Origin of the sequence: Microbacterium sp. GbtcB4, from assembly GCF_019091465.1 — a bacterium.
Lineage (GTDB): Bacteria > Actinomycetota > Actinomycetes > Actinomycetales > Microbacteriaceae > Microbacterium > Microbacterium paraoxydans.
In genome coordinates, this window is sequence record NZ_JAGXJJ010000007.1 from 1 (window position 1) to 55,245 (window position 55,245).

General features: G+C 71.3%; 55 protein-coding genes, 1 tRNA gene and 1 pseudogene. 21 read left to right on the forward strand and 36 right to left on the reverse strand.

Translation table 11 applies throughout. The features are described from left to right. On the forward strand, positions 1-395 hold a 395-nt coding region (locus tag KVS71_RS12020; RefSeq protein ID WP_217584662.1), incomplete at its 5' end, for a hypothetical protein. A 12-nt stretch (positions 396-407) separates the two neighbouring features. Here the strand turns inward: KVS71_RS12020 and KVS71_RS12025 are convergent. The 3 genes from KVS71_RS12025 to KVS71_RS12035 all read right to left on the reverse strand — a co-directional run bounded on the left by KVS71_RS12025 (position 408) and on the right by KVS71_RS12035 (position 2,818). Next, a complete protein-coding gene (locus KVS71_RS12025; RefSeq protein ID WP_217584663.1) occupies positions 408-875 on the reverse strand; it encodes a DUF4279 domain-containing protein in 468 nt (155 codons plus the stop codon). 14 nt (positions 876-889) lie between these two features. Continuing rightward, positions 890-1,963: a redox-regulated ATPase YchF gene (ychF, locus tag KVS71_RS12030; RefSeq protein WP_062766410.1), complete on the reverse strand. Its 1,074-nt coding sequence runs from the start codon at positions 1,961-1,963 to the stop codon at positions 890-892. Between the two features lie 114 nt (positions 1,964-2,077). After that, positions 2,078-2,818: a class I SAM-dependent methyltransferase gene (locus tag KVS71_RS12035; RefSeq protein ID WP_060923509.1), complete on the reverse strand. Its 741-nt coding sequence runs from the start codon at positions 2,816-2,818 to the stop codon at positions 2,078-2,080. 59 nt (positions 2,819-2,877) lie between these two features. On the opposite strand from KVS71_RS12035, the gene KVS71_RS12040 reads away from it, so the two are divergent. Beyond that, positions 2,878-3,471 (forward strand): exonuclease domain-containing protein, encoded by a 594-nt coding sequence (locus KVS71_RS12040; protein WP_083371038.1) that lies wholly within the window; start codon positions 2,878-2,880, stop codon positions 3,469-3,471. Between the two features lie 51 nt (positions 3,472-3,522). Further along, positions 3,523-4,791, forward strand: coding sequence for a DNA recombination protein RmuC (gene rmuC, locus KVS71_RS12045; RefSeq protein ID WP_217584664.1), 1,269 nt, complete (start codon positions 3,523-3,525; stop codon positions 4,789-4,791). A 36-nt stretch (positions 4,792-4,827) separates the two neighbouring features. Here the strand turns inward: rmuC and KVS71_RS12050 are convergent, their stop codons facing one another. Then, positions 4,828-5,115 carry a hypothetical protein gene (locus tag KVS71_RS12050; protein ID WP_060922698.1) on the reverse strand — a complete coding sequence of 96 codons (288 nt, stop codon included), beginning with the start codon at positions 5,113-5,115 and terminating at the stop codon, positions 4,828-4,830. Positions 5,116-5,286: 171 nt separating this feature from the next. Beyond that, positions 5,287-6,273 (reverse strand): class II fructose-bisphosphatase, encoded by a 987-nt coding sequence (gene glpX, locus KVS71_RS12055; protein WP_060922697.1) that lies wholly within the window; start codon positions 6,271-6,273, stop codon positions 5,287-5,289. Positions 6,274-6,460: 187 nt separating this feature from the next. On the opposite strand from glpX, the gene fbaA reads away from it, so the two are divergent. Further along, positions 6,461-7,489 carry a class II fructose-bisphosphate aldolase gene (fbaA, locus tag KVS71_RS12060; RefSeq protein WP_060922696.1) on the forward strand — a complete coding sequence of 343 codons (1,029 nt, stop codon included), beginning with the start codon at positions 6,461-6,463 and terminating at the stop codon, positions 7,487-7,489. Positions 7,490-7,553: 64 nt separating this feature from the next. On the opposite strand, the gene KVS71_RS12065 is transcribed toward fbaA, so the two are convergent. The 3 genes from KVS71_RS12065 to KVS71_RS12075 all read right to left on the reverse strand — a co-directional run bounded on the left by KVS71_RS12065 (position 7,554) and on the right by KVS71_RS12075 (position 10,157). Beyond that, positions 7,554-8,081, reverse strand: a complete 528-nt coding sequence (locus KVS71_RS12065) for a DUF6264 family protein (RefSeq protein ID WP_060922695.1) — start codon at positions 8,079-8,081, stop codon at positions 7,554-7,556. Positions 8,082-8,316: 235 nt separating this feature from the next. Next, positions 8,317-9,108 (reverse strand): IclR family transcriptional regulator C-terminal domain-containing protein, encoded by a 792-nt coding sequence (locus tag KVS71_RS20455; protein ID WP_217584665.1) that lies wholly within the window; start codon positions 9,106-9,108, stop codon positions 8,317-8,319. 2 nt (positions 9,109-9,110) lie between these two features. Next, the gene (locus KVS71_RS12075; protein WP_167627867.1) at positions 9,111-10,157 is read right to left on the reverse strand and encodes a 4-hydroxy-3-methylbut-2-enyl diphosphate reductase; all 1,047 of its coding nucleotides are present in this window, start codon (positions 10,155-10,157) and stop codon (positions 9,111-9,113) included. A 101-nt stretch (positions 10,158-10,258) separates the two neighbouring features. Here KVS71_RS12075 and xseA point away from each other — a divergent pair, with 101 nt between their 5' ends. From xseA to KVS71_RS12100, 5 genes are read left to right on the forward strand one after another with little or no spacing between them, the layout of a single operon-like run. Beyond that, on the forward strand, positions 10,259-11,536 hold the full coding sequence (gene xseA, locus KVS71_RS12080; RefSeq protein WP_060922692.1) for an exodeoxyribonuclease VII large subunit: 1,278 nt from the start codon (positions 10,259-10,261) through the stop codon (positions 11,534-11,536). A 36-nt stretch (positions 11,537-11,572) separates the two neighbouring features. Next, positions 11,573-11,806, forward strand: a complete 234-nt coding sequence (locus KVS71_RS12085; protein WP_060922691.1) for an exodeoxyribonuclease VII small subunit — start codon at positions 11,573-11,575, stop codon at positions 11,804-11,806. Beyond that, positions 11,803-12,447: a DUF4245 family protein gene (locus KVS71_RS12090; RefSeq protein WP_217584666.1), complete on the forward strand. Its 645-nt coding sequence runs from the start codon at positions 11,803-11,805 to the stop codon at positions 12,445-12,447. Before KVS71_RS12085 ends, KVS71_RS12090 begins: the two co-directional genes overlap by 4 nt. Further along, positions 12,444-13,118, forward strand: coding sequence for a carbonic anhydrase (locus KVS71_RS12095; protein WP_025103947.1), 675 nt, complete (start codon positions 12,444-12,446; stop codon positions 13,116-13,118). Before KVS71_RS12090 ends, KVS71_RS12095 begins: the two co-directional genes overlap by 4 nt. Beyond that, a complete protein-coding gene (locus KVS71_RS12100; protein WP_062633568.1) occupies positions 13,115-14,509 on the forward strand; it encodes an aspartate ammonia-lyase in 1,395 nt (464 codons plus the stop codon). The genes KVS71_RS12095 and KVS71_RS12100 overlap by 4 nt, the downstream gene beginning before the upstream one ends. A gap of 81 nt (positions 14,510-14,590) precedes the next feature. Here KVS71_RS12100 and KVS71_RS12105 read toward each other — a convergent pair whose 3' ends face one another. The 3 genes from KVS71_RS12105 to KVS71_RS12115 form a co-directional block, all read right to left on the reverse strand. Then, entirely contained in the window at positions 14,591-15,877 is a 1,287-nt protein-coding gene (locus KVS71_RS12105; RefSeq protein WP_254635738.1) for a PhoH family protein, read from the reverse strand. Positions 15,878-16,131: 254 nt separating this feature from the next. After that, a complete protein-coding gene (locus tag KVS71_RS12110) occupies positions 16,132-17,262 on the reverse strand; it encodes an aminotransferase class V-fold PLP-dependent enzyme (protein ID WP_217584668.1) in 1,131 nt (376 codons plus the stop codon). 34 nt (positions 17,263-17,296) lie between these two features. Further along, a complete protein-coding gene (locus KVS71_RS12115) occupies positions 17,297-18,076 on the reverse strand; it encodes an isoprenyl transferase (protein WP_136051638.1) in 780 nt (259 codons plus the stop codon). Positions 18,077-18,172: 96 nt separating this feature from the next. Here KVS71_RS12115 and KVS71_RS12120 point away from each other — a divergent pair, with 96 nt between their 5' ends. Beyond that, positions 18,173-18,904 (forward strand): hemolysin III family protein, encoded by a 732-nt coding sequence (locus tag KVS71_RS12120; RefSeq protein ID WP_060922685.1) that lies wholly within the window; start codon positions 18,173-18,175, stop codon positions 18,902-18,904. Positions 18,905-18,911: 7 nt separating this feature from the next. Here KVS71_RS12120 and KVS71_RS12125 read toward each other — a convergent pair whose 3' ends face one another. After that, entirely contained in the window at positions 18,912-19,190 is a 279-nt protein-coding gene (locus tag KVS71_RS12125) for a hypothetical protein (RefSeq protein WP_060922684.1), read from the reverse strand. A gap of 68 nt (positions 19,191-19,258) precedes the next feature. Here KVS71_RS12125 and KVS71_RS12130 point away from each other — a divergent pair, with 68 nt between their 5' ends. After that, complete coding sequence (locus tag KVS71_RS12130) at positions 19,259-19,645, forward strand: DUF4307 domain-containing protein (protein WP_060922683.1); 387 nt, start codon at positions 19,259-19,261, stop codon at positions 19,643-19,645. 97 nt (positions 19,646-19,742) lie between these two features. Next, positions 19,743-20,234: a transcription elongation factor GreA gene (gene greA, locus KVS71_RS12135; RefSeq protein WP_025103938.1), complete on the forward strand. Its 492-nt coding sequence runs from the start codon at positions 19,743-19,745 to the stop codon at positions 20,232-20,234. 63 nt (positions 20,235-20,297) lie between these two features. Here greA and ilvA read toward each other — a convergent pair whose 3' ends face one another. Next, positions 20,298-21,527 (reverse strand): threonine ammonia-lyase, encoded by a 1,230-nt coding sequence (gene ilvA, locus KVS71_RS12140; protein WP_025103937.1) that lies wholly within the window; start codon positions 21,525-21,527, stop codon positions 20,298-20,300. Next, positions 21,524-22,720 (reverse strand): AI-2E family transporter, encoded by a 1,197-nt coding sequence (locus KVS71_RS12145; RefSeq protein WP_217584669.1) that lies wholly within the window; start codon positions 22,718-22,720, stop codon positions 21,524-21,526. Before KVS71_RS12145 ends, ilvA begins: the two co-directional genes overlap by 4 nt. An 85-nt stretch (positions 22,721-22,805) precedes the next feature. On the opposite strand from KVS71_RS12145, the gene KVS71_RS12150 reads away from it, so the two are divergent. Beyond that, complete coding sequence (locus KVS71_RS12150) at positions 22,806-24,065, forward strand: winged helix-turn-helix domain-containing protein (protein WP_105949477.1); 1,260 nt, start codon at positions 22,806-22,808, stop codon at positions 24,063-24,065. Then, a complete protein-coding gene (locus KVS71_RS12155) occupies positions 24,062-24,961 on the forward strand; it encodes a hypothetical protein (protein ID WP_217584670.1) in 900 nt (299 codons plus the stop codon). The genes KVS71_RS12150 and KVS71_RS12155 overlap by 4 nt, the downstream gene beginning before the upstream one ends. Positions 24,962-24,970: 9 nt before the next feature. Here the strand turns inward: KVS71_RS12155 and KVS71_RS12160 are convergent, their stop codons facing one another. From KVS71_RS12160 to KVS71_RS12170, 3 genes are all read right to left on the reverse strand, one after another. After that, positions 24,971-25,537 carry a LemA family protein gene (locus KVS71_RS12160; RefSeq protein WP_060923320.1) on the reverse strand — a complete coding sequence of 189 codons (567 nt, stop codon included), beginning with the start codon at positions 25,535-25,537 and terminating at the stop codon, positions 24,971-24,973. An 87-nt stretch (positions 25,538-25,624) separates the two neighbouring features. After that, positions 25,625-26,938, reverse strand: a complete 1,314-nt coding sequence (locus KVS71_RS12165) for a D-arabinono-1,4-lactone oxidase (protein WP_217584671.1) — start codon at positions 26,936-26,938, stop codon at positions 25,625-25,627. Continuing rightward, a complete protein-coding gene (locus KVS71_RS12170; RefSeq protein ID WP_217584672.1) occupies positions 26,935-28,179 on the reverse strand; it encodes an alanine racemase in 1,245 nt (414 codons plus the stop codon). Before KVS71_RS12170 ends, KVS71_RS12165 begins: the two co-directional genes overlap by 4 nt. 65 nt (positions 28,180-28,244) lie before the next feature. On the opposite strand from KVS71_RS12170, the gene KVS71_RS12175 reads away from it, so the two are divergent. Continuing rightward, a tRNA-Leu gene (locus KVS71_RS12175) sits at positions 28,245-28,317 on the forward strand. A gap of 4 nt (positions 28,318-28,321) precedes the next feature. Here the strand turns inward: KVS71_RS12175 and KVS71_RS12180 are convergent. Next, positions 28,322-29,194, reverse strand: coding sequence for a cation-transporting ATPase (locus KVS71_RS12180; protein ID WP_217584673.1), 873 nt, complete (start codon positions 29,192-29,194; stop codon positions 28,322-28,324). On the opposite strand from KVS71_RS12180, the gene KVS71_RS20295 reads away from it, so the two are divergent. Then, positions 29,193-29,321: a hypothetical protein gene (locus tag KVS71_RS20295; protein ID WP_255218732.1), complete on the forward strand. Its 129-nt coding sequence runs from the start codon at positions 29,193-29,195 to the stop codon at positions 29,319-29,321. The genes KVS71_RS12180 and KVS71_RS20295 overlap by 2 nt on opposite strands. Positions 29,322-29,391: 70 nt before the next feature. Here the strand turns inward: KVS71_RS20295 and KVS71_RS12185 are convergent, their stop codons facing one another. From KVS71_RS12185 to KVS71_RS12230, 10 genes are all read right to left on the reverse strand, one after another. Next, positions 29,392-30,465 carry a hypothetical protein gene (locus KVS71_RS12185; RefSeq protein ID WP_105949472.1) on the reverse strand — a complete coding sequence of 358 codons (1,074 nt, stop codon included), beginning with the start codon at positions 30,463-30,465 and terminating at the stop codon, positions 29,392-29,394. Between the two features lie 164 nt (positions 30,466-30,629). Beyond that, positions 30,630-32,144 (reverse strand): FAD-dependent oxidoreductase, encoded by a 1,515-nt coding sequence (locus KVS71_RS12190; protein ID WP_217584674.1) that lies wholly within the window; start codon positions 32,142-32,144, stop codon positions 30,630-30,632. 25 nt (positions 32,145-32,169) lie between these two features. Further along, positions 32,170-33,489, reverse strand: a complete 1,320-nt coding sequence (locus KVS71_RS12195; RefSeq protein ID WP_060921984.1) for a S8 family serine peptidase — start codon at positions 33,487-33,489, stop codon at positions 32,170-32,172. Further along, positions 33,486-34,028 carry a DUF501 domain-containing protein gene (locus KVS71_RS12200; RefSeq protein WP_060921983.1) on the reverse strand — a complete coding sequence of 181 codons (543 nt, stop codon included), beginning with the start codon at positions 34,026-34,028 and terminating at the stop codon, positions 33,486-33,488. The genes KVS71_RS12195 and KVS71_RS12200 overlap by 4 nt, the downstream gene beginning before the upstream one ends. A 47-nt stretch (positions 34,029-34,075) precedes the next feature. After that, the gene (locus KVS71_RS12205; protein ID WP_231919591.1) at positions 34,076-34,612 is read right to left on the reverse strand and encodes a septum formation initiator family protein; all 537 of its coding nucleotides are present in this window, start codon (positions 34,610-34,612) and stop codon (positions 34,076-34,078) included. A 77-nt stretch (positions 34,613-34,689) separates the two neighbouring features. Then, positions 34,690-35,970, reverse strand: coding sequence for a phosphopyruvate hydratase (eno, locus tag KVS71_RS12210; protein ID WP_217584675.1), 1,281 nt, complete (start codon positions 35,968-35,970; stop codon positions 34,690-34,692). A gap of 87 nt (positions 35,971-36,057) precedes the next feature. After that, entirely contained in the window at positions 36,058-36,717 is a 660-nt protein-coding gene (locus KVS71_RS12215) for an O-methyltransferase (RefSeq protein ID WP_144880811.1), read from the reverse strand. A gap of 4 nt (positions 36,718-36,721) precedes the next feature. Beyond that, positions 36,722-37,693, reverse strand: coding sequence for a type II CAAX endopeptidase family protein (locus tag KVS71_RS12220; RefSeq protein WP_217584676.1), 972 nt, complete (start codon positions 37,691-37,693; stop codon positions 36,722-36,724). Beyond that, positions 37,690-38,745, reverse strand: a complete 1,056-nt coding sequence (locus KVS71_RS12225; protein WP_217584677.1) for a DUF1648 domain-containing protein — start codon at positions 38,743-38,745, stop codon at positions 37,690-37,692. The genes KVS71_RS12220 and KVS71_RS12225 overlap by 4 nt, the downstream gene beginning before the upstream one ends. Then, positions 38,732-39,139 carry a GntR family transcriptional regulator gene (locus KVS71_RS12230; RefSeq protein ID WP_217584678.1) on the reverse strand — a complete coding sequence of 136 codons (408 nt, stop codon included), beginning with the start codon at positions 39,137-39,139 and terminating at the stop codon, positions 38,732-38,734. Before KVS71_RS12230 ends, KVS71_RS12225 begins: the two co-directional genes overlap by 14 nt. Positions 39,140-39,237: 98 nt before the next feature. Here KVS71_RS12230 and KVS71_RS12235 point away from each other — a divergent pair, with 98 nt between their 5' ends. Continuing rightward, positions 39,238-39,708, forward strand: coding sequence for a DUF4442 domain-containing protein (locus KVS71_RS12235; RefSeq protein WP_217584679.1), 471 nt, complete (start codon positions 39,238-39,240; stop codon positions 39,706-39,708). Positions 39,709-39,749: 41 nt separating this feature from the next. Beyond that, positions 39,750-40,994 carry an APC family permease gene (locus tag KVS71_RS12240; protein ID WP_144880807.1) on the forward strand — a complete coding sequence of 415 codons (1,245 nt, stop codon included), beginning with the start codon at positions 39,750-39,752 and terminating at the stop codon, positions 40,992-40,994. Between the two features lie 5 nt (positions 40,995-40,999). Here the strand turns inward: KVS71_RS12240 and KVS71_RS20020 are convergent, their stop codons facing one another. Together KVS71_RS20020 and KVS71_RS20355 are read right to left on the reverse strand one after the other, a co-directional pair. After that, positions 41,000-41,230: a helix-turn-helix domain-containing protein gene (locus KVS71_RS20020; RefSeq protein WP_368874722.1), complete on the reverse strand. Its 231-nt coding sequence runs from the start codon at positions 41,228-41,230 to the stop codon at positions 41,000-41,002. Between the two features lie 295 nt (positions 41,231-41,525). Beyond that, positions 41,526-41,777, reverse strand: a pseudogene (locus KVS71_RS20355) (DUF6597 domain-containing transcriptional factor); the annotation flags it as partial. A 92-nt stretch (positions 41,778-41,869) separates the two neighbouring features. Between KVS71_RS20355 and KVS71_RS12250 the strand changes: the two are divergent. Next, a complete protein-coding gene (locus tag KVS71_RS12250) occupies positions 41,870-42,397 on the forward strand; it encodes a glyoxalase/bleomycin resistance/extradiol dioxygenase family protein (RefSeq protein ID WP_144880805.1) in 528 nt (175 codons plus the stop codon). Here KVS71_RS12250 and KVS71_RS12255 read toward each other — a convergent pair. The 4 genes from KVS71_RS12255 to nhaA form a co-directional block, all read right to left on the reverse strand. Beyond that, positions 42,366-43,169, reverse strand: coding sequence for an SGNH/GDSL hydrolase family protein (locus KVS71_RS12255; RefSeq protein ID WP_368874724.1), 804 nt, complete (start codon positions 43,167-43,169; stop codon positions 42,366-42,368). The genes KVS71_RS12250 and KVS71_RS12255 overlap by 32 nt on opposite strands. 59 nt (positions 43,170-43,228) lie before the next feature. Further along, the gene (hisS, locus tag KVS71_RS12260) at positions 43,229-44,479 is read right to left on the reverse strand and encodes a histidine--tRNA ligase (RefSeq protein WP_217584749.1); all 1,251 of its coding nucleotides are present in this window, start codon (positions 44,477-44,479) and stop codon (positions 43,229-43,231) included. A 67-nt stretch (positions 44,480-44,546) separates the two neighbouring features. After that, positions 44,547-45,209, reverse strand: a complete 663-nt coding sequence (locus tag KVS71_RS12265) for a MazG family protein (protein ID WP_060921971.1) — start codon at positions 45,207-45,209, stop codon at positions 44,547-44,549. Between the two features lie 19 nt (positions 45,210-45,228). Then, positions 45,229-46,395 (reverse strand): Na+/H+ antiporter NhaA, encoded by a 1,167-nt coding sequence (gene nhaA, locus KVS71_RS12270; protein WP_060921970.1) that lies wholly within the window; start codon positions 46,393-46,395, stop codon positions 45,229-45,231. A gap of 78 nt (positions 46,396-46,473) precedes the next feature. On the opposite strand from nhaA, the gene KVS71_RS12275 reads away from it, so the two are divergent. Continuing rightward, entirely contained in the window at positions 46,474-49,269 is a 2,796-nt protein-coding gene (locus KVS71_RS12275; RefSeq protein WP_217584680.1) for a phosphoenolpyruvate carboxylase, read from the forward strand. Between the two features lie 132 nt (positions 49,270-49,401). Beyond that, a complete protein-coding gene (gene gdhA / locus KVS71_RS12280; RefSeq protein WP_060921968.1) occupies positions 49,402-50,772 on the forward strand; it encodes an NADP-specific glutamate dehydrogenase in 1,371 nt (456 codons plus the stop codon). A 73-nt stretch (positions 50,773-50,845) separates the two neighbouring features. Here the strand turns inward: gdhA and KVS71_RS12285 are convergent, their stop codons facing one another. Both KVS71_RS12285 and mfd read right to left on the reverse strand, forming a co-directional pair. Then, complete coding sequence (locus KVS71_RS12285; RefSeq protein ID WP_025103909.1) at positions 50,846-51,442, reverse strand: gamma carbonic anhydrase family protein; 597 nt, start codon at positions 51,440-51,442, stop codon at positions 50,846-50,848. A gap of 139 nt (positions 51,443-51,581) precedes the next feature. Beyond that, positions 51,582-55,148 carry a transcription-repair coupling factor gene (mfd, locus tag KVS71_RS12290; protein ID WP_217584681.1) on the reverse strand — a complete coding sequence of 1,189 codons (3,567 nt, stop codon included), beginning with the start codon at positions 55,146-55,148 and terminating at the stop codon, positions 51,582-51,584. Between the last annotated feature and the right edge of the window lie 97 nt (positions 55,149-55,245).

Sequence of the window (55,245 nt, forward strand, 5' to 3'; positions counted from 1 at the left end):
GGGTCGACAGCCCGGAAGTCGCCGTCGACGGCTCCGAAGTGACGGGTTACGGATACAAGAACGCGTGGCTGACACGAACCGAACGCCTCAAGCACCTTCCAGAGATCGGTCACTCCGCGTCGAAGTGGTTCAAGTTCACCGAGCGCGAGGTGGAGAGGCGCGGAATCGAGTTTGCAGTCGCCGCGCATCGCGGCGTGACCCGCGCCCTCTTGAGAATCGAACCGGGTTCATGGAAGCACATCGGCGCGGGCCCAGAGCGCCGCAGCGGTTTCCGGTTCGAAATCGTCACGGAAGGCCCACTGTTCGATGAAGTGGTCGGCGAGTACGGTCACCGGCTGCCCCCGAAGAAGAGGGGCGAGCAGTCGACGTTCCGCTACTGGCCCTACGGCCGGTGAACCGAGACGCGATCAGTCGTCGAAGCGGAACTCCACTCCGTCACGTCCTGCATCATGATCATCGAGAAAGACGGTCCCACGAACCTCACATCCAATGGCGGCGAGGTCCTTGATCAGGCTCGAAGGGAAGACGAACGTGCCTTGGGTGTTGGTCGAATCACCTGACCACCAGATCACGGTCTCGCAGTCGACCCTCAGCGATTCGAGTGCGGCAGCGGCAGGCAGTGTGAGACCAACAAGCCGTCGCAGAGCATTGACACCTTCGTCGTCGCCCGCTGAACGTGCGGTCACGTCAAGAAGCCACGTCGTCCGCTGATAGGTCAGATACTCGGGCTTGTACGCTCGTCCTGCTCGGCCGGACCGGGTCTGTTCGCCGATGTTCGCAGCTTCGGTGGGTTCGAGCTGGAGCGAGGCCGTGATCTCCGCGACAGTGCGCGACACGCTGTAAATCGCCAGCGTTGCTCTGTCGTGATCGATCATCGCGCTCCGAACACCTAGTTGTTGAAGCGGAACTCCACGACGTCGCCGTCCTGCATGACGTAGTCCTTGCCCTCGAGTCGCGCCTTGCCCTTCGCGCGGGCCTCCTGCACGGAACCGGTCTCCACGAGGTCGTCGAACGACACGATCTCGGCCTTGATGAAGCCCTTCTCGAAGTCGGTGTGGATGACGCCGGCGGCCTGCGGGGCCTTCGATCCCTTGGGGATGGTCCAGGCGCGGGCCTCCTTGGGGCCGGCGGTGAGGTAGGTCTGCAGACCGAGCGTGTCGAAGCCGATGCGGGCGAGCTGGTCGAGGCCCGACTCGTCCTGTCCCGTCGAGGCGAGGAGCTCGGCGGCGTCCTCGGGGTCGAGGTCCTTGAGCTCGGACTCGATCTTCGCGTCGAGGAAGATCGCCTGCGCCGGGGCGACGAGAGCGGCGAGCTCGGCCTTGCGGGCGTCGTCGGTCAGCACGGACTCGTCGACGTTGAAGACGAAGATGACGGGCTTGACGGTCAGGAGCCCGAGCTCGCGGATCGGCTCGAGGTCGAGGCCGCTCGTGGACAGGAGGATCCCGCGCTCCAGGGCGTCCTTGGCGGCCTTCGCGGCTTCGAGGACCGACGGGTCGATCTTCTTGCCCCGCACCTCCTTCTCATACCGCGTGATGGCCTTCTCGACGGTCTGCAGGTCGGCGAGCATGAGCTCCGCGTTGATGGTCTCCATGTCCGACGCCGGGTTCACGGCACCGTCCACGTGCACCACGTCGTCGTCGGAGAACCCGCGCACCACCTGGGCGATCGCGTCGGCCTCGCGGATGTTCGCGAGGAACTGGTTGCCCAGCCCCTCCCCCTCGCTCGCCCCTCGGACGATGCCGGCGATGTCCACGAACGACACGGCGGCGGGAAGGATGCGCTCGCTTCCGAAGATCTCCGCGAGCTTCTGGAGCCGCGGGTCGGGAAGGTTCACCACGCCGACGTTCGGCTCGATCGTCGCGAACGGGTAGTTCGCCGCGAGCACGTCGTTCTTGGTGAGAGCGTTGAAGAGGGTGGACTTGCCGACGTTGGGCAGGCCGACGATTCCGATAGTGAGAGCCACGGGGTATGAGTCTACCTGCGCCGCTCTCCCCCGCCTCACCCCCGCGCGGGCAGGCCCCCACGCGGGATCAGGCGGCAGAGCGTTAAAAGTGCCTGATGCGGCGCGGACGCCTGTTCAGTCGCGCACCGCGCGGAAGGCCCTCGTCACATAGGGCACCTCGATCACACCGTCCCCGTGCAGGCCGAGCTCGTCGAACAGGGCGTCCATCTCGCGGCGGATCCGTGCCTTCTCGGCCTCGTCGGCGGTGATCACGGCGCTGCGGGAGGCGGCCATACGATGCAGGAGCTCCCGCGTCACGGGGCGCGACCACTCCCAGCGCTCCTGCGCCAGGGCGCCGAAGGGCTCCGCCACCACGGGGTCGCCCGCGGCGAGCATGATCTCGGCGTTGCTGCCGTGCATGATGTCGGTGAGCCGGCGCACCCAGTCGACGCGCTCGTCGCGGAGGTTCCAGACGAGCCCGAGCACACCGCCCGGGCGCATCGCGCGACCGATCTCCGCCGAGGCGGCGACCGGCTCGACCCAGTGCCACGCCTGGCCCAGCACGACGGCATCCACGCTCGCGTCCGGAAGCGGCAGCTCCTCAGCGGTCCCGACGAACGTGGGCACCCCGGGGACGGCGTCGCGAAGGGCCGCGAGCATCGCGGGGTCCGGGTCGATCGCCACCACCTCGGCGTCGGCAGCCGCGACGAGCGCCCGCGTGAGCTTGCCGGTACCGGCGCCGACATCGGCGACCCGACGCGCACCGTCCGCCATCGGCTCCAGCATCCAGGCGACGGCCTCGAAGGGGTACTCGGGTCGTCCGGCCTCGTAGCTCCCGGCCGCCGCACCGAAGGATCTCGCGAGTTCGTCCGCCATGTGGCCAGCATACGGCGAGCCTGCACAGCGACGTCGGAGGCCCGGGAGAGAGTGAGGACGTGCCACTGGACTTCACTGCGATCGACTTCGAGACCGCGAACTCCAGCCCGGCCTCCGCGTGTTCCGTGGGACTCGTGCGGGTGCGGGACGGGGAGGTCGTCGCCACCGCGAACTGGCTGATCCAGCCTCCGCCCGGCCACGACGAGTTCCAGGAGTGGAACGTCCGCATCCACGGCATCCGCCCCGAGCACGTGCTGTCGGCGGCGACGTGGGTCGATCAGTTCGACCGTCTGTGCGGCTTCGCGGGTGCCGATGTGCTCGTGGCCCACAACGCCGGCTTCGACCTCAACGTCCTGCGGCGGGCGACCGAGGTCACCGGTCAGATCTGCCCGCCGTACCGGTCGCTGTGCAGCCTCCAGGTGGCGCGGAAGACCTACCAGCTCGACTCCTACCGTCTGCCTCTCGCCGCCGCAGCGGCAGGATACGCGGAGTTCTCGCATCACGACGCGCTGGCGGATGCCCTCGCCTGTGCCCAGATCATCGTGGACGCGGCCGCGCGAGCCGGAGCCGCGGATGTCTTCGGGCTCGCCGACGCCCTCGGCCTCCGCGTGACCGAGCCCGCCGTGCCGGCACTGGAGCGCGCCGTCGCCTGACGCACCAGGCGTCCTCCCGGCGATGTCGGACGCCCCCGGCATCATGGAGCCATGGATGCCCTGTCGATCGTTCTCCTGCTCGTGGCCCTCGCCGCGGGCGTCGCTCTCGGCTGGTTCCTGCGAGCCGCACGCAGCGCCGCCGACATCGCACGCACGCAGGCGGAGCTCGCGGCCGCGCGAGACGACCGCGATCGCCAGTACGACCTCTATCGGGACGCGGTAGAGCACGCCCGCTCCGAGCAGCGGGCGGAGGCACAACGCGTCCAGCAGCAGAACGCCGTGCTGCAGGCTCTGGCGCCGGTCCGCGAGAGTCTCCAGCAGATGCAGTCCAAGGTCGCCGCGATCGAGAGCGAGCGGCAGGCACAGTTCGGCACGCTCGCCGAGCAGCTTCGGCGCGCCCAGGAGTCGGATGAGGCGCTCCGCGCGACGACCGAGTCACTGGCGGGCGCGCTGCGCTCCACGTCCACGCGCGGTGTCTGGGGCGAGACGCAGCTGCGGCGCGTCGTCGAGGCGGCGGGGCTGACCAGACACGTCGACTTCGATCTCCAGGCGACGATCACCTCCGACCGCGGCCAAGGGCGCCCGGACATGGTCGTCCGCCTTCCGGGCGGCACGTCGATCGCCGTCGACGCGAAGGTTCCCCTCGACGCCTACCTCGAGGCCTCGGCGCTCCCCCTCGGCGATACCCACGAATCCCAGCGTCGCGCCCACCTGCAGAAGCACGTCCGCGCCGTCCGCGCCCACGTCGACGCCCTCGCCAAGAAGGCCTACTGGTCGGGCCTCGACGCGAGCCCCGAGTTCGTCATCTGCTTCCTGCCGAGCGAGTCGCTGCTGGCGGCAGCCATCGACGAGGACCCCACGTTGCTCGACTACGCCTTCAGCCGCCGCGTGGCCCTCGCCTCCCCCGTCAACCTCTGGGCGGTTCTCAAGACGGTCGCCTACACATGGACCCAGCAAGAGGTGTCCACCGAGGCCAGGAGTCTGCTGGCGCTCGGCACGCAGCTGTACGAGCGCCTCGGCACCCTCGCGGGCCACGCCGACGACCTGCGCCGGGCGATCGAGCGCACGGTCGACAGCTACAACCGCTTCGCCGGGTCCCTGGAGTCGCGGGTGCTCGTGACCGCCCGGCAGTTCCCCGGCGTCGATGCGGAGGCCCTGGCACCGGCGTCGCCGATCACCGCGGACGGGCGGCGCTTCACCGCTCCGGAGCTTCTGGCCCCGACCGAAGCCGAAGAGGCCGCCGACGCGATGCAGGCCGACGTCGGCGAGGTCCGCGCGCGACTGAACCACGCCGCCGCGCTCCACGACCGGGAGCAGTGACGACGAGAGCGACCGGATGTTCCGACCGTGCGTGCGTCAGGCGACGCCGGGCACGCCGCTGAGCAGCACGATGACGAGGCCGCTCGTGGCGAGGAAGGCGCCGATCATCCACCAGGCACTCACCTCGTGCCCCTCGGCGCGACGGACGCGGAACAGCACGTCGGCGCGGCGAGCCGGATCGACGGCCGGCTGCGCGACCGGTGCCGGCGGGGCTACGGCTGCCGCCTCCGCATCGGCGCTCACCCGGAGGATGCGTCCGGTGTTCGTCGTGATGATCTTGGTCGGCGCGGCGCTCTTCGAGCCGCTCGTGTGCTGCGTTGTCATGCGTTCGCCCTCCTGTGCCTGCGGTGCCTGGCGGCTCCGTCGACGGCGACAAACCCAGTGACAATTGTGACACGGCAGCCGGCCCGACCGGGGCCGACCCGTGGAGGAGGCGATACCGGGTCGGTAACGATGGCGAGAATCCTGCCCGCGATCATGCCGGCAGGAGAGCCGTCACAGCCACTTCGAGACGAGGTGCTCGGACGCGATCCGCCGAAGGGTTCCGGAGGCGCCCCGCAGGACCACGCTCTCGGTATAGACGTAACCGCGCTCGCGGCGCACACCGGCCACGAGCTGGCCGTCCGTGACACCCGTCGCGACGAAGATCGTGTTGTTGCCCTGCACGAGGTCGTCCGCCTCATAGACCTTGTCCATGTCGAGACCGGCGTCGATGCCACGCTGACGCTCGTCGTCGTCGCGGGGCCAGAGCCGACCCTGGATGTGGCCGCCGAGAGCCTTGATCGCGCACGCGGTGACGATGCCCTCCGGGCTGCCGCCGACGCCCACGCACATGTCGGTGCGGGCGTCGTGGCGCGCCGCGTTGATCCCGCCGGCGACATCGCCGTCGCTCATGAGACGGGTTCCGGCCCCGGCGTCCCGGATCTCCTGGATGAGCTGCTCGTGCCGCGGACGGTTGAGCACCGAGACGACGATCTCGTCGACGGGCTTGTCCAGCGCGCCGGCGAGCTTGCGGATGTTCTCGCCGATGGGCAGGCGGATGTCGACCACGCCGACGCCCGCGGGCCCCGTGACGAGCTTGTCCATGTAGAAGACGCTGGAGGCGTCGAGCATCGTGTCGCGGTCGGACACGGCGATCACGGAGAGCGCGTTCTGCCGGCCGGCCGCGGTCAGCGACGTGCCGTCGATCGGGTCCACCGCGATGTCGCAGAGCGGCCCCCGTCCGGTCCCGACGACCTCGCCGTTGAACAGCATCGGGGCGTTGTCCTTCTCGCCCTCGCCGATCACCACGCGTCCCTGGAAGTCGACAGTCCCGAGGAACGCCCGCATGGCGTCGACGGCGGCGCCGTCGGCGGCCTCCTTCGCACCGCGACCGATGAACGGAACGGCACGGATCGCCGCCGCCTCGGTCGCGCGCACCAACTCCATCGCGAGGTTACGGTCGGGACGCAGCGGGCTCAGGTCGGCAGTCAGACTCACCATGATCCCCAGCCTATCCGCGAGCAGGGGATCGTTCGGCTCGTTTTCCGCCCGCACGCGAGGAAGAAATCGCGATTCTTAACACCACCGAAGGACGGCGCCCACCGACGCGCGACGCCTCCTGCCGAAGCCGGACACCCGCCCCGATAGAGTGGCAGCTGTCCCGGCTTCACCTACCGCAGGAGTTCTCATGCCCGTCGCCACCCCGGATCAGTACGCCGACATGCTCGACCGCGCGAAGGCAGGCGGCTTCGCGTACCCCGCGTTCAACGTCTCCAGCTCGCAGACGATCAACGCCGTCCTCCAGGGCCTGACCGAGGCCGGCTCCGACGGCATCATCCAGGTCACCACCGGTGGCGCCGACTACTTCGCCGGCCACACGGTCAAGGCCCGCGCGACCGGCGCCCTCGCCTTCGCCCGCTACGCCACCGAGGTCGCCAAGAACTACCCGGTCACCGTCGCCCTGCACACGGACCACTGCCCGAAGGACGCTCTCGCGGGCTTCGTCGAGCCGCTCATCGCCGCCTCGGAGGAAGAGGTCAAGGCCGGCCGCAACCCGATCTTCCAGTCCCACATGTGGGACGGCTCGGCCGTGCCGCTCGCGGAGAACATCGAGATCGCCAAGGAGCTGCTCCCCCGCATGAAGGCCATCAACGCCATCCTCGAGGTCGAGATCGGCGTCGTCGGCGGCGAGGAGGACGGGGTGCAGCACGAGGGCTCGAACGAGGCGCTCTACACGACGTTCGCCGACGTGGACCAGGCCGTGCAGGCGCTGGGCCTCGGCGAGCAGGGCCGCTACATCGCCGCGCTCACCTTCGGCAACGTCCACGGCGTGTACAAGCCGGGCGGCGTGAAGCTGCGTCCGGAGCTGCTCGGCGAGATCCAGGCCGAGGTCGCCGCGAAGTACAACACCGGCGAGAAGCCGCTCGACCTCGTCTTCCATGGCGGCTCCGGCTCCACCGATGAGGAGATCGCCCTCGCGGTCGCCAATGGCGTCATCAAGATGAACATCGACACCGACACCCAGTACGCCTACACGCGTGCCATCGCCGATTACATGTTCAAGAACTACGACGGCGTGCTGAAGGTCGACGGCGAGGTCGGCAACAAGAAGCAGTACGACCCGCGCGCCTGGGGCAAGATCGCGGAGTCGGCCATGGCCGCCCGCGTGGTCGAGTCCACCCGCCAGCTCGGCTCGTACGGCCAGTCGCAGAGCTGACACCACCAGACACGCGAAAGGGGCCCGGCATCATGCCGGGCCCCTTTCGTCTGCGTGCTCGGGGTCAACGCACCCCGGTCGCCTGGTCGAGGTAGGCGATGAAGGCCGGGTCGCCCATCATCGGCACGACGAGGCAGAACGAGGCGATGCCCAGCGTGATGACGGCTCCGACGAGCGGGAGCCACCAGGTGAGGCGGCCACGACGCAGGCGACGGATCGACAGGGCTGCCGTGACGCACCAGCCGACCGCCAGCACGACGGCCGCGATCGTGCCCCACGTGCGGCCCGCGGCGTAGTTGGTGAACTCGCCCTCGATGCCCAGCATCCCCATGGTCTGATTCATCACGGGGACGATGTCGAGGTAGGACAGGCCGGTGACGACGACGTTCACGAGGCCGTAGGCGAGCAGCGCGATCGTCGCGATCCGATCCACCGGATGAGGGCGTGCGGGACTCGCGGCGGCCGACGCGGGAGGCGAAGACGGCGCCGGAGCGGCCGGGGCGATCACCTCCGCCACCGGGGGCAGGCCCGCGGCCAGCCGCTGCTCCTCTGGTGTGGCGAGTTCCCCGTATCGAGGGCGCTGGTCGGTCATCCCGCCATCGTATCTGCCGAGGCTCAGCCCACCCGTTCAGGGAAACCGGGTCCCCAACCGATAGCGGCCCCGGAGAAGTGGGGACTTCTCGGGGCCGCGGACGTGGAGCGCTGGGGACGCTCCTCATCCCGTTGGTCGCCGGCGCTGGGGACGCCGTAGGCGATCAGTAGGGCGTTGTCAGCCACTACGCCTTCGATCATAGGGAACCCGCGATGCCCACACCAGGGCCACGAATTCAGATGGTGAACTCGGCGTCCGGACCGTCAGTGTCCAGGGCATCCGCCCCGAGCTGCAGGGAGAGCCGCCGCGCCGTGCGCTGCAGGTTCGACACGAGACGGCGGTTGACCACCGCCCGGTCTGCGGGCAGGGAGACGGCCAGCGACGCGGTCACCCCGGGGGCGACGACCGGAACCGCGACACAGGTGGCTCCGATCGCATACTCCTCCCGGTCTATCGCCCACCCCGGTGTCTGCTCGAGCTGGGTGAGAAGCGTCCGGCGATCGCTGATCGTCCGAGGCGTGAGCTCCTCGAGCCGGTGCCGGGAGAGGTAGTCCAGGCGATCCTCCTCGGAGAGCGCCGCGAGGATCTGCTTGCCGAGGGCGGTCGCGTGAGCGCTGGCGTGCAGCCCGACCCAGAGCTCCAGGCGCGGATTCCGCACGGCGTCCACGATGTCGACGAGATGCATCTCCCCGTCCGCATACCGGGAGAGGTAGGCCGTGGCGCCCACGTCCTCGGTGACCGCGCGCAGAGCGGCGCGCACCCGAGCCAGGAACACCCCGCGAGAGTCGATCTGCTGCTGGAACGCGGGGAAGCGTCCGCCCAGCACGAGCCCGTCCGGTTCGGCACTGAGGTACCCCTCGTGCACGAGCGTGCGGACGAGGTTGTAGGTCGTTCCCGGGGTGAGCCCCGTGATCGACGAGAGCATCTTGGCCGGAAGCGGCCGCGGGGAGTTGGCGACGATGTCGACCAGGCGGAGCGCGCGTTGCACGGACCCGATGAGGGTCGGCTCCGCCTCCGCGGCGTTCACCGCTACGCACCCCCTCCAGCGGAGGCGCGGCCGCCGAGGGCACGCGCGTCGCGCTGACCCGAGGCGTCCTGACGGAGCTCCTTCGGCAGGGAGAACATGAGGTCCTCCTCCGCCGTCTTGACCTCTTCCACGTCGCGGTACCCGGCGTCGCCGATCGCGTCGAGCACCTCGCGCACGAGAACCTCCGGGACGGACGCGCCGCTGGTGACGCCCACCGTCTCCACGCCGTCGAGCCACTCCTGGCGGATCTCCTCGGCGTAGTCCACGCGGTACGCGGCCTTGGCTCCGTACTCGAGGGCGACCTCGACGAGACGCACGCTGTTGGAGGAGTTAGCAGAGCCGACCACGATGACGAGATCAGCGCCCTGCGCGACCTTCTTGATCGCGACCTGCCGGTTCTGCGTCGCATAGCAGATGTCGTCGGACGGGGGATTGTGCAGCTCGGGGAAGCGGGTGCGCAGTCGGTTCACCGTCTCCATCGTCTCGTCGACGGAGAGCGTCGTCTGCGACAGCCACACCACCTTGGACGGGTCCTTCACCTGCACGGTGTCGGCTTCTTCCGGAGAGTTGACGACCGTGACGTGATCGGGAGCCTCGCCTGCGGTGCCCTCGACCTCCTCATGTCCGTCGTGGCCGATGAGCAGGATCTCGAAGTCGTCCCGCGCGAAGCGCACGGCCTCGCGGTGGACCTTGGTGACGAGCGGGCAGGTGGCGTCGATCGCATGCAGACCGCGGTCGGAGGCGGCGTTCACGACCGCCGGGGAGACGCCGTGCGCACTGAAGACGACGTGCGCGCCCTCCGGCACCTCGTCGACCTCCTCCACGAAGATCGCGCCCTTGGCCTCGAGCTCCGTCACGACGTGGATGTTGTGCACGATCTGCTTTCGCACATAGACCGGGGCGCCGTAGCGCTCCAGCGCCTTCTCCACAGCGACCACCGCACGGTCCACCCCAGCACAGTAGCCGCGGGGGGCGGCGAGCAGGACGCGCTTGTGTCCGGGCACCGGGTTATCCTGAAGCCGCCCGGCCGCGGCGCGCACTCGTGGGATGCGAGGAGCGGGAAGATGAACGGCAGTCGAAGTCACCCCTCGATTCTACCGTCGCCCGGCTGGACGGGGCCGGTGAGCGCGCGAGCAGGAACGGGGAGCAGATGACAGTCTTCGAAGCGACGACGGGACCGGGTGAAACCCCGCCGGCGGATGCCGTCGCCCCCCGCGACTCCACCGCGCAGGCGCCGACCTCGGTCGCTCGGCTGAACGCCACCATCCGCGACTTCGTCGCACGGTGGAACACGGTGTGGGTCGAGGGCGAGATCACCTCCTGGAACGTCCGCGCCGGCAACGTCTTCGCCCGTCTCAAGGACACCCGCTCCGACGCGCAGATCTCCATCCGCGTCTGGTCGAGCGTGCGCGGCCGCATCCCCGCCGACCTGGGCGTGGGCGATCACGTGGTCGCCGCCGTGAAGGCCGACTACTTCGTCCGCTCCGGGGACTTCAGCTTCGCGGTCTCGGCCATGAAGCACGTCGGGCTCGGCGACCAGCTCGAGCGCCTGGAGCGGCTGCGGGTCCAGCTCCGACAGGAGGGCCTCTTCGATCCCGCCCGCAAGAAACGCCTGCCGTTCCTCCCCCACGTCATCGGGCTCATCACCGGCGAGCGCTCCGACGCCGAGAAGGACGTGCACCGCAACGCTGAGCTGCGCTGGCCGCAGGTGCGGTTCAAGACCGCGTACGCCGCGGTGCAGGGCGATCGCTGCGTGCCGGACACGCTCGCGGCTCTCGCCCGCTTGGACGCAGACCCCGAGGTCGACGTCATCATCATCGCGCGCGGCGGCGGCGACCCGCAGACCCTCCTCGGCTTCAGCGACGAGCGTCTCGTCCGGGCGGTCGCCGCGGTCTCCACACCCGTGGTCAGCGCCATCGGCCATGAGAACGACCACCCTCTCCTCGACGACGTCGCCGACCTGCGCGCGTCGACGCCGACCGATGCCGCCAAGCGCGTCGTCCCCGATGTCGGGGAGCAGCGCGCGCTCATCGCGCAGCTCCGGTCCCGGGCCACCACCCGCCTCACCCAGCGCCTCACGCACGACATCGCCCAGCTCGAGCAGCTGCGATCCCGTCCGGTGCTGCGCTCCCCCGATCCGATCATCGACACGCGCGCCCAGGAGACCTTCCTGCTCCTCGCCCGCGGCCGCGACGCGGTGACCAGGCAGCTCGACGACGCCGGCCGGCGGACGAGCGAACTGCGGGCCTCGCTGCGCGCTCTCTCCCCGGCCGCCACTCTGGCCCGCGGCTATGCGATCGCCCACCTCGAAGGCGGCGTGATCCTCCGCGATGCGTCCGATGCACCCGCGGGAAGCGCCCTGACCCTCACGGTGGACCGAGGGTCGCTCGCGGTGCGCTCGGAGGGCGAGATCGCGGAAGGCGCCTGAGCAGGCGGCGTCCGGGGCACGACGTAGGATGGAGGAGTGAGCGCCGTGAACGACACCCCTGTGGACACGCTGTCGTTCGAGGCCGCCCGTGACGAACTCGTGCGGGTCGTCGCCGAGCTCGAGCAGGGGGCACCGACCCTCGAGCACTCGCTGGCACTCTGGGAGCGCGGCGAGGCTCTGGCCGCCCGCTGCGAGGAGTGGCTGCTCGGCGCGAAGCGTCGCCTCGAAGCCGCGCGCACCGCCACCACCGACGAGAGCGACGCGTCATGAGCAAGCGTCCAGCGATCAATGCCGACCTCGGTCGACCGGAGACGCCGGACGAGACCGCGGCACGCAAGGCCGCGTCGAGCAAGGCCTACCGGTCGAGCCAGACGGTCCGCAACCTCGTCGCCGCGCTCGTGGTGACCCTCGCGGTGGTCGTCGTCATCATCGCGCTCGTCCCCCGGGGCGAGCCGGTCGCCGCGAAGCCGATCGACGTGGCCGCCATCGCCGCGGACGTCGAGTCGTCCATGGGCAGCCCGGCGATCGTCCCCGAGACGGACGACTTCTGGCGGGTGAACGCCGCCGAACTGCAGAGCGGAGCCCCCGTGGTCTGGGAGGTCACCCTCGCCCCCGCGGCACAGGACGAGCGCGGGTTCATCAAGCTCGCCCAGGCCTTCGACGCCGACGCCTCGTGGGCCCCGCAGAGGCTGAACGGCGTCGCCCCGACCGACACCGTGCGTATCGGCGGCCGGGAGTGGGACGTCTATCGACCCGGCTCCGCCGGCGCCGACGCGAACGTCACCTATGCCCTCGGCACCCAGGCCGGCGACGACTACGTGCTCCTCTACGGCTCCCGCTCCGCGGACTCCACCGCGGAGCTCGCGGAGTCGCTCATCCCCCAGATCCGCACCGTCTCGGAGGCTCGATGACCCACCCGCTGACCCCCGCCGCCGCCTGGAAGCAGATGCAGGACGGCAACCGTCGCTTCGTCCGCGACGAGCCCCAGCACCCGAACCAGAACGTCGACCGCCGCAAGGACCTCACCGCGGCCCAGCACCCCGTCGCGACGCTGTTCGGCTGCTCGGACTCCCGCCTCGCCGCGGAGATCATCTTCGACCTCGGCCTCGGTGACCTCTTCGTGGTGCGCAACGCCGGACAGGTGATCGGCGAGTCCATCGTGGCGAGCCTGGAGTACGCGGTCGCCGTTCTCGAGGTGCCGCTCATCGTGGTGCTCGCACACGACTCCTGCGGTGCGGTGCGCGCCGCCATCGACGGCACCGCCATCGATGCCGACCCGCTCCCCCCGCACATCTGGAAGCTCATCGCGCCGATCGTCCCCGCCGCGCGCAAGGTCCTCGCGGAGAGCGGCGGCGGCACGGTGGCCGACATCGATGCGGAGCTCGTCGGACGCGAGCACCTGCGCAACACCGTCAACGACCTGCTGCAGTCGTCCGAGATCATCAGCAACGCCGTCGCCGAAGGCCGTCTCGGCATCGTCGGCGCCAACTACCGTCTGGCCGAGGGTGAGGCAGCGCCCGTCATCACGGTCGGCATCGAAGCCGAGGGGATCGACCCCGCAACCAAGGAGGGTTCGGAATGACCGACACCGAGTACCGCATCGAACACGACACCATGGGTGAGGTGCGAGTGCCCGTGAACGCGCTCTACGGGGCGCAGACGCAGCGCGCCGTGGAGAACTTCCCGATCTCCGGCAAGGGCCTGGAGTCCACGCAGATCGCCGCACTCGCGCGCATCAAGAAGGCCGCCGCGCTGGCGAACAAGGAGCTCGGCACGCTCGACGGCGCCATCGCCGACGCGATCGCCCAGGCCGCCGACCAGGTCGCCGCAGGCAGCCACGACGGCGAGTTCCCCGTCGACACCTATCAGACCGGCTCCGGCACCTCGTCGAACATGAACATGAACGAGGTCCTGGCGACGCTCGCGAGCCGCATCCTCGGCTCGACCGTGCACCCCAACGACCACGTGAACGCCTCGCAGTCGTCGAACGACGTGTTCCCCACCTCGGTGCACATCGCGGTCACCCAGGCGCTGATCGACACCCTGATCCCGGCGCTCGACCACCTCGCCGTCGCGCTCGAGGCCAAGGCGGAGCTCTGGAAGGACGCGGTCAAGTCCGGCCGCACGCACCTCATGGACGCGACGCCCGTCACGCTCGGCCAGGAGTTCGGCGGGTACGCCCGTCAGATCCGCCTGGGCATCGAGCGCGTGCAGTCGGCGCTCCCCCGCGTGGCCGAGGTGCCGCTGGGCGGCACCGCTGTCGGCACCGGTATCAACACGCCGCTCGGCTTCCCGCAGAAGGTCATCGAGCTGCTTGCGGCCGAGACCGAGCTGCCCATCACCGAGGCGAAGGACCACTTCGAGGCGCAGGCGAACCGGGATGGTCTCGTCGAGGCCTCCGGCGCGCTGCGCACCATCGCGGTCTCGCTGACGAAGATCAACAACGACCTGCGCTGGATGGGGTCCGGCCCCAACACCGGTCTCGGCGAGCTGCACATCCCCGACCTGCAGCCCGGGTCGTCGATCATGCCGGGCAAGGTCAACCCCGTCGTTCCCGAGGCCGTGCTGATGGTGTGCGCGCGCGTCATCGGCAACGACGCGACCGTCGCCTGGGCCGGGGCCTCCGGCTCGTTCGAGCTGAACGTCGCCATCCCGGTCATGGGCACCGCGCTGCTCGAGTCCATCCGCCTGCTGTCGAACGCCTCCCGGGTGCTCGCCGATAAGACCATCGACGGCCTGCAGGCGAACCTCGACCGCGCCGCCGCCTTCGCGGGCATGAGCCCGTCGATCGTGACGCCGCTGAACAAGCTGATCGGCTACGAGGCCGCAGCGAAGATCGCGAAGCACTCGGTGGCCAAGGGCATCACGGTGCGCGACGCCGTGATCGACCTCGGCTACGTCGAGCGCGGCGAGCTCACCCTCGAGCAGCTCGACGAGAAGCTCGACCTCCTGTCGATGACTCACCCGGGCTGATCCACGCCTGACACGGATGCCGCGGGGCTTCGGCCCTCGCGGCATCCGTCGTCTCCGGCTCCGGATCGTGCCGGTGACGGGTCAGCTGAGTTCGCCACCCTCCAGGAGGTCGGTGACGAGGGCGGCGATGGCGGAGCGCTCCGAGCGGGTCAGGGCGACGTGACCGAAGAGGCCGTGTCCCTTGAGGGTCTCGATGACGCTCGCGATGCCGTCGTGCCTGCCGACGCGGAGGTTGTCGCGCTGCCCGACGTCGTGGGTGAGGATCACGCGGGAGTTCTGGCCCATCCGGCTGAGCACCGTGAGCAGCACGTTCCGCTCCAGGGACTGCGCCTCGTCCACGATCACGAAGGCGTCGTGCAGGGACCGTCCGCGGATGTGGGTGAGGGGCATCACCTCCAGGAGCCCGCGCTCGACCACCTCGTCGATGACATTCCCCGAGACCACGGAGCCGAGCGTGTCGTACACCGCCTGACCCCAGGGGTTCATCTTCTCGCCCTGGTCGCCCGGGAGGTAGCCGAGCTCCTGGCCACCCACGGCGAACAGCGGACGGAAGACGATGATCTTCTTCTGCTGCTGGCGCTCCAGCACCGCCTCCAGCCCCGCGCACAGCGCGAGCGCCGACTTGCCGGTACCCGCACGCCCGCCCAGGGACACGATGCCCACCTCCGGGTCGAGGAGCAGGTCGATCGCGATGCGCTGCTCGGCGGAGCGCCCGTGCATGCCGAAGATGTCCCGGTCACCGCGGACGAGCCGGAACTCGCCGTCACCGGTGACCCGACCCAGTGCGGACCCGCGCTCGGAGTGGATGATCAGGCCGGTGTTGACGGGAAGCCCGTGCACATCCTCGCTGAGCCCGACCTCGCTCTCGTAGAGGTCGCTGATGTCGTCGCCGGAGAGATCGACAGTGGCGATGCCGGTCCAGCCCGAGTCCACGGCCTGCTCGGCGAGGTACTCCTCGGCGCGGAGCCCCAGGGACGCGGCCTTCACCCGCATCGGGAGGTCCTTCGACACGATGGTCACGTCCTGTCCGTCCTGGGCGAGGTGCATCGCCACCGAGAGGATGCGGCTGTCGTTGTCGCTGAGGCGGATGCCCGCGGGGAGCACCGAGAGGTCGGCGTTGCCGAGCTCGACGCGGAGGGTGCCGCCCTCGCCGACCTCCACCGGGAAGTCGAGTCGGCCGTGCTCGACGCGCAGGTCGTCGAGGTGCCGCAGCGCCTGGCGGGCGAAGTACCCGATCTCCGGGTCGTGCCGCTTGCCCTCGAGTTCGGTGATGACGACGACCGGGAGCACCACGGAATGCTCCGCGAACCGGAAGAGCGCCTGCGGATCGCTCAGCAGGACCGAGGTGTCGAGGACGTAGGTGCGCAGATCCTGATCCGGTTCTGCGGCCGCGGCCTGACTCGGCGTCTGACGGGTGGACTGCTGCGCGGTGCTGGTGGACTGCTGCGCTGTACGTGTGGTCACGACCCACTCCCGACCCGGGGATTCCCGGCTATTCGAACGAGTCGACCAGGGGGTCACGAGTCGCGAACCTGAGGCCGACCCGACCGGGCGCCTTGCCCGATGCCTTGAAGGTACGGCCGCCCGAGGGTTTTCCACGGACTCGACACGCCAGCGATTCGTTACGGGACGATGAACGATTCCCTGCCGAACGCCCCGAACGCCTCGTCGAGGAGGCCGAGGGTCTCGGCGTCGGTTCCGGCGTGCGGCGCGATGCGGATGGATCCGCCCCGAGCGGTGACGACGAGACCGGCGTTGGCGAGAGCCGCGGCAAGCCGCGCCGGTTCCTCCGGTGCGAGTGCGACGATCCCGGCGCGTTCGGTGCGCTCGCGTGGGGAGACGACGGCGATCCCGTGGTGGTCGGCCGTGGCGATCACCGCGTCCACATGCGCGGCCACCCGCTCCTCGATCGCCGCGACCCCGGCGTCCCTGACGTCCCGAGCGCCGATCGCGAGCCGGCCGGCGGCGAGCGTGTCCGGCATGCTGATCGTGTAGGCCCTCGCGTCCGGTGCCGGGGCGGGCAGCTCGTCGACGACCAGCCCGCTCGCCGCCGTCCCGGTGATGCCGGAGAGCACCGGCGCGATGCGCTCCCGTGCGTACGGCGAGAACCATGCGAACCCGGTGCCCCGGCCCGCGCGCAGCCATTTGTAGCCATGTCCGACGACGACGTCGGCGACGCTGTAGTCCGCGTCGACCACGCCGACGGACTGCACGGCATCGACGATGAGGAGGCGGTCGGGGCCGAGGACGTCCCGCAGCGCGGCGAGGTCGGCCCGATAGCCGGTGCGGAAATCGACGTGGCTGACGGCGAGCGCCACGACATCGTCGTCGAGGACGGCAGCGACGGCGTCGGGGGTGACCCGTCCGTCGTCGGGGGTGATCCAGCGAGGCGTGACCGCGTGCTGTGACGCGGCCGCGGCGCGCTCCAGGGTGAGGCTCACGCTCGGGAACTCCGCCGTGCTCGCGACGACCGTGCCGGTGACCCCGTAGAGCGCCTGCATGAGGCCGTGGGTCGACGATGGTTGCAACGTGACGTCCGCGGCATCGGCTCCGAGGAGCTCGGCGACGACCTCCTGCGCCTGCCCGATCCGCTCCCCCACGAGCGCCAGCGACGACGGCCGGCCGTTCCCGAGGAGGTCCGCGTCCGCGAAGACCTCGGCCCGGACGGAGGGCGACACGGGACCGAAAGCCGCCCAGTTCAGATAGCCTGGCTCCGCGTCGAAGGTGCCGAGGTAGTCGTCGAAAGTGCTCACTGCGTCATTGTGACACGCGCCCGCGCCCCTCGGATCAGCGTCCGAAGCGGCGGTCGCGGTCGGCGTAGTCGCGGATCGCACGGAGGAAGTCGACCTGACGGAGGTCCGGCCCCAGCGCCTCGACGAAGTAGAACTCGCTGTGCGCGCTCTGCCACAGCAGGAAGTCGCTGAGCCGCTGCTCGCCGCTCGTGCGGATCACGAGGTCGGGATCCGGCTGGCCGCCCGTGTAGAGGTGCTCCCCGATCATCTCGGGGGTGAGCTGCGCCGCGAGGTCCTCCAGGGTGCCGCCCGAGGCCTCGTGCGTGGCGATGATGCTGCGCACCGCGTCGACGATCTCGTTCCGGCCGCCGTAACCGACGGCGAGGTTCACGTGCAGTCCGGTGTGGTCCTTCGTCCGTTCCTCCGCATCGGCGAGCACCCGCGCCAGCTCCGCAGGGAGGATGTCGGCGCGGCCGACGTGTTTGACCCGCCAGTTCCCCTTCTGGGACAGCGCCTCGGCGAGCTCCGCGATGATCTCGATGAGGTCGGCGAGCTCCGCCGAGTCCCGTTTGCGGAGGTTGTCGCTGGAGAGGAGGTAGAGCGAGACCACACGCACTCCGAGTTCGTCGCACCAGCCGAGGAACTCCTGCATCTTGGCGGCGCCTGCACGGTGCCCTTCGGCCGGGGTGTCGAACCCGAGCTGCCGCGCCCACCGGCGGTTGCCGTCGATCATCATGGCGACGTGGTGCGGAACGGAGGCCGGATCGAGGTGGCGACGCAGCCGGCTGGTGTACAGCCGGTACAGCGGTCCCCGCCCCGGGCTCTCGCGTGACATCACCCACCTACGCTACCCTGCCCCGCCCTTCCGCGCCGGTGCAGAAGCTGGGGACATGTACGGGGACGGGCATGCGCTCCCGCTTAGAGTGAGCACGTGAGCACTTCCGACCAGACCGGCGCCGACCTCCCGAAGCTGCCGCTGCTCGAAGCGGCGGCCGTCGACGCGGCGGCCGAGATCAAACCGACCTGGCGCGGGTGGATCCACGCCGGCACGTTCCCCCTCGCGATCGCCGCGGGCATCGTCCTCATCGCCGTGTCCCAGGGGGCGGCGGCGAAGTGGGCGGCGGCGGTCTTCATGGCCACCTCGCTGCTGCTGTTCGGCAACTCCGCCGTATACCACCGCTTCAACTGGCGGCCCCGGGTGAAGGGCATCCTCAAGCGGATCGACCACGCCAACATCCTGCTGCTCATCGCCGGCACGTACACCCCGCTCGCGACCCTGGCGCTGCCGCCGGAGAAGGGCGTGCTGTTGCTGACCCTGGTCTGGAGCGGTGCCCTGGTCGGCATCCTCTTCCGGGTGTTCTGGATCCACGCGCCGCGCTGGCTCTACGTCGCGCTGTATCTGCTGCTCGGCTGGGCCGCGGTGATGTACATCGTCGACCTGCTCAACGCCAACGTCGCCATGATGGTGCTCGTGATCGTCGGCGGTCTGCTCTACACGGGCGGCGCCATCGTCTACGCGCTGAAGAAGCCGAACCCCTGGCCGGGCCACTTCGGCTTCCACGAGATCTTCCACGTGTGCACGGTCCTCGCCTTCCTGTGCCACTGGACCGCGTGCCTGCTGATCGCCCTGCACCCGCTGTCGCCGTCGCTCGGCGCGCCCTGAGCGGGGGTCAGCGCTCGCGCGGCTCCTCGTCGGGCGCTTCCGGTGCGGCGCGACCCTGGTCCTGGGCGTCTTCGGCGGCGCGGGCGGCCTCCTCCGCATCGAGCTCCTCGCGGACCTCTTCCCGGTACCGCACGCGGCGGATCCGGCGGTTCATGTCCCAGATCAGCAGGATCACGGCGACGAGCACGATGACGATCACCGCGAAGCCGGCGAAGCCCGGCGTGACCGACTCCGGAGCCACCGTCATCGACGGTGTCGGCATCGGGGTCTCGGAGAGGAAGCGCATGAATCGGCCTTTCGTACGCAGGTCGCATAACCTGGTATCACCAGCCTAACGACCGGAAGACCCCACCTGTGACGACCGCCCTCCAGCTCGACGAACGCTATGGCCGCACCCGCCGCCGTCGGTGGCCATGGTTCCTCGCCGGGGCCGTCGCGCTCCTCCTCCTCGCCGCCCTCGCGTGGTCCATCGTGGGCCAGTCGCTGAGCGCGGTCGACGCCGATGATCTGGGCTTCGAGCTCGTGGACGAGCACGCCGTCGACGTGCGCTTCCAGGTGACCGGCGTCCAGGGCAAGGACGTCGTGTGCGTGCTCGAGGCCCTCGACGAGGAGTTCGGCGTCGTGGGCTGGAAGATCGTGGAGATCCCGGCGGGAGATGCCCATGCGCTCACCCGTGCGGAGCGCATCCCGACCGTCGCGGAGGCCACGACAGGTTTGGTGAACACCTGCTGGGTCGCCTAGACTGATGCCAGACAGACGACGCCCCGGCACCGTGCCGGGGCGTCTTGGCATATCCCCCGCGGTATCTCGGCGGGATCCCGATAGAAGGAGCTTCGTCATGTCCACCGATGCTCAGGTCCCCTTCCTCACGCAGGAAGCCTACGACCGGCTCGTCGCCGAGCTGGAACACCTCTCCACCGTCGGTCGCGACGAGATCGCCAAGCGCATCGAGGCGGCCCGCGAGGAGGGCGACCTCAAGGAGAACGGCGGCTACCACGCGGCGAAGGACGAGCAGGGGAAGCAGGAGGCGCGCATCCGCACCCTGGAGGCGCTGCTGAAGACCGCCAAGGTCGGCGAGGCCCCTGCCAGCCGGGGCATCGTCGAGCCGGGCACCGTCGTGACCGCGATCGTCGCGGGCGGCGAGGAGGTCTTCCTCCTCGGCAGCCGTGAGATCGCCGCCGCCGGCAGCGACCTCGACGTCTACAGCGAGGCCAGCCCGCTGGGCCAGGCAATCCTGGGCCTCAAGGTCGGCGAGTCCTCGTCGTACGAGGCACCGAACGGCCGCTCGATCAGCGTCGAGATCGTGAAGGTGGAGACCTACACGGGCTGACGCCCGCCACCACGAGACACCCCCTCGACCGCCACGGTCGAGGGGGTGTCGCGCGTCCGGGGGTCAGTCCTGGACGACGATGGGTGCGAAGCCGGCGCGACGGAGAGTGTCGAGCGTGTGGGCCGAGTGGTCCGCGCCGCGGGTCTCGACGCTGAGCTCGAGGATGACCTCGCTGATCTGCAGTCCGTGGCCGTGACGCGTGTGCATAGCCTCGATGACGTTCGCTCCCGCCTCCGCGATGAGCTCGGACACGCGGGCGAGCTGGCCGGGACGGTCGGGCAGCGGGATGCGGATCGTCAGGTACCGGCCGGAGGCGGCGAGGCCGTGCGAAACCACGCGCTGCAGCAGGAGAGGGTCGATGTTGCCGCCGGACAGCACGGCCATCGTCGTGCCGGTCGCCGACACACGTCCGGAGAGGATCGCGGCGACGCCCGCCGCACCGGCGGGCTCCACGACGACCTTGGCCTGCTCCAGGAGGACGAGCATGGCGCGCGCGAGGTCGTCGTCCGAGACGGTCACCACCTCGTCGACGAGGTCCTTGATGATCTCGAACGGCACAGCTCCCGGGCGCGCGACGAGGATGCCGTCGGCGATGGTGGGGCGCGTGACGATGTCGACCGGCTCCCCGGCCGCGAGCGACGGCGGCACCGCGGCCGCGTTCTCCGCCTGGACGCCGATCACGCGGATCGTCCGTCCGAGCTCGGCGGCCTTGGCCTTGACCGCGGCGGCGACCCCGGCGATCAGTCCTCCCCCGCCGATGCCGAGGACGACAGTGTCGATCTCGGGCGCATCCTCCAGCAGCTCCAGACCGAGGGTGCCCTGCCCGATCACGATGTCGCGGTGGTCGAACGGGTGGATGAGCACGGCGCCGGTGCGCTCCGCGAACTCGGCGGCCAGGCGCAGCGACGTGGCGACCGTCTCCCCCTCAAGCACCACCTCGGCCCCGTAGCCGCGGGTGGCGAGGAGCTTCGGCACGGGGACCCCGAGCGGCATGAAGATCGTCGCGGGGATGCCGAGCGCCTGGGCGGCCAGCGCGACGCCCTGCGCGTGGTTCCCGGCCGAGGCCGCCACGACGCCACGGGAGCGCTCCTCCGCGCTGAGCCGGGAGAGCCGGTACGCCGCGCCGCGGATCTTGAAGGAGCCCGTGCGCTGCAGGTTCTCCATCTTCAGCAGCACCGGGGCACCGAGCGCGTCGGACAGCGCCCGGGAGGGCAGCGTCGGGGTGTGCGAGATCACCTCAGCCAGACTTCGAGCCGCGTCCTGGAACTCGGTCAGGCTGGGGACTGCGCTCATCGATTCCTCCGTCTCCGCTCGCGCGGAACTGTGCTCCAGATCAGGTCTCCGCTCGGCCCGACGCCGGTGCGCCAGGATCCCGAGCTGATGGTCACCGCCGCCACGTTCACGAACGCGGCCAGCGGGACGGCGAACAGGGCACCCGGGATGCCCGCGATCATCGCGCCGCCCGCGACCACGAGGACGACGGCGAGGGGGTGCACCTTGACGGCGGAGCCCATCATGATCGGCTGCAGGATGTGGCCCTCGATCTGCTGGACGGCGAGGACGACGACGAGCATCCAGAGGGCGATCCACGGCCCGTTGTAGACGAGCGCGAGGAAGACGGCCACGGCACCGGTCACGACCGCACCGACGATGGGGATGAACGAGCCGAGGAACACGAGGACCGCGACGGGCAGCGCGAGCGGCACCTGGAGCAGGAACGCGCCGAGGCCGATGCCGATCGCGTCGATCGTCGCCACGAACAGCTGCGTCCTGGCGTAGTTGACGATCGTCGTCCAGCCGTTGCGCGCGGCGCCGTCGACGGCGGGACGGGTCTTCCGGGGGAAGATCCGCAGCGTCCAGCGCCAGATGCCGGCGCCGTCGGCGAGGAGGCAGATGAGGATGAACAGCGACAGCAGCGCGCCGGTGGCGACGTGCCCGACGGTCGTCCCGATCGCGAGGGCCCCCGTCCAGAGGACCTGCGCCTGCTCGCTGATGAAGTCGAGGCCCTGCTGCAGGTAGTTCGCGATCTGCGTATCCGACAGGTTCAGCGGACCGTCGTGCAGCCACACCTGGAACTGGTCGAACGCCTCGGTCGTGCGCTGCTGCACGTCCGGGAGCTGGGCGCGCACCTGCCAGACCACGAGCCACATCAGCCCGGTGACGATGGCGATCGTGCCGATGAGGGAGACAGCGATCGCGAGCCAGCGCGGGAATCCGTGACGCAGCATCCAGGAGAACGCCGGCCACAGCAGGGCGGTGATGAGGATGCCCACCATCAGCGGGATGACGAGGAGCTTGAGCAGCATCACCAGCCAGATGAAGACGCCGGCCGCCGCGGCGATGAGCAGCAGGCGCCAGGCGTAGCTGGCCGTGATGCGCAGGGGCAGCGGCACCGCCTCGTCGGCTTCGGTGGTCACGGTCCGATCGGTCACCACGGGGCGCGGACGGAACAGATCGCGCAGCCGGGGTCGCTGGTCCTCGCTCATCGCCTCAGTCTACGGTCATGCCGTATGCCGTTCGACGCATCCTGCACGCCAGGACGATGTCGGAGAGCGGGGATACGCTGGCGGCGTGACCGACACCCTCAGTCCTGCCCAGGCACGACGGATCGCCCTCGCCGCGCAGGGCTTCACCCGCGCGCGCCCGGCCACCGTCTCCGGTCGCCATCTGCACCGGGTGATGGACCGGCTCGGCGTGCTGCAGATCGACTCGGTCAACGTGTTCGCACGGTCGCACTACGTCCCGCTGTTCTCCCGGCTCGGCGCCTACGATCCCGCACTCCTCGACCGCCTCTTCCTGTCGCGCACGACCCACTATGTGGAGTACCTCGCTCACGAGGCGACCTTCATCCCCGTCGAGGACTGGCCCCTGTGGCGGTTCCGCATGGACGACTTCCGGCGGCGCTGGTCCGCGGAGGACTCCTGGCTCCGCACGAATGCCCGGACGGTGCAGTGGGTGCAGGACGAGCTCCGTGCGCGGGGACCGCTCCGTCCGGTCGATCTCCGTGCCGACGCCCCGCGCGAGCGCGGCACCTGGTGGGACTGGGACGAGGTCAAGCTCGCCCTCGAGCACCTGTGGCGCACGGGCGACGTCGCTGTGAGCGGACGCCGGGGGTTCGAGCGCACCTACGCCCTCGCCGAGCAGGTCATCCCCGAGCGCATCCGGTCCCGCCAGATCCCGCGCGAGGACGCCGTCCGCGAGCTCGTCCGACGCGCCGCGCGGTCCAGCGGCGTCGGGACGGCGGCCGACCTGGCCGACTATTACCGCCTCCGCGACCGTGCCGCGGTGACCGGGGCGATCGCCGAGCTCGTCGACGCCGGCGAAGTGCAACCCGTGACCGTCCGCGGCTGGGAACGCGGCGGCCGGCCCCTGCCCGCCTGGCGGCATCGCGACGCGGTTCTTCCGCGCCGGGTCGAGACCGCCGCCCTGTTGACCCCGTTCGATCCCGTGGTGTGGTTCCGGGAACGTGCGCTGCGGGCGTTCGAGCTCGATTACCGTATCGAGATCTACGTGCCGGCGGCGAAGCGCCGGTACGGCTACTACTCGCTGCCCGTCCTCGTCGGCGACCGGATCGTGGCACGGGTCGACCTCAAGGCCGACCGCGGCACGTCCACGCTGCAGGTGCAGTCGGCATGGTGGGAGCCGCAGGCGCGTCCCGGTGACGCCGAGGCTATCGCGGCGGAGCTCCTGCGCGCCGCGCAGTGGCAGGGTCTCGAACAGGTGTCGGTCTCCGGATGGGGCGATGCGACCGCAGCCGTCCACACCGCACTCGCCTCCACCGCCCCGGACACGGTGCGTCGTCATGTCCACGTCCGGGAGGGCGTCGCGTGAGCCGTCGTCGCTGGTGGCTCGTGGGCGGTGCCATCGTAGCCGTCGCTGTCGCGGGGGCGGTGTGGTGCGGGCTGTCCGCGCTCCGCTCGCCCACGGCGGAGGAAGCAGCGCTGGCCTATCTCCACGCACTGGAGTCGGGCGATCCCGAGGCGGTCGCGGCGACCGGGACCGCGGTGTCCGACGCCGCCCTCACCGCGTTCGCCGGAGCGTCGTCGACCATCCAGGATGCCGAGGTCACCGATGTCCGCGAGGGAGACGGTGGCGCGTCCGCGACGGTGCGCTTCCGGCTCGACGGGGACGAGCACGAGGCGGACCTCCGGCTGATGCCGGGCAGCGGCGGCTGGGCCGTCGATGGCTCCGGCCTCGGCGCCCTCCGCACCACGACCACGATCGGGACGGCTGTGCAGGTCGGCGGTGCAGTCCTCCCGGTGGACGAAGACGCCGCGCTGCTCCCCGGCGTGTACCCCGTGACGGCCGCGCCTCGGACCCTGCTGACCGGCACGACCGACGCCGTCGTGCTCCCCGGGGATGACGCCACCGCGGGCGTGACCGCCGAGCTCCGGCCGGAGGCGACGGAGGCCGCGCAGACCCAGCTCGAGGCCTACCTGAAGACCTGCACCGCCGACGGCACCGCGGTCCCCGACGACTGCGGCATCCGGATCCCGTGGGGGACGGAGTTCCGAGAGATCTCCGACATCGCGTTCCGTGTCGAACGGTTCCCTGCGGTGGTGCTCACCCCGACCGCGTTCGCCGCGGACGACGGCATCCTCGAGGCGACCGTGACCGGCACCGGCCAGGACGGCGACGCGCGCACGGTCACCTACCGCAGCACCGCGTGGAGCGTGCGCGGTGGCGTGGACATCACCACAGACGAACTCGCCCTCACCGTGTGGTGAGGGCGAGGATCAGAACTGCACGCGCGGAGGCTCGGAGATGGCGCCGCTGTCGGCGACCTCGAAGAACTCGCGCTCGGTGAAGCCGAGCCCCTTGGCGAAGAGGTTGTTGGGGAACACCTTGATCTTGGTGTTGAGCTCGCGGACGCCGCCGTTGTAGAAGCGCCGCGCGGCCTGGATCTTGTCCTCGGTGTCGACGACGGCCTGCTGAAGCTGGAGGAAGTTCTGGCTGGCCTGCAGCTGCGGGTAGGCCTCGGCCACCGCGAAGAGGCTGCGCAGGGCCTGCTGCAGGTGCCCCTCGGCGATCCCCGCCTCGCCGGGACTGCCTGCGGAGAGAGTCTCGGCGCGGGCGCGGGTGACGTTCTCGAACACCGCCTTCTCGTGCGAGGCGTAGCCCTTGACCGTCTCGATGAGATTCGGGATGAGGTCGGCCCGGCGCTTGAGCTGGACGGTGATGCCGCTCCAGGCCTCGTCCACACGGACGTTCAGCTGCACCAGCGAGTTGTACGTCGCCCAGAGATACACGCCGACGAGCAGGATCACCCCGACGACGATCAGTACCGGCACGAGCCATTCCATCAGTGCCCCACCCTTTCCCGTATTTCTCTCATCCTAGACGCGGTGCCTGCACGTGGACTGGGGACGAGAGTCTCCGGCCCCACTCGATCAGCGCCCGAGCACGCGTTCCAGGTGACGGTTCGAGAATCGGCGGTCCGGATCGAGGCGGTCGCGCAGCGCCACGAAGTCCTCGAAGCGCGGATACCGCTCCCGCAGCGTCTCGTGCGTGAGCGTGTGCAGCTTCCCCCAATGCGGGCGACCGCCGTGCGCGCTCATGATCTCCTCCACCGCGCCGAAGTAGGCGGTCGGGTCCGCCCGCCAGTACCGGTGGACCGCGATGTAGGCGGTCTCGCGACCGTACGCGGTCGAGAGCCAGCGGTCGTCGGCCGCCGCGAACCGCACCTCCACCGGGAACTCGATCCGCCAGCCGCGCTGGTCGATGAGGTCCTGGAGAGCGCGGAACGCGGGCACGACGTCCGCAGCCGGGAGCGCGTACTCCATCTCACGGAATCGCACCGTCCTGCTCTGGGTGAGCACGCGGTTCGACAGGTCGGTGTACTCGCGGTCCCCGGTGAGTCGTACCGCGAGCCGGTTGAACGGAGGCGTGATCGCCGGAACAGCCTGTCCCGCCGCACAGACGACGCGATACACGCCGTTCGCGAGCAGCGTCTCGTCCACCCATCGGCCCACGGGAGGAAGGGGCCGGCGTCGCGTCGACTCCGGCAGACGCGTTTGGCGCTTGGTCAGCGCGACGTCGGTGTGCGGGAACCAGTAGAACTCGAAGTGATCGGCCGCGGCGACGCGCTCATCGATCGTGGAGAGGACCTCCTCCATCGGCACGGGTTGATCGATCGCATGCATCACGAACGTCGGCACGCACTGCAACGTCACCTCGACGATGATGCCGAGCGCTCCCAGCCCCACGGCGACCGCGGGCAGCAGCTCGGGGCTGTGCGCCTCGTCGATGCGGAGGAACTCGCCGTCCGCGGTGATCAGAGTCACCCCGACCACCTGCGTGGCGAGCCCGCCGAAGCCCGCGCCGGTCCCATGGGTGCCCGTGGAGATCGCCCCGGCGATGGACTGCCGGTCGATGTCGCCGAGGTTCTCCATCGCGAGTCCGTAACGCGCCAGCAGCCCGGGGATGCGGTGCAGCCGGGTGCCGGCGAGGAGCGTGACGCGCCCGCTCGCAGCGTCCGCGGATACGAGTCCCTGCAGGTCGTCGAGCTCCAGGAGGACACCGGGAGCGACGGCGATCCCGGTGAAGCTGTGACCGGCGCCGACCGCTTTGACCGTGAGTCCCTGTCGCACCGCTGCCCGCACGGCACGTTGCACGCCCTCAGGACTGCGCGGCCGCTCGACTCGGACCGGGCGCACCGACGCCGACCGGCCCCAGTTCTGCCAGGTGCCGCCGATTCTCGTCACAGGAACGCCTTCCCCTCGCCGCGGTACGTCGGCAGCTCGTCGATGACCTCGTCGCCGGACACGAGATGGTAGGCGGCGATGCGCTCGGCCGGTTCGCCGCTCTTCGCATGACGGAACCAGACGCGATCGCCGACGCCGAGCGTCGCGGCGCTCGGTCCTTGCAGCGGCGTCTGCACCTCGCCTGCCGCCTCCCGCGGAAGCGTGCGGAGGTTCGCCGGCCATACCGGGCGCGGCTGTCGCGAGGCGACCGCGGGCCCGGAGGCGATCCAGCCGCCGCCCAGCACCGTGGCGATGTCGGCCGCAGGACGGCGCACGACGTCGAAGGCGAAAGCCGCAGCCGGCGCCGGGTGGAAGGATCGGTACCCGTCGAACAGGTGCCCTCCGAGCAGGCCGCTGCCCGCGCTGGCCTCGGTGAGGGACTCGTCGCTGCCGCTGAACTCGAGGGAGCCGGTACCCCCGCCGTTGAGGAACTCGAGGGACGTCACCGCACCGACCGCGGCGACGATCTGCGCCCGCCGCTCCCGCAGCTCGTCGCGCGAGCGGGCCTGAACGCGGCGGATCAGCGGCCCATCGGGGCCGGCGTCACCCTGTCCGGCGATCTGGGCGTCATACATCTGCAATCCCACGAGGCGGAAGCCGGGGCGTGCCACGACCTTCCGCGCGAACGCCGCGACCTCGCCTGCGGAGAAGAGAGCCGACCGGCGGACGCCGATGTGCCCGAGCAGCGGCGATCGCCAGGACGCGTCGACGTCGATCGCCACCCGGAGCTCCGGGCGCGCCGAGGGGGCCACCACGCTGTCGACGAGGTCGAGGTGCACGGGGTCGTCGATCATGAGGGTGATGCGCTGAGCGGCCTCTTCGTCGGCGCAGAGCCGTTCGAGGGCGGCCCGGTCCACGGTCGGATAGCCCAGCACGATGTCGTCGTGCGTCTCGGCGAGCCAGAGGGCTTCCTCGAGCGTGAAGGCGAGGATGCCGCGGAATCCGGGGAGGCGCAGCACGGCATCGAGGACGGCACGCACCCGCACCGATTTCGACGCCACCCGGATCGGCAGACCGCCGGCACGGACGAGCAGATCCATGGCGTTGTAGCGCAGCGCCTCCCGATCGATGACGGCGACCGGGGCCGGAAGATGCCCGGTCGCGGCCGACAAGCGCGGCCAGTAGCGGCCCGGGTCCTCCCATTCGGGGGCGACCACAGGGCCACCCGGGACGGGGCTCAGTTCGTCGGTGAGGTCGAGCACTCCCCCACCCTACGGCCTGAGCCCCGCCCGGGTCACGACCCCGCCGACGATAGGCTGGCGGCGCGGCCCCCGTAGCCCAATGGCAGAGGCAGGCGACTTAAAATCGCTTCAGTCTGGGTTCGAGTCCCAGCGGGGGCACCCGTCAGCGGCCGAGGATGTCGCCGATCCCCGGGATGCCGAGATCGCCGAGCCGCGCTCCCCAGCCGGTCGCCGTCTCGCCGAGCCCCGAGACGGCCTCGCCGGCCGAGCCGAGCATCTCGTCGGCGCCACCGGCCAGCGCATCGACGTCGACGCCGGAGGCGAGGGCGTCGATGTCGATGCCCTGCGCCCATGCGTCGAAGTCCACCCCGAGGCCTGCAGCCTGTTCCAGGAGGGGTGCCGCCACGGTGCTCAGGACGGCCCCGCCGGCCACCACACCGAGCAGGCCGACCGCCGCACCGCCGGCGGCGACCGCGGCCCCACCCGCGCCGGCGCCCCGGACCCGGGAGAGGAGGCCGCGCAGACGGCCCGGCTGCATCGCCTCGGCGCGGCCCGCCGCGCGGGCGAGGTCGTCCGCGGAGGAGGAGCGCGGTCGCTCTTCGGCGGGGAGCTCGGCTCGCATGCGGGCCTCGACCTGCTCCCGCTGCGACGGTGTGAGACGGGCGAAGGCCTCGCGATGGATCTGCTCGACGCGGTGCGGGTCCGCCGTCTGCAGGAGGTAGTCGTACCGGGCGATGGCCGCACGGTCCGCCGCGGAGGTGTCCGGCCGACCACCGGCACCGGGGGCAGACGGCGGCGCGTACGAGGTCGACGGTCGCCCCGCGGCAGGGCCGCCGGCCGACGACGAGGCGGGAGACGGGGTGTTCGGGCGCGGCCCGTCGGAACCGGGGCCACGGACGGCATCCACGGCGCCACGGATCATCCCGCTCCAATCCGTCGAGGAACGGGAGCCCTCCCCGCCCCTCGCGGCGGGGCTCGCACCCTTCGCATCGAGGGCGTCGGTGGCCAGGCGGATCAGGCGGGAGAGTTTCGACATGGGGGTCCGTTCGTGGGACGGGCCGCCGTTCTCCGCGACGTCGGTCGACGCAAGGTTCCGGGCAGCCCGCGATGCGGGCGCCAAGGTCTCCTCCACCCTCGCGGGCCAGCGGGCCGGGGCACGATGACATGCCCGTCATGACGACGTCGCTGCAGACGGGAGTACTCCCCTTGCCCTCCACACGCTAGTGAGGCGGCCTATGGATCGGCTCCACGCTCCGGCCGGGGCGATCCGCGGAGGATGGCGGTCATCTCCTCGTACAGCGCCTCGAACGTCTCCCGGAGCTCCGCCGCACCGTCCGGACGACGCGCTGCCGGAACGGCCTCCGCCAGCGTCCCGAGTGCGAGGGTCGCCGCCGATTCCCGGGCTACGGCCGCGCCGAACCCCTCGGACGGCCGCCCCCACGCCGCTGCGAGGAGGAGCTGGTCGCGCAGCACTCCCGCCACGCCGAGGAGTACAGCCGCCGCCCGGAGGTGGCTGCGAGCGACCTCCGTGCCCAGAAGCCGTTCGTGCATCACCCGCGCGAACCGGCGGGCGTGCGGTGTCGGCACATCTCGGCGCGGACGAAGCCGCCAGCCGTCCGACGTACCCGGCACAGCCTCGTACGACAGCGGCTGCCCGTCTCGCAGATGCACCACAGGGATCAGCGGTGGCGCCTGGAGCGTGTCCTGTCGCCACCACTCCGCGGGGGCGACCGCGGCGGGCAGGAAGGCGGTGGCCGGAGCGTGCGCCCCCGGCCCGTCGCGTTGCACGAGATCGGCTGTGCTCGCGAGCAGGGCGAGTCCTCGCTCCTCCGCGAACCGCTGGAGCAGCACGCCCTCAGGAGTGTCGTCGCCCGCCGGGACGGAACGGGCGAACTCCGCCGCCTCGGGAATCGGCAGCACCACGGCGATCGACGTCGGATCGGGTCCGGGCGGCAGGAGCCACGGATAGCCGGCGAAAGCCGCCAGCCGGAGGGCGTGCGAGGCATAGCCGTCTCCGGGGGTGAAGAACCGCAGGGCGGCCCTGGGCCGTCCTCCCACGGCTTCGTGCACCTGCGCGACGAGACGCGGGTGCGGGCGCACTGCGGCGTCCAGGACCATGTGGTGGGTCGCCCGTCGGGTCCACGGCTGCCACGCCTCGGCGAAGGCTCCGGCATCCGCCCCCGTTCGGCAGATGCGGACGAAAGCACCGTCGAGTTGTTCCGCGAGCTGCTCTGCGCGCCTCTCCTGGCCCGAAGCCGCCCGGATCGACACACTGACCGTCGGCGGCTCTCCCCCCTGCGCGCTCACCGGACCTCCTCCCAGCGTCGTCCGGGGTTGCGTGGTAGACGCCCCTCCCGAGCACTCTGCGAGCGTACAATGTGAGATGTTACGTCGCCAACTCGCGCTACGGCCGGGAACGGAGAAGGCCCCGGCGCTCGTGCGCTCGGGGCCCTCCTCTCAGAACCGTGCGGTCACTTCACCGCGGCGGTCTCCACCGAGTCATCCGCCGATGCGGCCGGAGCCTTCTTGGCGGCCGGAGCCTTCTTGGCCGCCGGCTTCTTGGCCGCCGGCTTCTTGATCTCCGCCGGCGTCTCCGCCGCAGGCGCAGCAGCCGGCTTCTCGGCGGCCGGCGCCTTCGCGGCCGGAGCGGCCGACGCGGGGGCCGCGGGACGCGGGCGAGCGGCGAACTCCTCGAAGACGTACCGCGGGTTCTGCACCGTCTGCAGGTTCACGAGGTCGCGGCCCAGCCACAGGTTGTTCCACCAGCCCCAGAGCACGCGCCACTTGCGCTCCCACGTCGGCATGGCGAGACCGTGGTAGCCACGGTGCGCGAGCCAGGCGATGAAGCCCTTCAGCGCGATCTTGCCGGACTGGAAGACACCGTTGTACAGGCCGAGACCTGCGACAGCGCCGAGGTTCTTGTGGAAGTACTCCTTGGGGTCCTCGCCGCGGAGCACGGCGACGACGTTCTTGGCCAGGAGCTTCGCCTGGCGCACGGCGTGCTGCGCGTTCGGGACGCAGAAGCCGCCGACGCCGCCGCCCGAGAGGTCGGGAACGGCCGACACGTCACCCGCGGCCCAGGCACCCTCGACGAACGCCTCAGGCGTGCCGACGCGAAGGTCTGCGCGGGTCTGGATGCGACCGCGCTCCTCCACCGGCAGATCACCGCCGCGCACGACGGTCGGGTTGGCCATGACACCGGCGGTCCACACGATGACGTCCGTCGGGATGACCTCGCCGGTGGAGAGCTCGACGTTGCCGTCGATGGCACCCTTGACCTGGGTGTCGAGGTGGACGTTGGCCCCGCGCTTGGCGAGGTCTTTCAGCACCCACTCGCTCGTCTTCAACGAGACCTCGGGCATGATCCGCCCCATGGCCTCGATGAGGTGGAAGTGGGTGTCCTCGAAGGACAGCTGCGGGTACTTGCTCACCAGCGAGGACGCGAGGGAGCGGAGCTCCGCGAAGACCTCGATGCCGGCGAAGCCGCCGCCGACGACGACGACGGTCAGCAGGCGGTCGCGCTCGGGACCGGCGGGGAGGGAGGCAGCCTTGTCGAAGTTCGACATGACCTTGTCACGGATGGCGACGGCCTCTTCGATCGTCTTGAGCCCGATGGCGTTGTCGGCGATGCCGGGGATCGGGAACGTGCGCGAGACGGCGCCCGCGGTGACGACGATCTGGTCGTACGCGAACTCGTACGGCTCGCCGACGGGCGGCGTGATGGTGGCGACCTTCTGCGCGTGGTTGATGTTGGTCACCTTGGCGGTGAGCACGTGGGTGCGCTTGAGGTGACGGCGGTGCGCGACCACCGAGTGACGGGCCTCGATGGAGCCCGCGGCGACCTCGGGGAGGAACGGCTGGTACGTCATGTACGGCAGCGGGTCGACCATGGTCACGTCGGCCTCGCCCTTGCGCAGATGCTTCTCGAGCTTCCACGCGGTGTAGAAACCTGCGTACCCTCCGCCGACGATCAGGATCTTGGGCACAGTGCTGTTCTGAGGCACAGAAGAACTACTCCTCGGAGTCGGGATTGTGGCGTACGGGAACGCGCGCCGATCGGATGCGCCGGGCAGCTGCGGTGACGCCAAGCGCTACCAGGATACCAGGGACGGTGAGGGCGATGAGCGGCAGGGTACCGTAGCGCAGGGAATCGGCGCTGGGAAGCAGCGGTGAACCGGCCTCGGTCGGGGCGTCGGCGTCCGGCAGCGGCGGGATCTCCACCGGGCCGAGAGACGGTTCCGGCGTGGGCACGCTGTCTGCACGACGGAACAGCCGCACCCATTCCGCCAGATCTCCCATCGGGTTCTCGCTCACGGAGGGGATGTTCGCCGAGATCGCCGCGTCCGCGTCCACGAGCCCGAAGCCGTAGAGCGGGTCTCGCGGCTTCTGTGCGTCGGCCACCGGCATGGCCGTCTTGATGATGCGGTTGATGACGTCGTTCGCCGAGATGTCGGGATGCGCCGAGCGGATCAGCGCCGCGACACCTGCCACGATCGGAGCCGCACCGCTGGTTCCGCTCCACGAGACGACCTCGCCGTCCGCCGACACCCCGAGCAGCCCCTCGCTCGGCGCCGAGATCCCGATGGTGATGCCCTGCGTCGATGCCTCGATGCTGGCCGTGCCGGTCTGGTCGACACCGCCGACCGTGAGCACGCCGGGGATCGTGGCGGGCGCTCCGATGATGTTCGTGCCACTCCCCCGGTTGCCGGCGGCGACGACCACGACGACATCGTGCTCGAAGGCGTACAGGAACGCGTCGTCCCAGCTCTCGTCCCAGTCGAGGGTGTTCGTCGTGAACGACAGGTTGATGATGTCGGCACCGTGATCGACCGCCCATCGGATGCCCTTGGCCACCTGCTCGGTGAACGGCACGGCTGCCGCGGCGCCGAAGCCCACCGAGACCGACAGCAGGTCGGCCTCCGGCGCGACGCCGATCATGCCCGTGCCGTCAGCCTTGCCGCGCCCCGCGGCGAGGGAAGCCACCCAGGATCCGTGGTTGCCGTCCACCGCGCCCAGCGGCGTGCGGCCGTCCGGGGTGCCGGCACCGGAGACGTCGGTCCCGCCGACCACCGCGTCCCCGAACACCTCCGGGACCTTGCCGATACCGGTGTCGATGACGGCGATGGTGACGCCTTCTCCGCGCGTCGTCTGCCATGCGTCCCTGATCCCTGCACCATCCAGCCAGTACTCCGCCGCACGGACCGGGTCCGCGGGGTCGTCGGCGACCGGCGGCGGCGTCGGGGTCGGGGTCGCAGTCGACCCGAGGAGCAGGACGGATGCCGCCACCGCCACGAGGGCGACGGCGCCGCGCAGCATCCGTCGCCGCGTCATGCCGAGCGTGCCGGATCGTCGCGGAGGGCGGCTCCGGGCTCCTCGCAGCGGCAGACCTCGGGCGACCAGGAGCTGCGAGCGAGAGCTGCGTCACCGATCGGGTTCACGCCGGCACCCGCCGCCAGGGCGTGCCCGGCGAGGGCGTGCAGGCACTTCACTCGCGTCGGCATGCCCCCGGCGGAGATCCCGTCGATCTCGGGCACCTCGCCGAACTGCGCGCGGTCCGCGAGGTACGCCTCGTGGGCGGACCGATACGCCGCGGCCACGGCCTCGTCCTCCGCGAGCAGCGCCGCGAGCTCGGGCATGACCTGGTTCGCTTCGAGCGTCGACATCGCCGCGGTCGCCGCCGGATGCGTGAGGTAGTAGAACGTGGGGAACGGCGTCCCGTCCGGCAGCCGCGGAGTGGTGGCCACCACCGTGGGGTTGCCACAGCGGCAGCGCGCCGCGATGCCGACGACGCCGCGTGCGGGTCGTCCGAGCTGGGTCGACACGACGGCGAGCTCGGCGGAAGTGGGCGCGGGGAACGGCGGGTTGGTCACCCCACCAGCGTAGGGGAGCCGTCCGGGAGGATGCTCGGAACGAGCGTTCAGCCGGGGGCGGCGGCCGTGTCGCTCAAGCCCGCGGAGACGAGGGTGCGCAGCAGCTGCGGCATCCAGTCGGCGGGCTTCTCCTCGAGGGTGTCGCTCACCGGCTCCTGCTCGCGCGGGAGGGTGGACGGATCGAGGTCGTTGTCGATGAGGTACACGACCTCGCCGGGCTTCACGTAGTAGAGGCGCTCACGGGCCTGCGTGGTGATGTACGCAGGGTCTTCCCACCGCTCACGCTCCGCGGTCAGCGCCGCGATCTCGTCCTCGCTCACCTGCACCGACTGCTCCAGCGCGGCGATCTTCTGCCGCTGGTCGATGAAGGTGCCGAGCGTGGGCACGAGCACCCAGGCTCCCAGCACGACGAGGGAGAGCATGATCACCGAGAAGGCGGAGAGACGGATGCCCGATGCCCACTCGCGCACGTCCACGCGAGGGGCGGCCGTCGCGCCACCCCGGGGCTGCCGCGATGTCGAGGCGGCCCGGCGCGGCGCGGCAGCTCCGGGAGACGGCGAAGGAGGAGCCGGTCGTCGTGTCACGGCTCCTCCTTCGTCTCTGTCGCCATCCGGGCGGCGCGGTCATGCCGCGGATGCGGCGTCGTTGCTGTTGCGGGCGCTCAGCCCTGGTAGCGCGGGAAGGCGGAACGGCCGGCGAAGACCGCGGCGTCGCCCAGCTCCTCCTCGATGCGCAGCAGCTGGTTGTACTTCGCGACGCGCTCGCTGCGCGCCGGGGCACCCGCCTTGATCTGGCCGGCATTCGTGGCGACCACGAGGTCGGCGATCGTCGTGTCCTCGGTCTCACCCGAACGGTGCGAGAGCATCGCCGTGTAGCCCGAGCGCTGCGCAAGGCTGACCGCGTCGAACGTCTCGGTGAGCGTGCCGATCTGGTTGACCTTCACCAGGAGCGAGTTGGCGACGCCGCGCGTGATGCCGTCGGCGAGACGCTGCGGGTTGGTGACGAACAGGTCGTCACCGACCAGCTGGACCTTCGACCCAAGCGCCTCGGTGAGGTGCTTCCAGTTGTCCCAGTCGTCCTCGGCGAGCGCGTCCTCGATCGTGACGATCGGGAAGTCGTTGACGAGCCCGACGTAGTACTCGGTGAGCGCCTCGGCGTCCCAGTCCTTGTTGTCGAGGCGGTAGACACCGTCGTTGAAGAACTCGGTGGCGGCGACGTCGAGGCCGAGGGCGATGTCGGCGCCGGGCGTGAAGCCGGCCTTCTCGATCGCCTTCACCAGGAAGTCGAGGCCTTCGCGGTTGCTGGGCAGGTCAGGGGCGAAGCCGCCCTCGTCGCCGAGGCCGGTCGCGTAGCCCGCGGCCTTCAGCTCGGCGCGCAGCACGTGGTAGGTCTCCACGCCCCAGCGCAGCGACTCCGAGTAGGTCTCCGCGCCGATCGGCGCGAGGAAGAACTCCTGCATGTCGATGCCGTTGTCGGCGTGCTCTCCGCCGTTGATGACGTTGAACAGCGGCACGGGCAGCACATGCGCGTTCGGACCGCCGAGGTAGCGGAACAGCGGCAGGTCGGCGGAGTCCGCGGCGGCCTTCGCGACCGCGAGGCTCACGCCGAGGATGGCGTTGGCGCCGACGCGCTTCTTGTTGTCCGTGCCGTCGACCTCGATGAGGATCTCGTCGACGATGCGCTGCTCGCTCGCCTCCACGCCCTCGATGGCCGGGCCGAGCTCGTCGATGACCGCCTCGACGGCCTTGAGCACGCCCTTGCCGCCGTAGCGGCTCTTGTCGCCGTCCCGCAGCTCGTACGCCTCGAAGGCGCCGGTCGATGCACCGGAGGGGACGGCGGCGCGCTGCACGATGCCGTCGTCGAGGAGCACCTCCACCTCGACGGTCGGGTTTCCGCGCGAGTCGAGAATCTCGCGTGCGCCTACAGCCTCGATCAGTGCCACTGATGTGCTCCTTGCTCAGGATGGAAGGGTGTGTGGAGCGTCGTCGATCCGCGCCCAGTCTATCCCCGGCGGGGCGGGGCGCCGGAGTCAGACGACGAGGGCGAGCGCGATGCCGTCCCATCCCTTGATCCCGACCGTCTGCAACGCCGTGGCGTCGAAGCGCGGGTCCTCCCCCAGCATCCGCAGCCCCTCGCGCGTGCCGTTCACCTTGGGGTCGGTCGAGTCGTCGCGGACGATCTCGCCGTCGCGGCCGATGTTGTCGAGCACGACCACGGTGCCCGGGTGACCGAGCTTCGCGGCCCAGTCCAGGTACACGGTGTTCGACTCCTTGTCGGCGTCGATGAAGACGAGGTCGAAGCCGCCGACGAGGGTCGGAAGCACATCGGCTCCTCGTCCGACGCGGATGTCGACCCGGTCCCCCATCCCGGCGGCATCGATGCTCGCGCGGGCGACGGCGGCGTTGTCGGCCTCCGCCTCGATCGTCATCACCTGCCCGTCGGGACCGACGGCGCGGGCCATCCAGATCGTCGAGTAGCCGCCGAGGGTCCCGATCTCCAGCACGCGGCGCGCGCCGCTCATCCGTACGAGGAGGTTCAGCAGCTTCCCCGCGACCGGGGCGACCTCGATCTCAGGCAGCCCCGCCGCCCGCTGCGCTTCGAGCGCGTGCTCCAAAGCCGGATCCGTGCCCACGAGCATGTCGGCGAGGAAGGTGTCGGCGCGGGCCCAGGCGGCGGGAGTGGATTCCATGTGCTCAGCCAACCCCCGGCGCCGGCCGGCCGTCAAGCGTCGGCGGGGTGGGCGGGGTGCGCGGCGCGGCGAGCTCCGGCTGTCGGTGGAACTGCCCCGTGAGCACGAGGACGAGGGCCACGACGGCGGCGACGATCCAGCCCGCGACACCGAGCGGTCCGGCGAGGGCGAGGTCGGGCTGCACCGCGGCGACGATCACGACCAGGCCCGCGGCGGCGTTCAGGGCCCCGTGCGCGATGACCGCCGGCCACAGCGAGCCGGAGCGCAGCCGCAGCCAGCCGAACAGCACGCCCCACGCCACGCAGCCGCCGATCATGAACAGCACGCCGGTGACATCCGTCCGGCCGAAGTTGTAGCCGAGGAGGATGACGGGGCTGTGCCACAGTCCCCAGATCGCCCCGCTGAGCAGGAGCGCCGGCCAGGTGCCGAGCGGGCGCAGCGCCGGGAGCAGCCAGCCGCGCCAGCCGAGCTCCTCGCCGAAGGCGAGCACGCTGTTCACCAGCGCCCCGACCGGGATCGCGGCGAACTGTGCGAACACGACCACGCCGACCGGCGGCACCGGCGTCCCCGCGGGAAGAGCCTGGGCGAGCTGATCCGCGAAGGCCGAGAAGGTGAGGTCGAGACGCACCCACCCGAAAGCGGCCGCGAGGAGGACGCCGAGGGCGACGAGCACCGGCGGCACGAGCCAGGCCGCGACCAGCAGCCCGACGACGCGCTTCGCGGGCCGCAGCGGCCACAGCCCGAGGAAGCGCGCCCGGCCGCCCTTCTCCGGTACGCCCGTGGTGAGCATGACGACGAGCACCGCGGCCGCGGGCGTGAACATCATCACGGGGAGGAGCGCTCCCGCGAAGGGTTCGGCGAGGCCGTCGCCGAGCCAGAGGGGCAGGCAGACGAGAGCCGCGAGCCCGCAGGCCGTGAGGGTGAAGATGAGGACCGCGCGCCACGGCACGCGGGTGGGCGTCGTCAGGACGGTCATGGCGCCACCCGCCCGGTCTCCCCGGCGGCGGCCGACCCCGCGGATCGGTCCACGTAGGCCTGCAGGAGTGCGGCCCCCTCCTCCGCCCCGTCGATCGTGATGACGAACGGTCCGTGGTCGCGGCGATGCACCTCGATCGCCGGCCCCTGGCGCATCACGATCCCGCTGCGGCCGTCCGGAGCGAGACGCCACCCCCAGCCGCCGAACTCGCCGAAGGGCGAGATGCGCACGGCCCTGGCCGACGCGATCTCCGCCACCGGGATGGTCTTCCGAGGCCACCCGATCACGGCACGCGCGTCGATGCCGGCCGGCGTGACGCGCACCCGGAACGACGCGGTCGCCGCCAGCGCGAACCCGACGACGAGGGCGACCAGACCCGAGACCCAGGCCAGCGGGGTGCCCGTGATGAGCATCGCCACGGCGAGCGCCACGAGCCCGAGCAGCACGAGCAGGAGGAAGACGAGGGCGCCGGTGGGCATCGTCGTGGTGCCCACCCAGACGACCCGCTCGCCGTCGCCGACCCGCACGTCGTGGCGCGGCTCGAGAGCGGCACCGGGCACCGCCTGCACGCGCGGCTGCACGAACCACGCCAGCGCGCCCACGCCGAGGAGAGCCGCGAAGGCCAGTGCCATCACCCCCGCGATGCCCGGGACGTCACCGGAGGGCGGGAGGTCGCGCTGGATCGCGAGGGAACCCAGGCAGATCACGCCCGCGAACGCCGACATGCCGGCCGCGGTCGCTCCGAGGAGACGGGCGGTCGCGCCCCAGTGCGCCCCGACGGCGACCAGCGTCGTGACGGCCAGGAGCACCGGGATGCCGAGACCGACGCCGAGGAGCACCCAGAGGTACGTGGCGGCCGGACCGAACCCGTCCGCCCCGTCGACGCCCCAGTGGATCGCGACGTCGGTGGGGAACGACGGCAGCCAGGCCGTGAGCACGAGAGTGGAGATCGCGACGATGAGCACCGGGAGGACGAGCGCCACGAGGACGAAGGCCCGTCGTGCGCGGCGCAGGGTGGCTGGAGGGGTGCGGGTGGGGTCAGGCGTCGTCATGGGAGGCCTCCTGGGGGGTCGCGGCGGGGGTGGGAGGTTCGGCTTCTGCGCGGTGCGTGCGGACGATGCCGGCGAGGGTCTCGGCGGAGACGCCCAGGGCCGCGGCCCGCCGGATCAGCCCATCGATCTCGTGCGCGAGCTCGGCGAGCGGGGCGGCGGAGGCGGCGATCACGGCGCCCCTCCCCCGCCGGAGGTCGACCAGGCCCTCGTCGCGGAGGCGCTGGTAGGCGTGCAGGACGGTGTGCTGATTGATGTCGAGCGCGGCGGCCACGTCGCGGGCGGCCGGCAGACGATCGCCGGGCGCGAGAGCGCCGGAGAGGATGTCGGCACGCACCGAGGCGGCCACCTGGTCGTAGAGCGCGTGCGCACTGTCGACATCGACGCGGATGAGCATGGCACCCCCTTCTCTAGTTATTCTAGGTGAACTAGAACAACTGTGCCAACCCTCCAGTCGTCTTCGTCGCCGCCGGGCGCATCCTCCACACTGACCTCATGCGCATCACGCCCCGCCGCCTCGTCCTCGGCATGAGCCTCTGGATCCCCAACCTGTGCAGCGGCATCCGCGTCCGCCGGTTCAGCGACGACTGGACCCACGCGACCGTGGAGCTGCACGTGAACCTCCTCACCCGCAACTACGTCAAGACGGCGTTCGGCGGATCGATGTCGGCGATGACCGACCCGTACTTCTTCATGCTCGTCATGCATCAGCTCGGGCGGGACTACGTCGTGTGGGACACCCGTGGCGAGATCGAGTTCCTCAAGCCGGGGCGCGGGGTGCTGACCGCGGAGTTCGAGGTGACGCGGGAGAAGGCGGAGGAGCTGCGGCAGCGCGCCCACGGCGGCGCGAAGGTGCTCGAGTGGTTCGAGACGGTCATCACCGATCGCGACGGAGACGTCGTGGCGAAGGTGCGCCGCGAGGTCTACATCCGCGAGAAGAAGCGCGTCACCGCGTCCCGCGGCTGACACGTCACCGGCCGTTCACCCCGGCGTGGGACGATGACCGGATGCCCCTCGCCCGCCGCCTGACGCTGCCGGACGCCGTCGCCATCGGCCTCGGCTCGATGATCGGTGCCGGCGTGTTCGCGGTCTGGGGACCAGCCGTCGAGGTCGCCGGCATGGGGATCCTCCTCGCCCTCGGAATCGCCGCCGCGGTCGCCTACGCCAACGCCACCGCCTCGGCACAGCTCGCGGCCGTCCACCCCGTGGCAGGAGGCACGTACGCCTATGCGCGAGCGGAGATCGGACCGTGGTGGGGCTTCGTCGCCGGCTGGAGCTTCGTGATCGGCAAGATCGCGAGCTGCGCCGCCATGGCCATGACCTTCGCCGCCTACGCCGCTCCCGCGGGGTGGCAGGCCCCGGTCGCCGTGATCGCCGTCGCCGCGCTCGCGGTCGTGAACTGCCTGGGGGTGACGCGGACGGCGCTGGCGACCCGTATCCTCGTGGCCTGCTCGCTGCTCGGGCTCTCGGTCGTGGTCGCGGTCGGCCTCGGCGCCGCGCCGACCGCCTCCCCCGCGCCGCTCCCCGACACGACCGTGTACGGCGTGCTCCAGGGCGCCGGACTGCTGTTCTTCGCCTTCGCCGGCTACGCCCGGATCGCCACGATGGGTGAGGAGGTGGTGGATCCCGCGCGCACGATCCCCCGCGCGATCGTGCTCGCCCTCGGCGGCGCCGTCGTCGTCTACGCGCTCGTCGGCGTCGTGGTGCTCCTCGTCCTCGGTGGCGACGCGCGGGGGGCCGCCGCGCCCCTGGCCGACGTCCTCACCGCCGCCGGCTGGTCGGCGTTCGTCCCCGTCGTGCGGGTCGCCGCGGCCGCCGCCTCCCTCGGCGCCCTGCTCGCTCTGCTCACCGGCATCGGCCGCACGACACTCGCCATGGCGCGAGAGGGGGACCTGCCGCGGTTCCTCGCCCGCATCGACGAGCGCCGTCAAGTACCGCGCCGCGCCGAGGTCGCCATCGCCGTGATCGTGATCGCGCTCGTGCTCGTCGGGGATCTCCGCGAGGTGATCGGGTTCTCATCCTTCGGCGTGCTGCTGTACTACCTCATCGCGAACGCCGCCGCGTTCCGCCAGCACGGCGCGGCCCGACGATACCCCCGAGCGCTGCAGGTGGGCGGAGCCCTCGGCTGTCTCGTACTGGTGAGCACGCTTCCCGCCCTCGCCTCGCTCGTCGGCGTGGGTGTCGTGCTGCTCGGGATCGCGGGGCGGGCGCTGCGGGCGCGGCGGGTGCGACGGCAGCAGCAGCGCGGCTGATCGCCTCAGCCGGAGACCCTGGTGCGATAGTCGCGCGGCGGCAGGCCGAGGACGGCCGCGAAGTCGCGCGTGAGATGGGCGTGGTCGGCGTATCCCAGCGCGGCGGCGAGCGCCGTCAGGTCCGTCTCCGGCTCCTCGCGGAGACGCTGCGCCGCCTCCTGCAGCCGGCGGCGACGGATGATCGCGCCCGGCGAGAGCCCGACGGTGCGGTGCGTGAGCCGCTGCAGCGTGCGCACCGAGAGCGCGAGTCGGGTGGCCGCTTCCTCCGGCGTCAGCGCCGCCCCCTCCCAGCAGCACGTCGAGCATCGCGTTGGCCTGCCGCCCCGCCGCGCCGACCGGGCCGACGCGCTGCGACAGCCATGCGGAGAAGACCGCGACGGCGCGCTCCCGGCGCTCGGGCGCGGTCCGCATCGCCGTCGTCACCGCCGCGTGCAGATCGGGGGCGTCGAAGGCCCGCTCCGCGTCGATCAGGGCCGGAGGGTCGTCCGTGAGGGCAGGGACCGCGGCAGGGCGGAGCAGAGCGCCGACAGCCCACCCGGACCCCCGCAGCTCCCTGGTCGACGCGCGGGTCGTGCCGCCCGAGATCGACACGCCCTCCGGGGCGACGACGAGGTTGACGGCCGGATACGAGACGATCTCCTGCCGGGACACCTCGCCCTCCGGAAGGCTCCACTCCGGGATCCAGAACCAGGCGACGAGCGCGGCGGCCTCTGCGGGCGGCGGCAGCCGATGGAACGAGGGCAGTCGTGCGGGATAGAGCACTCCACGCGTCCGGTCCACCATCGCCCCAGCGTAGAACGCGCCACCGACGCGGCGTCGGCGACGTGTCGCGGATCTTCAAGCGGCGGGTTCCCTCCCCCGCCTACCGTGGCCGCATGACCGAACAGACACCTCCGGCCGGCGTGACCGGCGCACACACCACCGACGGCCGCCCGCACAGCGCGACCTCGCTCACCCCCTTCCTCGCGATCCCCGACGCCGCCCGCGCCGTCGAGTTCTACCGGGACGTCTTCGGCGCCCGCGTGGTCGACGTGACGGAGTTCGGCGGTGTCGTCGCGCATGCCGACCTCGACTTCGGACTCGGACGGCTCCAGCTCGGCGAGCCCAGCCCCGAGTACCACCTCGTGCCCGCGCCTTCCGGCGACGATGACTGCTACTCGATGGGCCTGTATGTGCCGGACGTGGACGCCGTGGTCGCGCGCGCCGTCGCGGCGGGGGCGACCGTCCGCGAGGCGCCGTCCCTGTTCGTCTCCGGCGACCGCTACGCCAGCATCCGCGACCCGTTCGGCGTCCGCTGGTCGATCATGACCCGCGTGGAGGACCTCTCCGACGAGGAGAGCGCACGACGGGTCGCAGAGTGGGCGGCCTCGTTCAGCGCGACGCCGGAGACCGCCGGGAGCTGAGCGCGACCAGGGCGACCCGCTCGACGGCCGGCAGCAGCGCCTCCGCGGTGCGGCGGTAGCCGAGGGCGCTCGGGTGGAAGCGGTCGAGGCTGAACATCTCCTCCGGCTCGTCGAAGAACATCGGGCCGACAGCCCGCCGCAGGTCCACCGTCTCCGCTCCTTCCCGGTGCGCGGCCTCCGCCTGCGCCTCCGCCAGCCGTCGGGACAGACCGGAGGCGATGCGGCGCAGCGGCTGCGGCACCGCGCGCAGGGCACCGAGGTCGGGGCAGGTGCCGACGACGACGCGGGCGCCGCGAGCCTGCAGGCGGACGATGGCCTCGCGCAGGTGGCGGGCCGACTCCGCTGCCGGGAGGCGATGGGTGACGTCGTTGCCGCCGACCACGACCACGGCGACGTCAGGGCGATAGTCCGCGGGGAGGCGGGAGAGCTGCCCGTCGAGATCCCGCGACTCCGCGCCCACGACCGCGGCGGTGCGCAGCCGCACGGGACGCCCGAGTCGGCGTGCCGTCGCCTTCGCGAGCCGTGCCCCGAGGGTCTCCTTCCGCCGTGCCGCTCCCAGGCCGGCAGCGAGGGAGTCGCCCAGCAGCAGGAGGTCGAGCGGCTCGCCCTCGAGCCCCGGGCGCCAGACACGGTCGGCGTCGAGCGACTGCTCCCCCAGCGGCTTTCCGATGCGCCGACGCGCGACGGCGGCCTGCCGGTCGAGGACCGCGCGGGCGCCCACGACGAGCGCGGCGGCGAGCGCGACCAGGGTCAGCAGGGGCAGACGACGCACGGCGCGATTCCAGCGGACCGCCGTGAACGCGCGGTGAACGCCCCGTCCCGACGGGGCGTTCAGGCCAGCGTCTTGACCTCGAGCTCGTCGTCGCCGGCGCGCACGCTTGCGAAGTGGGTGTAGCCGTCCGCCGCCGACCGCTCCAGCAGCGCCTTGAGGTTCTTCGTGCGCTGCTCGAGTCGCACCCGCGCGCCCTTCGCGACGAGGGCCGTCTTGTGCGCCACGAGCTCCGCCACGGGGACGGCCGCGTCGTGGACCAGCACGATCGCCTGCGCCGCAGTGGCCGGGTCCGTCGAGACGAGGTCGACCAGGCGCTCGAACCCGAGGGAGAAGCCCACCGCCGGCACGTCCTGCTGGAGGAACCGGCCGATCATGCCGTCGTACCGTCCTCCGCCACCGAGCGAATACGTCACCGACGGGTGCGCGAGCTCGAAGATCGTCCCGGTGTAGTAGCCCATGCCGCGGACCAGGAACGGGTCGAACACGAGCGGGATGTCGTCCTGCCCGCGCCCCGCCGCGACCGCCTCGCCGATGCCGACGAGGTGGGCGACGAGCTCGTCCGGCGCGCCGTCCGGGAGCGCCTTGCGGATCTGGCGGTCACCGAACGGGTGGTACTCGAGCGTCTGCGGACGGCCGAGGAAGGCCTGGAACGCGTCGACCGCGGTCGTCGTGGCCCCGCGCTCGCGGAGCTCGGCGGCCACACCCTCCGGCCCGATCTTGTCGAGCTTGTCGATCGTGATCAGCACCTGCGGGCGCTCGTCCTCGGTGAACCCGAAGTGCTCCAGCATCCATTCCAGCACGCGGCGGTCGTTGATCCGCACGCTCGCGCCCTCCAGGCCCAGGGCGTCGACGGCGTCGAGCGACGCGGCCAGCAGCTCGGCCTCGGCCCGCGCGGACGCGTCGCCGATGATATCGATGTCGCACTGGACGAACTGGCGGTAGCGCCCCTTCTGCGGACGCTCGGCCCGCCAGACGGGACCGATCTGGATGGACCGGAAGACGCCGGGGAGCTGTCCCCTGTTGCTCGCGTAGAAGCGGGCGAGCGGCACCGTCAGGTCGTAGCGCAGGCCGAGGTCGGAGAGCTCCGCGGGGTCGTCGGCGGCGGCGCGGACGGCCTCCGCATCCAGGCCGCGGCGCAGGATGTTGAACGACAGCTTCTCGTTGTCGCCGCCGATGCCGGCATGCAGCCGGTCGTACTCCTCGACCACGGGGGTCTCGATCTCGTCGAATCCGTGCGCGCGATAGCGGTCGCGGATGACGGAGAGCACCCGCTCACGGCGGGCCTTGTCGGCGGGGAGGAAGTCGCGCATGCCGCGCGGCGCGTTCACGGTAGCCACCCGTCCATCTTCCCAGGTCGGCGGCGGTGTCCGTGTCCGATCAACCGGCCTCGGCGGCGCGGACCTCGTCCTCCAGGCGCGTCAGCCGTTCCCGGAGGGCGCGCTCCGCGTCCCAGCCCTCGGCCCGAGCGGTGTCCACGAGGGCGAGGAGGGCATCGCCGAGCTCCTCCTCCGACGACGGGCGCAGGGCGGACGGCTGCGTGGGCACCACGCCGGCGCCGGCGGCACGACCCGACATCTTCTGCGCCCGGGCGAGAGCGGGCATCGCGCGCGGGATCCCGTCGAGCACGCTGCGGCGGGTGCGCTTCTCCGCCGCCTTCGCCGCGTTCCAGTGCACGAGCACCTCCTCCGGCGTCTCCGCGACCTCGTCGCCGAACACGTGTGGATGCCGCCGCACCATCTTCTCGGTGAGCGTGCGGGCGACGTCGTCGATGTCGAACGGGTCGTCCGGGTCCTGTGCCGCGATCGCGGCATGGAACAGCACCTGCCACAGCAGATCGCCCAGCTCCTCGCGGAGGTCGGCGCGCGAGCCGTCCTCGACCGCGTCGATCACCTCGTGCGATTCCTCGATGAGGTACGGCACGAGGTCGCGGTGCGTGATGCGCTGCGACCACACGCACCGTTCCCGCACCGCACGCATGGTCTCCGCGGCCGCGCGCAGCGGATCGTCGATGTCCTCGGGGCCTCGCTGCTCGCTGGTCATGCTTCCTCCGGGCTCCGGCTCAGGCGGGGATGGGCGCAGCGCGACGGTACCACCGGGCGCGCAGGGTGACGACGATGCCGGAGAGGATCAGCGCGAGGAGCGACCCCACGAGGACGCCGAGGATCGCCTGGTCGCGGATGACCGCGTCGCCCTCGAACGCGAGGTTCGCGAGCAGGAGCGAGACGGTGAATCCGATGCCGCCCAGGGCGCCGGCGGCGAGGATGTCCGCGAACGGCAGGGCCGGGTCGGCCCCCTTCGGACGGATGCGCATGGCGAGCCAGCCGAACAGGGAGATGCCGATGATCTTCCCCACCGGAAGGGCCACCACGATCGCCCAGAAGGCCGGGGAGAGGGCCGTCGGCGAGACGGCGGGGATGACGACGAAAGCCGCCACGAAGGCGAAGAGCGGCAGGATCGCGCCGTTCACGGTCGGCTCCAGCGCATGCCGGGTGCGTCCGGCGGGTACCGGCGCCATGACGAGGCCGAGCATCACGCCGGCGATGGTCGCGTGGATGCCGGACGAGGCGACGAGGCCCCACGTGATGACGCCGACGACGGCCATCGCGACCGCGACGAGCGTGTGTCCGGTGGCGTGCAGCAGGCGGCTCAGCAGCCAGAACACCGCCACCCCGACGATCGCGAGCCCGAACAGGAGCCACTGCACGTCGTGCGCGAAGAGCACCGCGATGAAGATGATGCCGATGATGTCGTCGAGGATCGCGAGGGCCAGCAGGAACACCCGCACCCGGGACGGGAGTCCTCGTCCGAACATCGCCAGCACGCCGAGCGCGAAGGCGATGTCGGTGGCGGTCGGGATCGGCCAGCCGGACGCCGTCTCCGGCCCTCCCGCGATCAGCAGGTACACGAGGATCGGCACGAGCACGCCGCCGGTGGCCGCGATGGCGGGCTGCACGGCCTTCCGCGGGGAGTCGAGCTCGCCGTGGGTGAGCTCGTGCCGCAGCTCGATCGCCACGACCAGGAAGAAGATCGCGAGCAGGCCGTCCGACACCCAGTGCGCGATCGAGAGGTCCAGCGCCGTCCCGGGGACGGCGAGGTGTGTCTCCAACAGCCCGGCGATCGCGTCGTGCGTGGGCAGGTTCGCGAAGAGGAGTCCGAGGCCGGCGGCCACGAGCAGGAGGACGGCGGGGAACTGCTGCCCGCGGAGGGGGTTCGCTGTGATGCGCATCCCGTCCATCGTAGGCCGCGGCGTCACACGGTCGTCATGCGTGCAGGACACCCCGATCCACCCGGCTACTCTCGGAGGGTGACCCCCGATTCCCCCGCTTTCTCCGAGCCGACGCCCACCGAGGCCATCCGCGTGATCGGTCGTTTCGAAGCCGGTCGCGGCATCCCCGATGCCATGCGCTCCGACGTGCGGATGCTGGGCCAGCTCCTCGGCCAGGTGCTCCGCGAGGCCGGCGGCGACGACCTCTTCGAGGACGTCGAGCGCCTGCGCCTCGCGACGATCCAGGCCTACGAGGACCACAGCTCCGACGCGTTCGACCGCGCCGCGGCGATCGCCGACTCCTTCACGATCGCCCGTGCCGACGAGGTCGCCCGCGCGTTCACCTGCTACTTCCACCTCGTGAACCTCGCCGAGGAGCACCAGCGGGTGCGCGTGCTCCGGGAGCGGGCGGGGCAGGCCCCTTCGACAGGCTCAGGGACCCAGGTGGGCTCAGGGACCCAGGTGGGCTCAGGGACCCAGGTGGGCTCAGGGACCCAGGCGGACTCAGGCCCTTCGACGGGCTCAGGGACCCAGGCGACGGACACGGTCGCGGGGGCCTACGCCCGGCTGCGCGAGGAGGTCGGCGACGACGAGGCCCGCCGTCGTCTGGACGGTCTGCGCTTCCACCCCGTCTTCACGGCCCACCCGACCGAGGCCCGGCGCCGCGCGGTCTCGTCGAGCATCCGCCGCCTCTCCGAGCTGCTCACCCAGCACGACGCGGCGAGCGCAGGCGGCTCCGAGGAGCACCGCGCCCGCCGCCGGATGCTCGAGGAGATCGACACCCTGTGGCGCACGGCGCCGCTGCGCGCGCAGAAGCCCTCCCCGACCGACGAGGTCCGCACCGTCATGGGCGTCTTCGACGAGACGCTGTTCACCACGGTCCCCCACGTCTACCGCCGGATCGACGACGCCCTCCGCGGCGAGGAGTCCGGCGCCAGCGCCCCGGTCGTCCCGGCGTTCGTACGGATCGGCTCCTGGGTCGGCGGCGACCGCGACGGCAACCCGTTCGTCACAGCCGCGGTGACCCGTGAGGCCTCGCAGATCGCCTCCGACCACGTGCTCCGCGGCCTCGAGCGGGCGCTCGACCGGATCGGCCGCACCCTCACGCTCGCCGCGGACGACACCCCGCCCAGCGCCGAGGTCATCGCACTCTGGGAGCGTTTCACCGCCGCGGAGCCGACGGTCGCCGACGAGCTGGCGGCCCGCTCCCCTGACGAGCCGCACCGCCGGGTCGTCCTCGTCATGGCCCGCCGCGTGGCGGCCACACGGCGCGGTGACGAGGAGGGGTACACGGGTCCGGAGGAGCTGCTCGCGGACCTGCGCGCCGTGCAGTCCTCCCTCGTCGCCGCCGGAGCCCGCCGCCACGCGTTCGGCGGCGTGCAGCATCTGATCTGGCAGGTCGAGACCTACGGCTTCCACCTCACGGAGCTCGAAGTCCGTCAGCACTCCCAGGTGCACGCGAAGGCCCTGGCCGAGCTCGAGGCCGGCGGTCCGATCAGCACGCAGACCGAGGAGGTGCTGGAGGTGTTCCGCGCGATCGCGGACATCCAGCGCGACCGCGGACTGCGCGCCGCGGGTCGCTACGTCGTCTCCTTCACGCAGGCGGCCTCCGACCTCGCGAACGTGTACGAGCTGGCCCGTCACGCGCTCGGCGACGACGCCCCGGTGCTCGACGTCGTGCCGCTGTTCGAGACCTTCGCCGACCTCCAGGCGGCCCCGGGGATCCTCGCCGAGGCCGTCACCTTCCCGGAGTTCCGCCAGCGGATGGCCGCGACCGGCAACCGGCTGGAGGTCATGCTCGGCTACTCCGACTCCTCCAAGGACGTCGGGCCCGTCGCCGCGAACCTCGCGCTGTACACGGCGCAGGAGAAGATCGCCCGCTGGGCGCAGGAGTCCGGCATCGAGCTGACCCTCTTCCACGGCCGCGGCGGGGCGCTCGGCCGTGGCGGCGGCCCCGCCAACTCCGCGATCCTCGCGCAGCCCCCGCACTCCGTCGACGGTCGGTTCAAGCTCACCGAGCAGGGCGAGGTCATCTTCGCCCGCTACGGCGAGCCCGCGATCGCGATGCGGCACATCGACCAGGTCGCCGCCGCGACGCTGCTGGCCTCCTCCCCCACGGTCGAGGAGCGCACGAGCCGCGCGGCCGCCCGCTACGCCGACGTCGCCGCGACGATGGACGCCGCCTCCCGCGAGCGGTTCTTCGCGCTCGTCAAGGCCGAGGGCTTCGCCCCGTGGTTCGCGACCGTGACCCCGATGGAGGAGATCGGTCTGCTCGCGCTCGGGTCGCGTCCCGCCCGCCGCGGCCTCTCGGTGGAGTCGCTGGAAGACCTCAGAGCCATCCCCTGGGTGTTCGCGTGGACGCAGGCCCGGATCAACCTCGCCGGCTGGTTCGGACTCGGCACCGCGCTCGAGGCCGTCGGCGACGAGGAACTGCTCACGGAGGCCTACCGCGAGTGGCCGCTGCTGCGCACGATGGTCGACAACGTCGCGATGAGCCTCGCCAAGACCGACGAGCGCATCGCCCGGCAGTACCTCGCCCTCGGCGACCGCGACGACCTCGCCGCCCTGGTGCTCGACGAGCTCGCCCTCACCCGTCGCTGGGTCATCCGCCTCACGGGAGGCGAGGGGCTGCTGGAGAACAAGCCCGTTCTGCAGCGGGCGGTCCAGCTGCGCAGCCCGTACGTCGACGCCCTCTCCCTCCTGCAGCTGCGGGCGCTCCGCGCGCTCCGGTCGGCGCCGGAGCAGCCGGAGGGCTCGGGAGCCGACGCCGAACAGCAGCGCCTGCTCCTCCTGTCCGTCAGCGGGGTCGCCGCCGGCCTGCAGAACACCGGGTGACCCGAGCCCTCCCGCCGCGTGTGCGGAGGCCCTCGTCGCCGACGCTAGAGTGAAACCTCCGCCTCACCCGGCTCTGCTTTCGCGCGCGACACGATCGCCCGCACCCCATCCCCCATCAGAAAGCCCTCCCGCGTGACCGTCACCACCCCCACCGACTTCCACCCGCTCGCCGCATCCGTGCAGCCCGTCTTCGACACGGTGCTGGCACGCAGCCCGCACGAGCCGGAGTTCCACCAGGCCGTCCACGAGGTGCTGCACTCGATCGCACCCGTCCTGGAGCGCCACCCGGAATACGTGGACGGCGGGATCCTGGAGCGCCTGGTCGAGCCGGAGCGGCAGATCATGTTCCGCGTGCCGTGGGTCGACGACGCCGGGAAGCTGCAGGTCAACCGCGGGTACCGCATCCAGTTCTCCTCCGTACTCGGTCCGTACAAGGGCGGCCTGCGGTTCCACCCGTCGGTCAACCTCTCGATCATCAAGTTCCTCGGCTTCGAGCAGATCTTCAAGAACGCGCTCACCGGCCAGGGCATCGGCGGCGGCAAGGGCGGCTCCGACTTCGACCCGCACGGCAAGTCCGACGCCGAGGTCATGCGGTTCTGCCAGTCGTTCATGAACGAGCTCTACCGGCACCTCGGCGAGCACACCGACGTCCCTGCAGGCGACATCGGCGTCGGCGGCCGCGAGATCGGCTACCTCTTCGGCCAGTACCGCAAGGTCACCAACCGCCACGAGTCCGGCATGTTCACGGGCAAGGGCACCGGATGGGGCGGCGCCGAGGTGCGGACGGAGGCCACCGGCTACGGCGCGGTGTTCTTCGCGCAGGAGATGCTCGGCGTGCACGGCGACTCCCTCGACGGCAAGCGCGTCGGCATCTCGGGCTCCGGCAACGTGGCGATCTACGCGATCCAGAAGGCCGCGCAGCTCGGCGCGACCGCGGTCACGGCCTCCGACTCCTCCGGCTACGTCGTCGACGACGCGGGCATCGACCTCGACCTGCTGCGTCAGCTCAAGGAGGTCGAGCGCGCCCGCATCGTCGAGTACGCGAACCGCCGCCCGAGCGCCCGCTTCGTGGAGAGCGGCAGCGTGTGGGAGGTGCCCGTCGACATCGCGGTGCCCTCCGCCACCCAGAACGAGGTCAGCCTCGCCGATGCGGAGGCCCTGATCGCGAACGGCGTGCGCGCCGTGTCCGAGGGCGCCAACATGCCGTGCGTGCCCGAGGCCGTCGAGGCCTTCCAGAAGGCGGGCGTGCTGTTCGCCCCTGGCAAGGCCGCGAACGCCGGCGGTGTCGCGACCTCGGCGCTGGAGATGAGCCAGAACGCCTCGCGGCAGCGCTGGAGCTTCGGCGACAGCGAGAACAAGCTGCGCGAGATCATGGGCGACATCCACCACGCCGCCTTCGAGGCCGCCGAGCGCCACGGCGTCCCGGGCGACTACGTGGCCGGTGCCAACATCGCCGGCTTCGAGCGCGTCGCCGCGGCGATGCTCGCCCAGGGCGTCATCTGACCCGTTCGAATCGCCTGAATGGTCCCAAATCCGGCCGAGATGCGACTATTCGGGCGATTCGAAGGGTGTGGGGTCAGACCTGACGGTCGTCGGCGTGCCGCGCGAGGGAGCTGCCGTAGCGCTCGGTGAGCTGCACCATGAGGTCGGGAGTGTCCCGGTCGACGCCGAAGACGTGTCCGGGGAAGTCGAGCTCGGGCTGTGCGGCCGCGATCTCGGCGTCGCGGTCGGGTGAGAGCAGCTGCACCGGATCGCCGACCGCGACCCACCCGATCGGCACCACCGTCCCCGACGGCAGCACGGCCCGGCGATGCACGATCGCGTTGACCCGCACCTCGCAGCGATCCCCGACGAGCGCCCCGTTGAAGACCCGGGCTCCGGACGCGAAGAACACCTCCTCGCCCACGGTCGCCCCGGCGATGCTGGCCAGTGTCCCGACGAGGGTGTGCGCCCCGATGTGGACGGCGTTGGCCGCAGTCGCCCTGATCAGCGCGTTCTCCATCACGATGACGTGCGCGCCGAGGGTGATCGGGCCGCCCTCCGCGGTGATGACGGCGCCGTGCAGCACCTGGCAGCCCGGTCCGAGCTCCACGTCGCCGGAGATGACGGCGGTGGGAGCGACGACGGCGGTGTCGTGGATGCGGGGGCGAGCCCCGAGGTGCTCGTACAACATGCGGCCAGACTAGCCCGCGGCGTCTGCGGCGTGCACGACTTCGGAGATCATCACCGACACGCCGGCCCCGAGCCGCTCCCGACGGCGTGTCGTACGCCGACTCCGGAGTTGTGCACGGCGGCCACCGCCGAGGGCCGGGTCATTCGGGCTTGGCGGGCTCGGGGAAGATGGCGGTGAACAGCTGGTCGACCCAGGCGAGCAGCTCCGCGTCGGGAAGCGGCTCCACGCCCACGCCGACCGCCGCGGGCACCGTGGGCATCGGCACGACCAGCGCCTCCCCGCCGGAGACGAGCTTCGCCTTCGGATACAGCCGCTGCAGCCGGACCTTGATGGAGTCCTCGAGGCGGGCGGGCGCGAGGCGCAGGTTCGACCCCATGGCCACGACGTCGGTGAGCCCGGCCCTGGCCGCCCGGCGCCGCAGTCGCGCGATCGACACGAGTCCGGTGACCTCCTCCGGCGGCGTGCCGTACCGGTCGACGAGCTCCTCCACCACGAGGTCGATGGCGTCCTCCTTCGCGGTCGCGGCGGAGGCGGCGGAGAGCTTCTGGTACGCCTCGAGCCGGAGGCGCTCGCTGTCGATGTAGTCCTCGGGGATGCGGGCGTCGAGCGGCAGCTCGAGTCGGAGCTCCTGCCCGGTCTCGACCTCCTCGCCGCGGAAGGTCGCGACGGCCTCGCCGATCATGCGGAGATACAGGTCGAAGCCGACCCCGGCGATGTGCCCGGCCTGCTCGGCGCCGAGGAGGTTTCCGGCACCGCGCAGCTCGAGGTCCTTGAGGGCGACCTGCATTCCGGAGCCGAGGTCGTTGTTGACCGCGATGGTCTGCAGCCGGTCGGCCGCGGTCTCGCTCAGCGGCTTCATGTCGTCGTAGAGGAAGTACGCGTAGGCGCGCTCGCGTCCGCGGCCCACCCGTCCGCGGAGCTGGTGGAGCTGGCTCAGCCCGTACTTGTCGGCGCGGTCGATGATGATCGTGTTCGCGTTGGAGATGTCGAGGCCGGTCTCGATGATCGTGGTCGAGACGAGGACGTCGAACTTGCGCTCCCAGAAGTCGTCGACGACCTGCTCCAGCGCGTGCTCCCCCATCTGCCCGTGCGCCACGGCGATCCGTGCCTCCGGGACCAGCTCGGCGAGCTCGGCCGCGACCCGCTGGATCGACTGCACGCGGTTGTGCACGAAGAAGACCTGCCCCTCTCGGAGGATCTCGCGGCGGATGGCGGCGGCGATCTGCTTGTCGCTGCGGGGTCCGACGAACGAGAGGATCGGGTGCCGGTCCTCCGGGGGCGTGGCGAGCGTCGACATCTCGCGGATGCCGGTGACCGCCATCTCCAGCGTGCGCGGGATCGGGGTGGCGCTCATGGCGAGGATGTCGACGTTGGTCTTCATCTTCTTCAGCGCGTCCTTGTGCTCGACGCCGAAGCGCTGCTCCTCGTCGATGATCATGAGGCCGAGATCCTTGAACAGCACCTGCTCCGTGAGGATGCGGTGCGTGCCGATCACCATGTCCACCGAGCCGTCGAGCAGGCCCTGCAGCGTGAGCCGCGCCTCCTTGTCGGTCTGGAACCGCGACAGCGGCCGCACCTTGACCGGGAACCCGGCGAAGCGCTCCGTGAACGTCTCGAGGTGCTGCTTGACGAGCAGGGTGGTCGGGACGAGCATCGCCACCTGCTTGCCGTCCTGGATCGCCTTGAACGCCGCGCGGACCGCGACCTCTGTCTTGCCGAAGCCGACATCGCCGGAGAGCAGCCGATCCATCGGGATGGGCCGCTCCATGTCGGCCTTGATCTCGTCGATGGTCTGCAGCTGGTCCTGGGTCTCCGCGAACGGGAACGCCTCCTCCAGCTCGCGCTGCCAGGGGGTGTCCGGGCCGAAGGCGTACCCCTTGGCGCTCATCCGGGCGGAGTAGAGCTTGACGAGCTCGACGGCGATGTCGCGGACCGCCTTGCGCGCCTTGCCCTTGGCCTGCGCCCAATCGCTGCCGCCCATCTTCGACAGCGTCGGGGCCTCGCCGCCGACGTACTTCGACAGGAGATCGAGCTGGTCGGTGGGGACGAACAGCTTGTCGCCGGGGTAGCCGCGCTTCGACGGCGCATACTCCAGCACGAGGTAGTCGCGGACGGACTTCGCGGCGTTGCGGCCCCCGGTGGAGACCTCGCGCTGGGTCATCTCGACGAAGCGGCCGATGCCGTGCGTGGCATGCACGACGAAGTCGCCCTGCTTGAGCTGCAGCGGATCGACGACGTTCTTACGACGGGAGGCGAGCTTCTTGACGACGCGCTGGTCGCCGCCGATGGTGCGGCCGTAGAACTCGTTGTCGGTGAGGACGGCGAGCTTCGCCTCCGGCACCTGGAAGCCGGCCTCGACGCCGCCCACGGTGAGCGTCGCGACCCCCGGGTCCGGCGCGTCCGCGATGGTCTCGACGACCCGCGCCGCGATGCCGCGGTCGGAGAGCACGTCGCGGGCGCGGTCGACGAGGCCGTGACCGGTCGCGAGGACGACCACGCGCCAGCCGTCGGCGACCTTCGCGTCGACGAAGGCGATGGCGCCGTCGACGTTGCCGTGGAACGACGGGATGACGGTGGCCGCCTCGACGCTCTCCGCTGTCGCATCGCCGATCCCGAACGGGCTCAGCCGCCACCAGACGCCGCCCCGGTCGCGGACGACCTCGCGCAGGTCGGCGATGGTGAGGAAGTCGCCGGCGCCGAGGTCGATGGGGGCCGAGGCACCGGAGGTCGCCGCGCTCCAGGCGGCGTCGAGGAACTCGCGGTTCGTCTCGCCGAGGGTGAGGGCGCGGGCGGTCGAGCGCTCCGGGTCGATGACGGCGGTGGCACTGCCTTCGGGCAGATACTCGACGAGCGACTTGAGGGGGCCGGCGACCGCGGGCAGCAGCGACTCCATGCCCTCGACCGGGATGCCCTCGGCCATCTTCTCGAGCATGCCGCTGATGGCCGGGAAGCCCCCGATGAGCGCCCTGGCGCGTTCCCGCACCTCGGCCGTGAGCAGGAGCTCGCGGCTGGGCGGCAGGTCGACGCGCGGCACGTCGCCGGGGAGGGAACGCTGGTCCGCCACGGAGAACGCGCGGATCTGATCGATCTCGTCGCCGAAGAACTCCACGCGGTACGGGTGCTCGGACGTGGGCGGGAAGACGTCGAGGATGCCGCCGCGGACGGCGAACTCGCCCCGTCGCGACACCATGTCGACGCGGGAGTATGCCCGTTCGACCAGCTGCTCGGCGACGTGGTCGAGCTCATTGCCGCGGCTGCCCACCGCCAGCTCCAGTGGCACGATGTCGCCGAGGTTCCCGGCGATGGGCTGGAGCGCGGCGCGCACGGAGGCCACGACCACGAGGGGACGCTCCCCGGACCATTCGGCGATGCGGCGCAGGGTCTGCAGTCGCAGGCCGACCGTGTCCGGGCTGGGGCTGAGGCGCTCGTGCGGCAGCGTCTCCCAGGCGGGGAAGGTGAGCACCTCGGCGTCCGGGACGTACGTCTCCAGGGCCTGCGCGACCGATTCCGCCCGGCGCCCCGTGGGCACCACGGCCAGCAGCGCCGCCGGGTGGCCGGCCGCCGCACGCTTGGCGAGCAGACCGGCGAGCACGGGCGCGTCGAGCCCGTCGACCAGGCCGAGGTCGGCGTCGGTGTGCGCCCAGGCGAGAGCGTCACGATACAGAGACGCCTCTTCCAAGGCGCGCAGAATCCCCGGAACAGTCACCGGACAAGCCTAATCGCGCCCACGGACACTGCGGTCGGCTTCCCTGCATCCCACCCCTTTCCGTGCCTCCCACCCCGTTACGGACGCGCGGAAGGGG

What these genes read in the sequence shown, in the direction of transcription:
- KVS71_RS12025 (WP_217584663.1), bottom strand. Translation starts at nt 875, where the DNA reads ATGATCGATCACGACAGAGCAACGCTGGCGATTTACAGCGTGTCGCGC.
- KVS71_RS12035 (WP_060923509.1), bottom strand. Translation starts at nt 2,818, where the DNA reads ATGGCGGACGAACTCGCGAGATCCTTCGGTGCGGCGGCCGGGAGCTAC.
- rmuC (WP_217584664.1), top strand. Translation starts at nt 3,523, where the DNA reads ATGGATGCCCTGTCGATCGTTCTCCTGCTCGTGGCCCTCGCCGCGGGC.
- KVS71_RS12050 (WP_060922698.1), bottom strand. Translation starts at nt 5,115, where the DNA reads ATGACAACGCAGCACACGAGCGGCTCGAAGAGCGCCGCGCCGACCAAG.
- glpX (WP_060922697.1), bottom strand. Translation starts at nt 6,273, where the DNA reads ATGGTGAGTCTGACTGCCGACCTGAGCCCGCTGCGTCCCGACCGTAAC.
- fbaA (WP_060922696.1), top strand. Translation starts at nt 6,461, where the DNA reads ATGCCCGTCGCCACCCCGGATCAGTACGCCGACATGCTCGACCGCGCG.
- KVS71_RS12065 (WP_060922695.1), bottom strand. Translation starts at nt 8,081, where the DNA reads ATGACCGACCAGCGCCCTCGATACGGGGAACTCGCCACACCAGAGGAG.
- xseA (WP_060922692.1), top strand. Translation starts at nt 10,259, where the DNA reads ATGACAGTCTTCGAAGCGACGACGGGACCGGGTGAAACCCCGCCGGCG.
- KVS71_RS12090 (WP_217584666.1), top strand. Translation starts at nt 11,803, where the DNA reads ATGAGCAAGCGTCCAGCGATCAATGCCGACCTCGGTCGACCGGAGACG.
- KVS71_RS12095 (WP_025103947.1), top strand. Translation starts at nt 12,444, where the DNA reads ATGACCCACCCGCTGACCCCCGCCGCCGCCTGGAAGCAGATGCAGGAC.
- KVS71_RS12100 (WP_062633568.1), top strand. Translation starts at nt 13,115, where the DNA reads ATGACCGACACCGAGTACCGCATCGAACACGACACCATGGGTGAGGTG.
- KVS71_RS12115 (WP_136051638.1), bottom strand. Translation starts at nt 18,076, where the DNA reads ATGTCACGCGAGAGCCCGGGGCGGGGACCGCTGTACCGGCTGTACACC.
- KVS71_RS12125 (WP_060922684.1), bottom strand. Translation starts at nt 19,190, where the DNA reads ATGCGCTTCCTCTCCGAGACCCCGATGCCGACACCGTCGATGACGGTG.
- greA (WP_025103938.1), top strand. Translation starts at nt 19,743, where the DNA reads ATGTCCACCGATGCTCAGGTCCCCTTCCTCACGCAGGAAGCCTACGAC.
- ilvA (WP_025103937.1), bottom strand. Translation starts at nt 21,527, where the DNA reads ATGAGCGCAGTCCCCAGCCTGACCGAGTTCCAGGACGCGGCTCGAAGT.
- KVS71_RS12145 (WP_217584669.1), bottom strand. Translation starts at nt 22,720, where the DNA reads ATGAGCGAGGACCAGCGACCCCGGCTGCGCGATCTGTTCCGTCCGCGC.
- KVS71_RS12160 (WP_060923320.1), bottom strand. Translation starts at nt 25,537, where the DNA reads ATGGAATGGCTCGTGCCGGTACTGATCGTCGTCGGGGTGATCCTGCTC.
- KVS71_RS20295 (WP_255218732.1), top strand. Translation starts at nt 29,193, where the DNA reads ATGGGGGTCCGTTCGTGGGACGGGCCGCCGTTCTCCGCGACGTCGGTC.
- KVS71_RS12180 (WP_217584673.1), bottom strand. Translation starts at nt 29,194, where the DNA reads ATGTCGAAACTCTCCCGCCTGATCCGCCTGGCCACCGACGCCCTCGAT.
- KVS71_RS12195 (WP_060921984.1), bottom strand. Translation starts at nt 33,489, where the DNA reads ATGACGCGGCGACGGATGCTGCGCGGCGCCGTCGCCCTCGTGGCGGTG.
- KVS71_RS12215 (WP_144880811.1), bottom strand. Translation starts at nt 36,717, where the DNA reads ATGGAATCCACTCCCGCCGCCTGGGCCCGCGCCGACACCTTCCTCGCC.
- KVS71_RS12220 (WP_217584676.1), bottom strand. Translation starts at nt 37,693, where the DNA reads ATGACCGTCCTGACGACGCCCACCCGCGTGCCGTGGCGCGCGGTCCTC.
- KVS71_RS12225 (WP_217584677.1), bottom strand. Translation starts at nt 38,745, where the DNA reads ATGACGACGCCTGACCCCACCCGCACCCCTCCAGCCACCCTGCGCCGC.
- KVS71_RS12230 (WP_217584678.1), bottom strand. Translation starts at nt 39,139, where the DNA reads ATGCTCATCCGCGTCGATGTCGACAGTGCGCACGCGCTCTACGACCAG.
- KVS71_RS12235 (WP_217584679.1), top strand. Translation starts at nt 39,238, where the DNA reads ATGCGCATCACGCCCCGCCGCCTCGTCCTCGGCATGAGCCTCTGGATC.
- KVS71_RS12240 (WP_144880807.1), top strand. Translation starts at nt 39,750, where the DNA reads ATGCCCCTCGCCCGCCGCCTGACGCTGCCGGACGCCGTCGCCATCGGC.
- KVS71_RS12250 (WP_144880805.1), top strand. Translation starts at nt 41,870, where the DNA reads ATGACCGAACAGACACCTCCGGCCGGCGTGACCGGCGCACACACCACC.
- hisS (WP_217584749.1), bottom strand. Translation starts at nt 44,479, where the DNA reads ATGCGCGACTTCCTCCCCGCCGACAAGGCCCGCCGTGAGCGGGTGCTC.
- KVS71_RS12265 (WP_060921971.1), bottom strand. Translation starts at nt 45,209, where the DNA reads ATGACCAGCGAGCAGCGAGGCCCCGAGGACATCGACGATCCGCTGCGC.
- nhaA (WP_060921970.1), bottom strand. Translation starts at nt 46,395, where the DNA reads ATGCGCATCACAGCGAACCCCCTCCGCGGGCAGCAGTTCCCCGCCGTC.
- KVS71_RS12285 (WP_025103909.1), bottom strand. Translation starts at nt 51,442, where the DNA reads ATGTTGTACGAGCACCTCGGGGCTCGCCCCCGCATCCACGACACCGCC.